62 protein-coding genes (1 of these 62 cut by a window edge) are annotated in these 57,671 nt (G+C 36.9%); 2 read left to right on the top strand and 60 right to left on the bottom strand.

Annotated features, from left to right (window positions below; translation table 11 throughout):
- The 39 genes from fliM to smc all read right to left on the bottom strand — a co-directional run.
- Window positions 1-667, bottom strand: the 5' portion of a protein-coding gene (fliM, locus tag F9U64_RS03735) for a flagellar motor switch protein FliM (protein ID WP_153401676.1). 335 nt of this gene lie to the left of the window's left edge; the window shows 667 of its 1,002 coding nt (coding positions 1-667); it begins with the start codon at window positions 665-667; the stop codon falls past the left edge of the window.
- A gap of 27 nt (window positions 668-694) precedes the next feature.
- Window positions 695-1,111, bottom strand: a complete 417-nt coding sequence (gene fliL / locus F9U64_RS03730; protein WP_153401675.1) for a flagellar basal body-associated FliL family protein — start codon at window positions 1,109-1,111, stop codon at window positions 695-697.
- Window positions 1,101-1,322, bottom strand: a complete 222-nt coding sequence (locus tag F9U64_RS03725; protein ID WP_153401674.1) for a flagellar FlbD family protein — start codon at window positions 1,320-1,322, stop codon at window positions 1,101-1,103. Before F9U64_RS03725 ends, fliL begins: the two co-directional genes overlap by 11 nt.
- Before the next feature lie 48 nt (window positions 1,323-1,370).
- Window positions 1,371-2,321 carry a flagellar basal body rod protein FlgG gene (gene flgG, locus F9U64_RS03720; RefSeq protein ID WP_153401673.1) on the bottom strand — a complete coding sequence of 317 codons (951 nt, stop codon included), beginning with the start codon at window positions 2,319-2,321 and terminating at the stop codon, window positions 1,371-1,373.
- Window positions 2,322-2,398: 77 nt separating this feature from the next.
- Window positions 2,399-2,761, bottom strand: a complete 363-nt coding sequence (locus tag F9U64_RS03715) for a TIGR02530 family flagellar biosynthesis protein (protein WP_153401672.1) — start codon at window positions 2,759-2,761, stop codon at window positions 2,399-2,401.
- An 11-nt stretch (window positions 2,762-2,772) separates the two neighbouring features.
- The gene (gene flgD / locus F9U64_RS03710) at window positions 2,773-3,330 is read right to left on the bottom strand and encodes a flagellar hook assembly protein FlgD (protein ID WP_153401671.1); all 558 of its coding nucleotides are present in this window, start codon (window positions 3,328-3,330) and stop codon (window positions 2,773-2,775) included.
- Between the two features lie 9 nt (window positions 3,331-3,339).
- Window positions 3,340-4,776, bottom strand: a complete 1,437-nt coding sequence (locus F9U64_RS03705; RefSeq protein WP_153401670.1) for a flagellar hook-length control protein FliK — start codon at window positions 4,774-4,776, stop codon at window positions 3,340-3,342.
- Between the two features lie 30 nt (window positions 4,777-4,806).
- A complete protein-coding gene (locus tag F9U64_RS03700) occupies window positions 4,807-5,391 on the bottom strand; it encodes a MotE family protein (RefSeq protein WP_153401669.1) in 585 nt (194 codons plus the stop codon).
- Between the two features lie 14 nt (window positions 5,392-5,405).
- Window positions 5,406-5,840 carry a flagellar export protein FliJ gene (gene fliJ, locus F9U64_RS03695; RefSeq protein ID WP_194287273.1) on the bottom strand — a complete coding sequence of 145 codons (435 nt, stop codon included), beginning with the start codon at window positions 5,838-5,840 and terminating at the stop codon, window positions 5,406-5,408.
- Complete coding sequence (gene fliI / locus F9U64_RS03690; RefSeq protein ID WP_153401667.1) at window positions 5,840-7,156, bottom strand: flagellar protein export ATPase FliI; 1,317 nt, start codon at window positions 7,154-7,156, stop codon at window positions 5,840-5,842. The genes fliJ and fliI overlap by 1 nt, the downstream gene beginning before the upstream one ends.
- Window positions 7,134-7,889 carry a flagellar assembly protein FliH gene (gene fliH, locus F9U64_RS03685; RefSeq protein WP_194287272.1) on the bottom strand — a complete coding sequence of 252 codons (756 nt, stop codon included), beginning with the start codon at window positions 7,887-7,889 and terminating at the stop codon, window positions 7,134-7,136. Before fliH ends, fliI begins: the two co-directional genes overlap by 23 nt.
- Window positions 7,882-8,895 carry a flagellar motor switch protein FliG gene (fliG, locus tag F9U64_RS03680; RefSeq protein WP_153401665.1) on the bottom strand — a complete coding sequence of 338 codons (1,014 nt, stop codon included), beginning with the start codon at window positions 8,893-8,895 and terminating at the stop codon, window positions 7,882-7,884. Before fliG ends, fliH begins: the two co-directional genes overlap by 8 nt.
- A gap of 15 nt (window positions 8,896-8,910) precedes the next feature.
- Entirely contained in the window at window positions 8,911-10,503 is a 1,593-nt protein-coding gene (gene fliF, locus F9U64_RS03675) for a flagellar basal-body MS-ring/collar protein FliF (RefSeq protein WP_153401664.1), read from the bottom strand.
- Window positions 10,504-10,542: 39 nt separating this feature from the next.
- The gene (gene fliE, locus F9U64_RS03670) at window positions 10,543-10,830 is read right to left on the bottom strand and encodes a flagellar hook-basal body complex protein FliE (RefSeq protein ID WP_194287287.1); all 288 of its coding nucleotides are present in this window, start codon (window positions 10,828-10,830) and stop codon (window positions 10,543-10,545) included.
- A gap of 44 nt (window positions 10,831-10,874) precedes the next feature.
- Window positions 10,875-11,333: a flagellar basal body rod protein FlgC gene (gene flgC / locus F9U64_RS03665; protein WP_153401662.1), complete on the bottom strand. Its 459-nt coding sequence runs from the start codon at window positions 11,331-11,333 to the stop codon at window positions 10,875-10,877.
- 2 nt (window positions 11,334-11,335) lie between these two features.
- Window positions 11,336-11,728 carry a flagellar basal body rod protein FlgB gene (gene flgB / locus F9U64_RS03660; RefSeq protein ID WP_228275577.1) on the bottom strand — a complete coding sequence of 131 codons (393 nt, stop codon included), beginning with the start codon at window positions 11,726-11,728 and terminating at the stop codon, window positions 11,336-11,338.
- A 241-nt stretch (window positions 11,729-11,969) separates the two neighbouring features.
- The gene (gene codY / locus F9U64_RS03655) at window positions 11,970-12,746 is read right to left on the bottom strand and encodes a GTP-sensing pleiotropic transcriptional regulator CodY (protein ID WP_153401660.1); all 777 of its coding nucleotides are present in this window, start codon (window positions 12,744-12,746) and stop codon (window positions 11,970-11,972) included.
- A gap of 15 nt (window positions 12,747-12,761) precedes the next feature.
- Window positions 12,762-14,159, bottom strand: coding sequence for an HslU--HslV peptidase ATPase subunit (hslU, locus tag F9U64_RS03650; protein ID WP_153401659.1), 1,398 nt, complete (start codon window positions 14,157-14,159; stop codon window positions 12,762-12,764).
- Window positions 14,160-14,177: 18 nt separating this feature from the next.
- A complete protein-coding gene (gene hslV, locus F9U64_RS03645; protein ID WP_153401658.1) occupies window positions 14,178-14,717 on the bottom strand; it encodes an ATP-dependent protease subunit HslV in 540 nt (179 codons plus the stop codon).
- Window positions 14,718-14,730: 13 nt separating this feature from the next.
- Window positions 14,731-15,639 carry a tyrosine recombinase XerC gene (gene xerC, locus F9U64_RS03640; RefSeq protein ID WP_153401657.1) on the bottom strand — a complete coding sequence of 303 codons (909 nt, stop codon included), beginning with the start codon at window positions 15,637-15,639 and terminating at the stop codon, window positions 14,731-14,733.
- Between the two features lie 200 nt (window positions 15,640-15,839).
- The gene (topA, locus tag F9U64_RS03635) at window positions 15,840-17,918 is read right to left on the bottom strand and encodes a type I DNA topoisomerase (protein WP_153401656.1); all 2,079 of its coding nucleotides are present in this window, start codon (window positions 17,916-17,918) and stop codon (window positions 15,840-15,842) included.
- A 189-nt stretch (window positions 17,919-18,107) separates the two neighbouring features.
- A complete protein-coding gene (dprA, locus tag F9U64_RS03630; RefSeq protein ID WP_153401655.1) occupies window positions 18,108-18,986 on the bottom strand; it encodes a DNA-processing protein DprA in 879 nt (292 codons plus the stop codon).
- 58 nt (window positions 18,987-19,044) lie between these two features.
- On the bottom strand, window positions 19,045-19,947 hold the full coding sequence (gene sucD, locus F9U64_RS03625; protein WP_153401654.1) for a succinate--CoA ligase subunit alpha: 903 nt from the start codon (window positions 19,945-19,947) through the stop codon (window positions 19,045-19,047).
- A 44-nt stretch (window positions 19,948-19,991) separates the two neighbouring features.
- Window positions 19,992-21,158 (bottom strand): ADP-forming succinate--CoA ligase subunit beta, encoded by a 1,167-nt coding sequence (sucC, locus tag F9U64_RS03620; RefSeq protein WP_153401653.1) that lies wholly within the window; start codon window positions 21,156-21,158, stop codon window positions 19,992-19,994.
- A gap of 208 nt (window positions 21,159-21,366) precedes the next feature.
- Window positions 21,367-21,639, bottom strand: coding sequence for an EscU/YscU/HrcU family type III secretion system export apparatus switch protein (locus F9U64_RS03615; protein ID WP_153401652.1), 273 nt, complete (start codon window positions 21,637-21,639; stop codon window positions 21,367-21,369).
- The gene (locus F9U64_RS03610) at window positions 21,636-23,702 is read right to left on the bottom strand and encodes a hypothetical protein (RefSeq protein ID WP_153401651.1); all 2,067 of its coding nucleotides are present in this window, start codon (window positions 23,700-23,702) and stop codon (window positions 21,636-21,638) included. Before F9U64_RS03610 ends, F9U64_RS03615 begins: the two co-directional genes overlap by 4 nt.
- A gap of 13 nt (window positions 23,703-23,715) precedes the next feature.
- Window positions 23,716-24,480, bottom strand: coding sequence for a ribonuclease HII (locus F9U64_RS03605; RefSeq protein WP_153401650.1), 765 nt, complete (start codon window positions 24,478-24,480; stop codon window positions 23,716-23,718).
- Window positions 24,481-24,553: 73 nt separating this feature from the next.
- Window positions 24,554-25,408 carry a ribosome biogenesis GTPase YlqF gene (ylqF, locus tag F9U64_RS03600; protein ID WP_153401649.1) on the bottom strand — a complete coding sequence of 285 codons (855 nt, stop codon included), beginning with the start codon at window positions 25,406-25,408 and terminating at the stop codon, window positions 24,554-24,556.
- A gap of 18 nt (window positions 25,409-25,426) precedes the next feature.
- Complete coding sequence (gene lepB, locus F9U64_RS03595; RefSeq protein ID WP_153401648.1) at window positions 25,427-25,984, bottom strand: signal peptidase I; 558 nt, start codon at window positions 25,982-25,984, stop codon at window positions 25,427-25,429.
- A 112-nt stretch (window positions 25,985-26,096) separates the two neighbouring features.
- Window positions 26,097-26,441 carry a 50S ribosomal protein L19 gene (gene rplS / locus F9U64_RS03590; RefSeq protein WP_153401647.1) on the bottom strand — a complete coding sequence of 115 codons (345 nt, stop codon included), beginning with the start codon at window positions 26,439-26,441 and terminating at the stop codon, window positions 26,097-26,099.
- A gap of 119 nt (window positions 26,442-26,560) precedes the next feature.
- Window positions 26,561-27,304: a tRNA (guanosine(37)-N1)-methyltransferase TrmD gene (gene trmD, locus F9U64_RS03585; RefSeq protein WP_153401646.1), complete on the bottom strand. Its 744-nt coding sequence runs from the start codon at window positions 27,302-27,304 to the stop codon at window positions 26,561-26,563.
- Entirely contained in the window at window positions 27,304-27,822 is a 519-nt protein-coding gene (gene rimM / locus F9U64_RS03580) for a ribosome maturation factor RimM (protein WP_153401645.1), read from the bottom strand. The genes trmD and rimM overlap by 1 nt, the downstream gene beginning before the upstream one ends.
- A gap of 16 nt (window positions 27,823-27,838) precedes the next feature.
- On the bottom strand, window positions 27,839-28,225 hold the full coding sequence (locus F9U64_RS03575) for a YlqD family protein (RefSeq protein WP_153401644.1): 387 nt from the start codon (window positions 28,223-28,225) through the stop codon (window positions 27,839-27,841).
- A 182-nt stretch (window positions 28,226-28,407) separates the two neighbouring features.
- Complete coding sequence (locus F9U64_RS03570; RefSeq protein WP_153401643.1) at window positions 28,408-28,635, bottom strand: KH domain-containing protein; 228 nt, start codon at window positions 28,633-28,635, stop codon at window positions 28,408-28,410.
- 14 nt (window positions 28,636-28,649) lie between these two features.
- The gene (rpsP, locus tag F9U64_RS03565; RefSeq protein WP_153401642.1) at window positions 28,650-28,919 is read right to left on the bottom strand and encodes a 30S ribosomal protein S16; all 270 of its coding nucleotides are present in this window, start codon (window positions 28,917-28,919) and stop codon (window positions 28,650-28,652) included.
- Between the two features lie 399 nt (window positions 28,920-29,318).
- The gene (ffh, locus tag F9U64_RS03560; protein ID WP_153401641.1) at window positions 29,319-30,683 is read right to left on the bottom strand and encodes a signal recognition particle protein; all 1,365 of its coding nucleotides are present in this window, start codon (window positions 30,681-30,683) and stop codon (window positions 29,319-29,321) included.
- 12 nt (window positions 30,684-30,695) lie between these two features.
- Complete coding sequence (locus F9U64_RS03555; RefSeq protein WP_153401640.1) at window positions 30,696-31,022, bottom strand: putative DNA-binding protein; 327 nt, start codon at window positions 31,020-31,022, stop codon at window positions 30,696-30,698.
- Window positions 31,023-31,113: 91 nt separating this feature from the next.
- Window positions 31,114-32,106 (bottom strand): signal recognition particle-docking protein FtsY, encoded by a 993-nt coding sequence (gene ftsY / locus F9U64_RS03550; RefSeq protein ID WP_153401639.1) that lies wholly within the window; start codon window positions 32,104-32,106, stop codon window positions 31,114-31,116.
- 18 nt (window positions 32,107-32,124) lie between these two features.
- The gene (gene smc, locus F9U64_RS03545) at window positions 32,125-35,691 is read right to left on the bottom strand and encodes a chromosome segregation protein SMC (protein WP_153401638.1); all 3,567 of its coding nucleotides are present in this window, start codon (window positions 35,689-35,691) and stop codon (window positions 32,125-32,127) included.
- A gap of 206 nt (window positions 35,692-35,897) precedes the next feature.
- On the opposite strand from smc, the gene F9U64_RS03540 reads away from it, so the two are divergent.
- Complete coding sequence (locus tag F9U64_RS03540) at window positions 35,898-36,119, top strand: DUF1128 family protein (protein WP_153401637.1); 222 nt, start codon at window positions 35,898-35,900, stop codon at window positions 36,117-36,119.
- Window positions 36,120-36,239: 120 nt separating this feature from the next.
- Here F9U64_RS03540 and rnc read toward each other — a convergent pair whose 3' ends face one another.
- From rnc to F9U64_RS03495, 9 genes are all read right to left on the bottom strand, one after another.
- Window positions 36,240-36,929 carry a ribonuclease III gene (gene rnc / locus F9U64_RS03535; RefSeq protein ID WP_153401636.1) on the bottom strand — a complete coding sequence of 230 codons (690 nt, stop codon included), beginning with the start codon at window positions 36,927-36,929 and terminating at the stop codon, window positions 36,240-36,242.
- A 91-nt stretch (window positions 36,930-37,020) separates the two neighbouring features.
- Window positions 37,021-37,254 carry an acyl carrier protein gene (locus F9U64_RS03530; RefSeq protein ID WP_153401635.1) on the bottom strand — a complete coding sequence of 78 codons (234 nt, stop codon included), beginning with the start codon at window positions 37,252-37,254 and terminating at the stop codon, window positions 37,021-37,023.
- A gap of 44 nt (window positions 37,255-37,298) precedes the next feature.
- Window positions 37,299-38,039 carry a 3-oxoacyl-[acyl-carrier-protein] reductase gene (gene fabG / locus F9U64_RS03525; RefSeq protein ID WP_153401634.1) on the bottom strand — a complete coding sequence of 247 codons (741 nt, stop codon included), beginning with the start codon at window positions 38,037-38,039 and terminating at the stop codon, window positions 37,299-37,301.
- Window positions 38,033-38,986: an ACP S-malonyltransferase gene (gene fabD, locus F9U64_RS03520; RefSeq protein WP_153401633.1), complete on the bottom strand. Its 954-nt coding sequence runs from the start codon at window positions 38,984-38,986 to the stop codon at window positions 38,033-38,035. The genes fabG and fabD overlap by 7 nt, the downstream gene beginning before the upstream one ends.
- Before the next feature lie 4 nt (window positions 38,987-38,990).
- Entirely contained in the window at window positions 38,991-39,995 is a 1,005-nt protein-coding gene (gene plsX, locus F9U64_RS03515) for a phosphate acyltransferase PlsX (RefSeq protein ID WP_153401632.1), read from the bottom strand.
- Window positions 39,992-40,570, bottom strand: a complete 579-nt coding sequence (gene fapR, locus F9U64_RS03510; protein WP_153401631.1) for a transcription factor FapR — start codon at window positions 40,568-40,570, stop codon at window positions 39,992-39,994. The genes plsX and fapR overlap by 4 nt, the downstream gene beginning before the upstream one ends.
- 92 nt (window positions 40,571-40,662) lie before the next feature.
- Window positions 40,663-42,696, bottom strand: a complete 2,034-nt coding sequence (gene recG / locus F9U64_RS03505) for an ATP-dependent DNA helicase RecG (protein WP_153401630.1) — start codon at window positions 42,694-42,696, stop codon at window positions 40,663-40,665.
- Between the two features lie 213 nt (window positions 42,697-42,909).
- The gene (locus F9U64_RS03500; protein ID WP_153401629.1) at window positions 42,910-44,565 is read right to left on the bottom strand and encodes a DAK2 domain-containing protein; all 1,656 of its coding nucleotides are present in this window, start codon (window positions 44,563-44,565) and stop codon (window positions 42,910-42,912) included.
- A gap of 16 nt (window positions 44,566-44,581) precedes the next feature.
- Complete coding sequence (locus tag F9U64_RS03495) at window positions 44,582-44,944, bottom strand: Asp23/Gls24 family envelope stress response protein (protein WP_153401628.1); 363 nt, start codon at window positions 44,942-44,944, stop codon at window positions 44,582-44,584.
- A 308-nt stretch (window positions 44,945-45,252) separates the two neighbouring features.
- Between F9U64_RS03495 and rpmB the strand changes: the two genes are divergently transcribed.
- Window positions 45,253-45,441 carry a 50S ribosomal protein L28 gene (gene rpmB, locus F9U64_RS03490; RefSeq protein ID WP_089737811.1) on the top strand — a complete coding sequence of 63 codons (189 nt, stop codon included), beginning with the start codon at window positions 45,253-45,255 and terminating at the stop codon, window positions 45,439-45,441.
- A gap of 83 nt (window positions 45,442-45,524) precedes the next feature.
- Here rpmB and spoVM read toward each other — a convergent pair whose 3' ends face one another.
- The 12 genes from spoVM to gmk all read right to left on the bottom strand — a co-directional run bounded on the left by spoVM (window position 45,525) and on the right by gmk (window position 57,671).
- Entirely contained in the window at window positions 45,525-45,599 is a 75-nt protein-coding gene (gene spoVM / locus F9U64_RS23545) for a stage V sporulation protein SpoVM (protein WP_153401962.1), read from the bottom strand.
- 96 nt (window positions 45,600-45,695) lie between these two features.
- Window positions 45,696-46,349, bottom strand: coding sequence for a thiamine diphosphokinase (locus F9U64_RS03480; RefSeq protein WP_153401627.1), 654 nt, complete (start codon window positions 46,347-46,349; stop codon window positions 45,696-45,698).
- A 28-nt stretch (window positions 46,350-46,377) separates the two neighbouring features.
- A complete protein-coding gene (gene rpe, locus F9U64_RS03475; RefSeq protein ID WP_153401626.1) occupies window positions 46,378-47,028 on the bottom strand; it encodes a ribulose-phosphate 3-epimerase in 651 nt (216 codons plus the stop codon).
- 2 nt (window positions 47,029-47,030) lie between these two features.
- Entirely contained in the window at window positions 47,031-47,912 is an 882-nt protein-coding gene (gene rsgA / locus F9U64_RS03470) for a ribosome small subunit-dependent GTPase A (protein ID WP_153401625.1), read from the bottom strand.
- Window positions 47,913-49,937: a Stk1 family PASTA domain-containing Ser/Thr kinase gene (gene pknB / locus F9U64_RS03465; RefSeq protein WP_153401624.1), complete on the bottom strand. Its 2,025-nt coding sequence runs from the start codon at window positions 49,935-49,937 to the stop codon at window positions 47,913-47,915.
- The gene (locus F9U64_RS03460; protein WP_153401623.1) at window positions 49,931-50,692 is read right to left on the bottom strand and encodes a Stp1/IreP family PP2C-type Ser/Thr phosphatase; all 762 of its coding nucleotides are present in this window, start codon (window positions 50,690-50,692) and stop codon (window positions 49,931-49,933) included. The genes pknB and F9U64_RS03460 overlap by 7 nt, the downstream gene beginning before the upstream one ends.
- Before the next feature lie 30 nt (window positions 50,693-50,722).
- Entirely contained in the window at window positions 50,723-52,081 is a 1,359-nt protein-coding gene (gene rsmB / locus F9U64_RS03455; protein WP_153401622.1) for a 16S rRNA (cytosine(967)-C(5))-methyltransferase RsmB, read from the bottom strand.
- Window positions 52,078-53,016 (bottom strand): methionyl-tRNA formyltransferase, encoded by a 939-nt coding sequence (fmt, locus tag F9U64_RS03450; protein ID WP_153401621.1) that lies wholly within the window; start codon window positions 53,014-53,016, stop codon window positions 52,078-52,080. The genes rsmB and fmt overlap by 4 nt, the downstream gene beginning before the upstream one ends.
- Window positions 53,017-53,032: 16 nt before the next feature.
- Window positions 53,033-55,441, bottom strand: a complete 2,409-nt coding sequence (gene priA, locus F9U64_RS03445; protein ID WP_153401620.1) for a primosomal protein N' — start codon at window positions 55,439-55,441, stop codon at window positions 53,033-53,035.
- A gap of 1 nt (window position 55,442) precedes the next feature.
- Entirely contained in the window at window positions 55,443-56,642 is a 1,200-nt protein-coding gene (gene coaBC, locus F9U64_RS03440) for a bifunctional phosphopantothenoylcysteine decarboxylase/phosphopantothenate--cysteine ligase CoaBC (protein WP_153401619.1), read from the bottom strand.
- 196 nt (window positions 56,643-56,838) lie between these two features.
- The gene (rpoZ, locus tag F9U64_RS03435) at window positions 56,839-57,054 is read right to left on the bottom strand and encodes a DNA-directed RNA polymerase subunit omega (RefSeq protein WP_153401618.1); all 216 of its coding nucleotides are present in this window, start codon (window positions 57,052-57,054) and stop codon (window positions 56,839-56,841) included.
- Window positions 57,051-57,671 (bottom strand): guanylate kinase, encoded by a 621-nt coding sequence (gene gmk / locus F9U64_RS03430; protein ID WP_153401617.1) that lies wholly within the window; start codon window positions 57,669-57,671, stop codon window positions 57,051-57,053. Before gmk ends, rpoZ begins: the two co-directional genes overlap by 4 nt.

The raw sequence follows: 57,671 nt of genomic DNA, 5'->3' as shown, positions 1-57,671 counted from the left end.
ATACAACATGCGGTATACAAATATTAATCATGCCGCTGCTCTCTCCAATTGTCGTATTTAATGAAACAACAACTACGGTCTCATTTGGTGATACCAGTTGAAGGAATTGCGGATTTACTTCGAAATCTTCTAAAATTGGATCAATCTCTGCAACTGTCCCCCATGCTTCTTGTAAATTATCAAGTGCCTTCTCAAACAACTGGGACATCAGGGTTGTTTCAATCTCAGTCAGTGTGTCGATTTTGTTCACACTATTTCCTTTTCCACCAAGAATACGATCAAGCATGGCATATGCGATATTTGGGTTAAACTCAAAGATAATTCTTCCATCAAGTGGAGCTACACTATATACATTCAGAATAGTCATCGTTGGAATAGAACGAATGAATTCCTCATATGGTATTTGATCAACTGATGCAACATCAATATCAACATATGTACGTAATTGTGCTGAAAAGTAAGTTGATAATAACCGGGCAAAATTATCGTGGATTCTGGAAATACTTCGAATCTGATCTTTCGAGAATCTTAATGCACGCTTAAAGTCATAGACTTTGACTTTTTTGTCTTTTTCTTCTTCTTTTAATTGATTGGCATCCATTTCACCTGATGATAATGCTGATAATAGAGCATCTATTTCACTTTGGGAAAGAACTTCATCTGGCATATCCTCACCTCCATTCAGGAGAAATTCTTACTGAATTACTTTATTAATAATAAGTACTTCGACAATTTTTCCTTCTGTCATTTTCTGATTCATCACATCTTTAATATTCTTTTCTATTTCGGGTAAGTTCTCGCGAAAATCAGCTTCTGTCAACTCCATGGATTCCTTAATAAACTCATTTTTCACTTGAAATTCACGCTTTGCAATTTCTTCTACTGACTTTTTTCCATCTGTAATAAACTGAAATTGTATAAGAACAAAACTTCCATCCTTTAAATCTGTTTTCATTTCCTCCGTTGTGTAGGAGTATTTGACCATTTCATCAATAGTTAACTCTTCATCGGCTTTCACTTCTGAGTTTATTAGGAAATATAATGTTGTTCCACCACCAATAATAATCACAACTAAGGATATTACTAAAATTCTTAACAATTTAGGATTCATTCTGATCACCTGTTTCTCTTAGAAATGGCATCAATCCAATTGATTGATAAAACTGTGTTGCTATTTGACTGACTTCCTGTTCGGATTCTTTAACAAATAACTTCTTCTGATTGGTTAATGTAATCGTCGTATCTGGAAATGACTCAATTCTTTCAATAAACATGGCATTAAGAGTTATCTTCTGATTGTTTAGTTTCGTTAATTTAATCATCTTGTAATAAAGAAGGCTAGGAAGGTGATCCTAACCCTCTTCCTCCTTTTATCGTTTTAAGTTAACGAGTTCTTGTAAAATTTCATCAGATGTTGTAATAATTCTTGTATTTGCCTGGAAACCACGCTGAGCAGTGATCATTTCAGTGAATTCTTCAGAAAGATCGACGTTGGACATTTCTAAAGCACCGGCAACAATTGAGGCAGTACCAGCCGATTCAGGTGCAAATAAAATTGAGTCAGCTTCGGCAGTATACTGGTTATTATTATCTAAATCTGAGTATATCTGTCCATCATTCGGTGAGGTTTGGAACATATTAGAACCTATCTTTTGCAAACCACCAGGATTAGAAAATTTTGACAAAGTTATTTGACCTGCTATTTTCGTGACGCCGCCCTCTATATAGTTGACAACCCCGTCACCTTGAATGCTGAAACTCTCAGCTCCAGCAGGAATGCTTATAGGGCCGGCATTCTCACCATCTATGCCATCATTATTTTCAGTTGGTTGAAAACCCATTAAATATTGACCATTTGCATTAACTATGAAACCTTCATCATCCAAATACAGGTTACCTGCTCGAGAATAGGCTAATGAAACATCTGGATTTTCTTGAATACCCGCAGTTGTAAATGTTGTTACTGTCGGTGTTTCAGCTGCAGTATCTAGTGCGTCAAAACCAGATCCGAAAACAAACATTCCATCCCCTTCTAATTGAAGATCTAATGGCCTATTTGTTGTTTGTCTGTTCCCTTGTGTATGAATATTATCAATTGTTCCGAGTTGCACACCTGTCCCTACTTGAGATGGATTAATACCACCACGGATATTCGTTGGCGCACTTGCGCCGTTAACAGGCTGACTCATCATATCCTGAAATGTTGTTCTTCCTTTTTTGAAACCTATTGTATTTACATTGGCAATATTATTCCCTACAACATCCAATTTTGTTTGAAAACTTTTCATCCCCGAAATACCTGCATACATTGATCTTAACATTTACAATCTTCCCTTCACTTTTTATGTAGCTGCGTCAGTCAGTCGGCAGCTTGGAAGCCTCCCTTATCGGGTCCAGCTTAATCGATTAAAATAGTTCCATTGATATTTGTGAATATTTTACTTTTTGTTTCTGTACGTTCCATTGCTGTGACTACTGTATTGTTCTTCACATTCACAATAAAGGCTGCATTATCCATTAACACTAACGACTCTTTTATTCCTTTTTGCTTTGCTTCGAGTATCTTAGTTTCCAATTCTGACCACTTCGCATCCGTAACTTGAATATTCCTTGTGGTCATTCGTTGCTGTGCATGTTTGCTTATAGTCAGTTTACTTTGCTGTTGCAGGAGTTCAGAAAAATGATTAGTTGCTTTCACATGTTTGGTGCTTCTGTTATTTAAAATAACGGGATGGTGGAGTGCATGAATTTTACTATTCATATAATCCCCCTTTATACTGACGGTGTTTCAGGTTCAGTATTGTTCTCAGCTACTGATTCATCTTGAGTTGCATTTCCTTCAGTTGATTCATCTGTCTCTGGTTTATTGTCGTCAGAAATATTTTCATTTTGTTCAATTTTTAATATTTCATCTGTAAATATTTTCGAACCATCTTCTAATTCAATTACAGCATAACCTTCTGTTTGGGAGATTGCTGATACCTTACTTGTTAGAATTTCTTTTGGTTCAGCAATTACACCAGTTTCCTCATCAATCTTGTAATAGCTCACTTGCTGTCCAATTAAATGGCTATACTGAATAACAGGAGAGACTGTTTGATTGTGAACTAGATTTGTAATAGCCTGGTTCATCTGCATCATTTGTTCCAATGAAGAAAATGTTGCCATTTGTGAGATGAATTGTTTATCATCCATTGGATTCAAAGGATCTTGATTTTGCAATTGGGTCATTAAAACTCTTAAGAAATCATCTTTCCCCAACGTTTCACTATGTTCTTTCACTGCTGACTGGTTATTTTTCAGATAATAAGATGGATCTATTGATGTCATTTTTTTCACCTACACTTTCATATCCATTAATAAGTCATGAAAAGTACTTGTTTCTCTCTCTTGTTCAGAGTCCGAATGTTGGCCAGCTTGATCATCACTGTTTTGTTTCTCTTGGTTATTCGATGCATCAGATTCATCTTTCCATAATCTGTCCTGGCTTGTTTGTGTCAGAATGGACTCTTGCTTCTCTATCACAACCTGCTGTGGTGAAAACATATGGCGTAATTGATTTATGTTTCCTTCTAACAAATCTTTTGCTGCTTGTGATTGAACAACCATTTTCACTATCATTTCACCATTTACTTGTGTCAGCTTTACCATTACATCACCTAAATTTCCCGGTTGTAAACGCAGCATAAGCTGATTGGTACCGTTTGGCGATTTTAAGAAGCTGCTTTTTTGTATTGCTAGTTGGAATTGTTCCAGTAATTGTTTTTGAGCTACTTGTCCTTCTGTGTTTGTTTGTTGCACATGAATAACAAATTGTTGCACCTTATGTTGAGCAGACTGATTGCTTAATTGAAGTAATTCTGCCCTTGCTAGGCCATTTTCAGGTTTTACGATTGTTTCGTAATTTTCCAATGCAGATTGAATCCACTTCGCAATATCCTGTTTTGTCACTTGTTGAGTTTGCCCGTATAACTTTTCTGCAGATAGTCTGTTTTGGTAATTTTCAACAAGCTTTGTCCAGATATTTTTTGTTTTAGAATCATCAATATTTGTTAAAAAGCTACTTAATGTTGCACTGTCCTGCTGACTTAACTGGGACCATTGCTGGATTAAATTTGTTAACTGCTTATAGTCTTTTGCAGTCAATGGCAGGTTCTCAAGCTTATTAATCAATCTGTCAACCTTTTGCCAAAGAGCAGCAAATTCTTGTTGATCAACTTTTGAGATCTCTGGATTTAATGCATTGACTTGGAGTCTCGCTGTGGAAATACCACTAAATATCGGAATGACTGATTCTTCAGCTGCTTTATTGCTAAAAAGATCTTGTAACTGTGCGATTAGTTCCTCACTGGTTAATTCCTTATCAGTCAATAACTTCTCCAATCCCTTTAATGATTCTGTAAATTCAGATTGGTCCGGTACATTTAACAGTTGCTGAATGATGTCTAGTAATTCCTCATTTGCTCCGTCTTCCTCTGTACCTAATAAATCAGCAAGCTGCTGAACCGATTCTTCCGATAATTCTTCTCCGGAAATTAGCGACCTTAACAACTCCATTGTCTCCTCTGATGCATTAGGTATTATACTCTCCAGGCCTGCTGTCAAATTTGATTCTGTTTGGTTAGAAACTAGTGAGCGAATTGTCCCATCGCCTTGATGTTCTGTTACACCTTCTAGCAATTGTTGAAAATCATTATTAGATGAAGTTGTATTCCCTGCATGATGTAACGTTTGATTTGCAGTCATATTTGCTATAAAATTTGCTCCAACGAACATCTTTTTCACCCCCTTTCTAAGTAGCTTAACTTATTGGTTTGCGAGCATTTCAGTATAGTTAGCCGCTGTTTCTGGTTCCATCTCTGCAAGAATTTCTCCTCTTACTTTCGAATCAAGTTGATTCAAAATAGAGATGGCTAATTGGTTATCAAGATTTTCAATAATCGGTGCTGCTGTTTTTGGTTTCATTTCTTCAAAAGAAGCCGTGATTTCCTGATCGGATTCTTCAGCAACAGCAGTTGCCTCGATATCATTTTGTTGTTCTGCCATTTGTTCGGAAAGTGAAGCAATTTCTTCTTGTAAGTCGCCAATTTGCTGATCTTTTTCTTGCAATTGGGTTTGAAGTGAACTAATTTCTTCATCCCTTGTCAAAATTGTTTCATCTTTTTCTGCTAATTGCTGATCAAATACTTCCTCTTCATCTGTCATTACTGTTTCGGAAAGAAACGGCACTTTATTTAATGCTTCTTTTGAATAACCTGCAACATCCACACCCATTATATTTAAGATGATTAGTGTAACAATTGCTGCAAAAATAAGCGGGACGATAATAACAATCAACCATTGCAGGATACCAGGCTTTTTTTCCTTATTTTCTTTGGGATTGGTTTTCATTTCTTCACCTATCCTTATCTTTCTGTAAACTTACGAATGGATATTTCATCCATTTGCATCATTTCTTGTTTATTGATCCACTCCAAATGAGTTTGCTTTTTGCGATCAATTATTTTTTCCATTTTCTTCACTTCGATATATTTATCCGTTAATTTTTGCTGAACATGATCCATTTTGTCTCTGGCACTATTGACCCGTTTTTGCACATCAACAATGTTTGGTGTTAAGTAAGTTAAATAATTGTAATACCCTTTTACTGTTTCAATGTCACCGTTTTGTAAACATTCCTGATACTTGTTCTCCATTGCCTCTTTCTTTTTCAGAAGTTTATACAACTCTGTTGCCTCATGTTCGAATATCGTCTGAGCATCTTCATATTCCATTCTCACTTCATTTTTTTCATTTTCTCTTAATGTTCTTATCTTCTCGAAGCCGTGCCATTGTTTCATCATCTCAAGCTCCCATTAAGTAATCCTTGTAAAGCGTCTAAAGCCGCCTGCCTGTCTACATTCTCATTCATTCCTTGCCTTAGGAATCCAAGAATCTTCGGTTGTAATTGGATATCATTGTCAATATTCGGGTTAGTACCTTTTTTGTAGGCACCGATCTGTATTAATTCTTCATTTTCCTGATATGTCGCCAGAATGGTTCTTGCTTTTTGGATAACGCTCATGATAGAAGAATCAACAATTCCAGGCATTACACGACTAACCGATTGTAATACATTGATGGCCGGAAACTGGCCTTTTTCTGCTAATTTCCGATCTAGTATAAAGTGCCCATCTAAAATACCTCTTGTTGTATCTGCAATAGGCTCATTAAAATCATCTCCATCAACTAAAACGGTATAAAAAGCTGTAATAGAGCCTTTATTGCTTGTCCCAGTCCGCTCTAATAAAGATGGTAATAAGGCAAATACTGACGGTGTATAGCCTTTTGTTGTCGGAGGCTCGCCAATTGCTAAACCAATTTCTCTTTGTGCCATCGCCACCCTTGTTACAGAGTCCATCATCAAGTTAACTTGATAGCCTAAATCACGAAAATACTCACTGATAGCTGTTGCGGTGTAGGCCCCTTTTATTCGCATAAGTGCTGACTGATCAGATGTTGCAACAACAACAATCGACTTTTTTAAACCTTCTGGTCCGAGATCCTTCTCAACAAATTCTTTTACCTCTCGGCCACGTTCTCCAATTAAGGCAATTACATTCAGATCAGCTTCACTATTACGGGCAATCATTCCCATTAAAGTACTTTTGCCGACACCACTTCCTGCAAATATCCCAATTCTCTGTCCTCTTCCTACTGTGAGCAGTGTATCAATTGCTTTCACACCAACCGGGATTACAGAATTAATTCTTGGTCTTTCCAGCGGATTTGGCGGCTGTTGTTCTGTTGGATATTCTTTTAATCCTTTAGGTAATTTGGATCCATCAAGCAACTCACCGGTTGAATCTATTACTTTACCAATCAACGACCGGCCAACCTTAATGGAGAGTGACTTTTTGGTTGCCTCAACTAAACATCCTGATCCAATATTACTAACAGCAGAATATGGCATTAACAGGACCTTTTCTTCATAAAACCCAATAACTTCAGCCGTAATCTTCTGATTTTGAAGTTTTGTATGAATATAGCAGACTTCACCAATTCTTGCTTCTGGACCTCTTGCTTCAATTAACAGACCAACAACACGTTCTACTTTGCCGTACCTTTTATAAGAGTCAGTTTTTGTAACATGATCAAGTATTGTTTGAATTTCCACGACTGATCTCCTCCACTAACTCAAATAGTCTGTTTCGAACTTCTTCTAATTGGGTTTCAACAGATGCATCGATTTTCCCATAAGGTGTTTCAATAAATGCTTGTCCCTGCGCTAATCCACTGTCATTAAAAATCAGTAAATCTGCCTGATTATAAGTAATCGTTTGTAACTCATCTTTATTATCAAGCAGGAGCTGATAATGATCTGGATGTACGTAGACTTTGATTTTCGGTTGCTCTTTTACTTGTTCAATTGCTTTCTTCACAAGATGATAGAAACTTTCCTTATTCTCATCTAACGTAATGTTTACGACTTTTTCAGCAACAGCCATTGCGATTTGAATAATCTGTTCATCCATTTGGGCCAATGTCTGATAATAATCTTGATTTGCAAGTTCTATTAGTCCATTTGCCTTATCAATTAATGACTGATATTGATTCAGACTATCTTGTTCACCTTGCTGAAATCCTTGCTGATAACCTTCTTGCTGTGCCTGTTGGACGTATTGGGCTCTTTCTCTCTCCCAATCTTCTTTTTGTTTTGCTATTTCTCTTCGTGTTTGTTCCAGTTTGTCTTGTGCTTCTTTTTCTAATGCTGCAATTTCTTCTCTCTTGCGTTGCAGTTCATTCTGCTCTTGTACAGATTCGTTGTTAGCTTCAGTATTGTTACTGTATATAATCGGTTTGATCTGTATTTTCTTTCTAGGTAATGAGAGTTTGTCTTGATTAGACAATAATATCATCCCCTCCACCTCTTGCAAGGACGATTTCACCAATTTCTTCCAATCTTCTTACAACAGACACAATTCTGGATTGTGCTTCCTCTACATCACGCAATCTTACAGGACCCATGAATTCCATCTCTTCTTTAAACGTTTCTGCCATTCTTTGAGACATATTATTAAATATGATTTCCTGAACTTCATCACTTGCCACTTTTAATGCAAGGCGAAGGTCATCATTTTCTACTTCACGAATAACGCGTTGAATTGCACGGTTATCCAATGTAACAATATCTTCGAACACAAACATTCTTTTTCTAATCTCTTCCGCAAGCTCAGGATCATCAATTTCTAATGCATCCAGAATTGTTCTCTCCGTGCTTCTGTCAACACCATTTAATACATCAACAACTGCCTGTATACCACCAGTCTGGGTATAATCCTGTGTTACAGTTGTTGATAATTTCCGTTCGAGAATCTGTTCTACTTCTGCAATAATCTCTGGTGAAGTGGAATCCATAACCGCAATACGTTTAGCAATATCCGCTTGCAGTTCCTGTGGTAACTCTGAGAGAATCTGTGCTGCCTGTTCTGAATCTAAATAAGAGAGAACAAGCGCGATCGTTTGCGGGTGTTCGTTCTGAATAAAATTTATAATCTGTGACGGGTCGGCTTTCCGAGCAAAATCGAAAGGCTTTACTTGTAGAGAAGAAGTTAATCTTCCTAAAATATCATTGGCTTTGTCAGCACCAAGTGCTTTCTCCAGTACCGTTTTTGCATAGCCGATTCCACCCTGTGTTATATAATCCTGCGCCATCGCTATCTCTTGAAATTCACCTAGTATGGAATCTTTTTGATCCGAATCTATTTTTTTCACAGAAGAGATCTCCAATGTTAATTTCTCAATTTCTTCTGGAGTTAAATGTTTATAAACTTGTGCGGATACATCTGGCCCTAAAGAGATTAATAAAATAGCTGCTTTCTGTCTTCCTGTTAATGTTTGTTTTTGTCTTGCCATATCCATTAACCTCCTTTAATCTTCTGAAATCCATGTACGTAAAAGTTTCGCAAAATCTTCCGGTTTTTCTTGCGCATATTTTTCTAACTGTTTTCTTCGTTTAGTTGAATCTGTCTCTTCATTCATTGCTAAAGGAGGTACCTCTTCTTGAATTATCTGTTCTTCTACAATTTCTTCTATTTCCTCTTCTTTCGACCGTCTTCTTATTAACAGGAAAATTAATAAAATAATAATTGCAAGTAAAATTCCGCCAACAATATAAGCATACATAGGAATAGTTGGAACTGTTTGATCGTCCGTACCAAGATCTGCACCATTGAAAGGCTGGAAGACAATGGATACATTCTCTTCTACCGCCACTTCACCATAGGATTCATCAACAGAAGTTGTAATAATGGAATCCAGGATTGATGCCACACTTTCCTCAACAGCTGCCTGCTCTGCTGCTGTAAGCTGTTCTATTTCACCATTTTGACCAGTCCTGTTATTATCAATCGCTACTTGGATACCTAAGTCTCTTATTTTATATGGACTTTCAACAATATCCTTTTGAATTCGATTAAATTCATTATTGACTGATTCTTTGACCATTTCATAATCACCGACATTTCCATCCAAGCCGGCCGGATAATTTGTTACTTCACCTTCTTCTGTTCCAACTGCTCCATCTTCAGGTTGCGCACCTGTAAATGACTCTGTAATTGTTTCAATACTAACAGGTAAAGTATCTGTATCTTCATTAACGGGTTCTACGATTTGCTCTACTCTTGTTTCCTGAGTAAAATCAATATCTGCAGTTGCTGAAATGGCAACTTTGTTCATTCCGATCATCATACCTAACATTCTTTGAACTCTACGTTCAATGTCCTGTTCTATATCACTCTTAATTTGCTGCTGATCGACATATGTGTTTCCTGTCGAAAGATTATTTTCATTATTTAGATCAAAATATTCAAGATTTTGATTCATTAAGACGATATTATCAGTAGGTAGATTTGGCACAGATTTTGATACAAGATGATATAGTGCATTAATCTGACCTGGATCGAATTGGTATCCAGGTTGTGTTTGCATAATAATCGATGCTGTCGATTCCTGAGTTTGTTCACTTACGAAGACAGGATCCTTTGGAATGTTTAAGCTTACTTCAGCTGATTCAATCCCATCAACTTGTGAAATTAATGAGGCAAGCTCTGTCTGCATAGCATCAAGCTTCATTACATTGAATTCATTATCTGTAACACCCCATGAACTGTTCTCGGCGAAAAAGGAATAATCGATACTTCCACTATCAGGTATTCCCTGGGCTGCTAAATCTACCAATAATGTTTGTGCCTCTGCTTCTGGGACTTCAATCGTTGTCCCTGCATTTGATATTTCATAAGGTACCGCTCTAGCGTCTAACTCCTCTTTAATTTGCCCCACTTCCTGCAGTGATAAATCACTGTAAAGTGGCGTCATATTCTTGTTTCCAGCAAATAAACCTGTTACTATAACAGCGATAAAGATGACAGCTAAACCACCAAACAATGAACCCTTTTGCCATTTTGACATGGAGTTATATTTTTCTTTTACTTTACTAATGTATTGTTTGAATTTGTCGTTCATTTTTTGCCCCCAAAACTAGTTACTTCTGTCACCTTATTTTTATACCTGCATTCGCATGACTTCGTTGTATGCATCAATAACTTTCTTCTGCACTTCTACACCTGTTTGCAACATGATACTAGATTTTTGAGCGGTTATCATTACATCATGTAAATCGTCTATTTGCCCGCTTGCTAAAGCTTTCGTTTTTTGATCAGAAGCCTGCTGGGCATTGTTTAATTGCTCAATAGCGTTTTTTAAGTTTGTTGCGAATTGCTGCTGTGCCTGTCCAACTGTATGATTACTTTCCTGTAATTGATTTGTTCTTGTTATATGTGCAGTGTTCAGAAAATTGTTTACTATCACTTCCTGTTCCTCCAATACATAAAAATTTATTTACCAATCTCTAATGCTTTCATCAGCATCGACTTTGATGCATTGATTGCTGTAACATTCGCTTCATAAGATCTTGTGGCACTCATCAGATCAACCATTTCCTTTAAAGGATCAACATTAGGCATTTCGACATATCCAGCTTCAGTGGCATCTGGATGGTTTGGATTAAAAACTAATTTGAACGGCTCCGTTTCATCTTCCTCAATTCTCGTTACTCTAACTCCACTGCCTGTTGTACCATTTTGTGAAGCTGTTCTTTGCAGAATGGAAGAAAACCTTTCGTCCTTTGCCTGGAATACCGTCATTTTTCTTCGATATGGTTCATACTCCCCATTTTCATTAATCGTTGCACGAGTTGTATCTACATTTGCAATATTAGAAGAGATTGTGTCCATGCGTAATCTTTGAGCAGTTAATCCACTTGAGCTGATGTTCATTGAGTTAAAAATAGACATAATTAATTTCCTCCTCTAATTACGGTTTTTAAACTATTAAACTTGCCATTTAACCTATCAACAACTGCTTGATAATAGATTTGGTTTTTGGCAAGTTCAGACATTTCTTTATCAATATCGACATTATTCCCATTGTGATTATATGTAGTAGAGTTGTTTGTAACAATATTGTAATTTTTAGTGTTATCATTTCCAAATACAATGTGCCGTTCATTTGTTCTTTTCGCCTGAAAGTTGTGACCCAGTTCTTCATTTAATATCTCCTTAAACACAACATTTTTCGCTTTATAATTGGGTGTGTCCACGTTTGCTATGTTATTGGCGATCGTTTGATTTTTAGTAGAAGAATAATGAATAGATTGTTCCAACGCCTGGATAGTATTACTAAAAAACATACTTTTTACCTCCATTTTTACAAAAACCGTCATAAAATTCATACTCACATCGAATATTGTAAATCAATTACTAATTTGTGTCTATGACTATTTGTCATATTTCAACAAAATTACACAAAAAAATGTCGATTGATTCTTTTAGCCTATACCCATAAATGTATTTTTATGTAAAAAGTGAGTCGAAAGTTCTATTTAGGCAAAATAAAAGAAACATGCTGAAAATTAGCATGCTTCTTATTACTTATCCCTGTATTTGATTTAATTCTTTTAAAAATTTATCATGGAGGATTTTAATATATGTTCCTTTCATTCCCACTGATCGTGATTCAATTACACCGGCGCTTTCTAATTTGCGAAGTGCATTCACAATGACTGAGCGGGTAATACCGACTCGGTCAGCAACCTTGCTTGCTACAAGTAAACCTTCTTTTCCGCCAAGCTCTTTAAAAATATGAGCAATTGCTTCCAATTCACTGTAGGATAATGAATTGATAGCCATCTGAACAACCGCTTTTCGTCTTGCTTCTAACTCAATTTCACCTGTTTTCTCATGAAGAATTTCCATTCCAACTACTGTTGCCCCGTACTCTCCCAGCACTAAATCATCATCTTCAAAACTTTCTGAGAATCTGCTTAAGATTAGTGTTCCTAACCGTTGACCACCACCGATGATTGGGACTATTGTTGTTAAACCTGATTGAAATAATTCCTTATTTTCAACAGGAAAAGCAGTATATTCACTGTTAATATCAAGGTTTGTAGTTGTCATTGTAATATTAAACAAATTCTCGGTATATTCAGCCGGAAAGCGCCTTTCTTCTAACATCTTTTTCATCCTGTCATTTTCAATTTGCTGGTTAATAGCAAATCCAAGCAGCTTGCCTTTTCTGCTTACAATGAAAACATTTGCTTCGATAACGTCCCGTAACGTTTTTGACATATCGGTAAAATTCACAGACTTTCCTTTTGCTTTCTGCAGCATTGCATTAATCTCCCTCGTTTTTTCAAGGAGTCTCATATTAATCACCAACCTTTATAAAATAAACTGACTTAAATCTTTATTTTTCGCAATGGATTTTAGCTTTTCATTCACATAATTTTCGGTAATCGGGATGTTTCCAACCCCAATTTCTGATGCTTCGAATGATAATTCTTCTAACAATTTTTCTAATATGGTATGAAGCCTTCTTGCACCTATATTATCAGTGTCCTGATTTACTTCAAATGCTATCTCGGCAATTCTTCTGATTGCTTTCTGATCAAATTCAATGGTAATTCCTTCTGTTTCTATTAAAGCTTTGTACTGTTTTAACAAAGCATTTGACGGTTCTGCTAGTATCCGTTCAAAATCGGAAACACTCAGCTTTTCAAACTCTACTCGAATTGGAAATCTTCCCTGTAACTCCGGAATAAGGTCCGAAGGCTTTGCCATATGAAAGGCCCCGGCTGCTATAAATAACATATGATCTGTTTTCACTGGTCCATATTTCGTTACAATAGAGGAGCCCTCCACAATTGGCAGAATATCGCGTTGTACTCCTTCACGAGAAACCGCTGCCCCATTTTCCTGTTTTACGGCAACCTTGTCGATTTCATCAATGAAAATTATACCTGTTTGTTCTGCCCTCTCCACAGCTTTTTGTGTTACAAAATCCATATCTATTAGTTTTTGTGCTTCCTGCTGTGTTAATATTTTTCTCGCTTCTGAAACTTTCATTTTTCTTTTTTTCTTTTTCTTAGGAAACATATTGCCCAGTGCATCTTGCATATTCATTCCCATTTGTTCCATACCGGAACCTTGCAGCATATCGAACATGGAAGAACTTTTTTCCTCTACTTCGATGGTAACTATATTATCTTCAAGTTCCCCCATGTCTAATAATTTCTTCTTTTGAGATCGTCTCATTTTGATATCTTCTGAATCGTCTTCCTCCGTTTCTTCATCAGAAGTGTTTTGCTGATTGGTATTTAAGAACATCTCAAATGGATTTTTGGTTTGTGACTGTTTTTTCTTTGTTGGTACTAGAAGTTGAACCAACCGTTTATTAGCAGCTTCCTCTGCCTTTTCCTTCACTTTTTCCATCTCTTCTTCTTTCATTAAACGTACAGCTGTCTCAACCAGATCCCGAACCATTGATTCTACATCTCTTCCCACATAGCCGACTTCTGTATATTTGGTTGCTTCTACCTTTATAAATGGAGCACCAACCAGCTTCGCAAGTCTTCTGGCAATTTCCGTTTTCCCCACACCTGTCGGGCCGATCATTAAAATATTCTTTGGTACTATTTCCTCCCTTAAACTTTCGTCCAATTGCATTCTTCTGAATCTATTTCTTAAGGCAACAGCTACAGCTTTTTTTGCTTGTTGTTGACCGATTATGTATTGATCTAACTTCTCAACAATTTGTCTGGGTGTTAGATTGATCGACATAAAAATCCCTCCACTTTCTTATAACTCTTCTAAAATCAACTGGTTGTTTGTAAATACACAAATTTCGCCAGCTATTTCCAGTGATGCTTTTGCAATTTCTTTAGCAGATAAATTAGCTGCATTTCTCTTTAAAGCCCTTCCAGCACTTAACGCAAAGTTACCACCTGAACCAATTGCTAAAATGCCGTCATCTGGTTCAATTACCTCACCTGTTCCTGACACTAGAAGTAATTCTTCTTTATTCATCACAATTAACATCGCTTCTAGCTTCCTCAAATATTTATCGTTTCGCCAATCTTTCGCTAATTCAACTGCAGCACGAGACAGTTTCCCGTCATAACTCTCTAATTTTGCCTCAAAGCTTTCAAACAATGTGAATGCATCAGCAACAGATCCGGCAAACCCAGCTAATACTTGATCTTTATATATTCTTCTTACTTTTTTCGCTGAATGTTTCATGATCACTTGATTTCCTAATGTTACTTGACCATCCCCGCACATTGCTGATTGACCATTATGCTGGATAGCAAATATTGTTGTTGCATGGAATTGTCCCATTCTTCATTCCTCCTCATTTATTTGCTCGTGGATGAGCATTTTTATAAACATGACTAAGCCGGTCTTTTGTCACATGTGTATATATTTGTGTCGATGATAATTGGGAGTGGCCGAGCAATTCCTGAACTGCTCTTAAGTCTGCCCCATTATTCAAAAGGTGTGTTGCAAATGTGTGCCTTAATTTGTGAGGATGTAAATCAATTGTTAACCCTGCATTCTGAACTAATTTATTTAAAACCACTCGTATTCCTCTTGCTGTTAGCGGGTTTCCTTTTGCATTGAGAAACAAATAATTTTGAGGATTGCTATGTCTCCCTATCAACTGGGTTCTCCCATATGTTATGTAATCATTTAGCGAATCTTTAGCAAATGTTCCAAATGGGACGTATCTTTCCTTGCTCCCCTTGCCAAGAACTAATACTGTATGCAGATCCAGATCAACATCTTCTATCTTTAATTGTACACATTCACTGACTCTTATGCCTGTTGCATACAGTAACTCTAGTATCGCCAGATTCCTTTTCCCTAAAGGTGTTTCTAATTCATTGGCCGCTAACAATTTTTCCATTTCTTCATCAAAAAGGAACTGCGGGATCGGATAACTTTGCTTTGGCAATGAGATCTGCGTAAAAGGGTTGCTGGTTACTACCGCTTCTCGGACTAATATTTTATAAAAACTTCTTAATGCTGAAATATGTCTGCTTACAGACCGTTTTGTCAATCCTTGAGCATATAATATTGTTAGATAATTTCTAACAGTAATATAATTCACATTATTCAGCTTATTAATATTCTCATTGTTTACATATAATAAAAAGTGCTCGATATCTTTTTGATAAATCTCGATTGTTTTAATAGCAGCATTTCGTTCAATTTTTAAATAATCTAAAAACAGAAGCCATTCCTTGTTAAATTGTTGCATTGCTACGCACCTCTAAATGCTTAAAAATACTATCACATTAACTCTTTAAGATCAAATTATTTCATTGATTTGTCGGAATTTTCATAATTATCACATTACTTATTGATACCCATCTTCTTCCTATTATAAACCCACGCTTCTCTGCATGATGATAAAGAGCTTGTTAACCGTGTTGGATAACAAGCTCATGATGATTTGGATCAGCTTTGCTCTTTTTCTTTGTAATCACAGGAAGGGCATTGTACTTGTACTGTTTTCTTTGTTTTTTTCTCAACTAACATGGTATCACATTTTGGACAGTTCCTGCCGACAGGTTTATCCCAGGAAATAAATTCACATTCAGGATAATTATCGCAACCATAAAAAACACGTTTTCTTTTTGTCTTTCGTTCCACAATGTTTCCATCTTTACATTCAGGACATTTTACGCCGATTTCCTTCAGAATAGGTTTTGTGTTTCTGCAGTCAGGGAAATTGGAGCATGCAAGGAACTTTCCATACCGCCCCATCTTGTATACCATCTCATGTCCGCATTTTTCACAATCAATACCTGCTGGTTCATCTTTTATCTCTACTTTTTCCATTTCTTTTTCCGCAATTTCTAATCTTTTATCAAACCCTTGATAAAACTGGTCTATAATAGAAACCCACTCTGTTTTGCCATCTTCAATTGCATCTAAATCGCCTTCCATTTTAACAGTAAAGGCTAAATCAATTATTTCAGGGAAAAACTCTTCAATTAATTTAATCACAATTTCCCCTAATTCAGTTGGTACGAACCGTCTGTTATCTAATGCAACATAGCCGCGCCGCTGTATTGTATCCAAAGTAGGCGCATATGTTGATGGTCTGCCGATACCTTGTTCTTCCATCGTCTTTACTAATCGTGCTTCCGTGTAGCGAGGAGGCGGTTGTGTAAAGTGCTGGTTTGGCTGAATTTTTTCTGCTTTCGCTATTTCTCCTTCTGTTAATTCCGGCAGCCATTTATCTTCTTTTTTCTCTTGGTCGTCACTGCCTTCTGTATAAACTCGCATAAATCCTTTAAATTTAATTTTTGATCCGTTTGCTCTGAATTCGACTCCTTGATTCATTAAATGAACAGTCATTGTGTCCATTACTGCAGATGCCATCTGACTTGCAATAAAACGGTCCCAAATAAGCTTATAAAGTCTTAACTGATCTCGTGATAGTACAGACTTCAAGGATTGTGGGTCTCTTACTGCATTTGTAGGACGGATTGCCTCGTGAGCATCTTGAGCACCTTCACTTTTCTTTGCTTGTTTGTTTATACCAAGATACTCTTTCCCGAAATTCTGTTCGATATACTCTTTTGCCTGACCTTGAGCTGTTGCAGAAACTCTGGTTGAGTCTGTACGCATATATGTTATTAAACCAGTAATTCCACCTTCTCTTTTTCCCAGATCAATTCCTTCATATAATTGCTGGGCTACCATCATGGTTTTTCTTGCTCTGAAATTCAGCTTCCTTGCAGCTTCCTGTTGAAGTGAAGAAGTCGTGAAAGGCGGAGAAGGATTTCGTTTGCGTTCTTTTTTATTCACTTTTTCAATGTTAAACTGATTGCCTTTCAGTTTGGATAATATCTGATCCACATCTTCTTTTGATTTGAGCGCTCTTTTTTTGCCATCCACACCATAAAAATTACCTTCAAAAGTTTGACTGTCTTTTGTAAAGTTAGAAGTAATACTCCAATATTCTTCAGGTTTGAAGTTTTTAATCTCATTCTCCCTGTCCATGATCATTTTCACAGCGACTGATTGAACCCGGCCTGCGCTTAACCCTTTTTTCACTTTTTGCCATAGTAATGGGCTTATATTGTAGCCGACAAGTCTGTCCAGGATCCTTCTGGCTTGTTGGGCATCAACTAAATCCATATTAATTTTGCGAGGGTGTTTGAATGAATCCTTAACGGCATCTTTTGTGATTTCATTAAATACCACTCGACATTCTGAATCTAAATCTATGTTTAAGCTATGCGCTAAATGCCATGCTATTGCTTCTCCTTCACGATCGGGATCGGCTGCAAGATATATTTTATCGGCTTTTTTAGCTGCTGTCTTCAAATCTTTTAATACAGGTCCTTTTCCACGAATCGTAATATATTTTGGCTCGAAGTGATTGGTAACATCGACACCCATTTGACTTTTTGGCAAATCACGAACATGTCCCATAGATGCTCTAACTTTAAATTTTTTCCCTAAATATCTTTCAATTGTTTTTGCTTTAGCAGGTGATTCGACGATAACTAGATATTGTGCCATAATAAAACCCTCCCAAGAGGCCGCTCTCTTCTATAAATTGATATATACCTAAAATATTTGAACTGCTAATCATTTATACTGTATTCCATAATTCTATTGATAAATCTTCCCTATTATGAAATACTTTTATATTATTTGTCAAACAAATTAATAGATAGTCACCAAATATTTCTATTTTCTAATAATGATTTATCCTCTGTCATGCCATTCTTTTGTGATGTCTTCACTTGTCTGGACTAATCTTGCACCATCTTGTATCAGCTGATGACAACCTTCACTGGTTTTACTCAAGATTGATCCTGGTACAGCAAATACTTCTTTCCCTTGCTCTAAGGCCTGATCTACAGTAATTAACGAGCCGCTTTTGGTTTTCGCTTCAACCACAAGTGTTCCAAATGTTAAACCACTAATAATTCGATTTCTTTCAGGAAAGTGGAATTTTTGAGGGGTAATATGTGGAGGATATTCGGAGATCACTAAACCATGACGAATAATTTCCTTGAACAATGGAAGATGTCTTCTGGGATAAATATGCTCAAATCCACTTCCTAAAACTGCTATAGTTGGAGCATTATTGGCCAAAGCTAATTCGTGTGCAAATCCATCTACACCAACTGCCATACCACTGACTATAAGCCAGTTATCTTTTAATATGGGACTTAAAAGACGGTTCATGACGGTTTTTGCATGTTCAGAGGGATACCTTGTCCCTACTACACTTATATTGGGTGTGTGGGATAATAGAGAACTATTTCCTACCATATATAACACGAAAGGTGGATCTGGAATATTTCTGAGTTGCTCTGGATACTCCGGATCAAAGATAGTGACAATCTTATATTTACTTGCTTGCTTGACAATTTTACGCTGTAATTCTTTATCTGCTAACATGCTTTTAATCATCTGTGCACGTTCTAACTTGATATCAAATGATAACATCCAATCATCATTTGTCCATTGATAAACAGAGTTTAATTCGGGATCTTTGTGTAACACTTTCCATAATAGCTTTCTTGAGATACTGTCAATTTGCTGCAAATGGACTAATCTCCAACTTATTTGTTCCACCGCTTCCCATCCTTTTTATATGGAAGAGATAAGCTTTCGCTTACCTCTTCCAATTAGTTTAATGTGTTTTACACTTTTCAATAAGGCCTTTTTCTTCTAAGACACTAATGACTGTTTCGCCCATTACAGATGGGGTTTCTGCAACTTTTATTCCGCAATTATTCATGACTTTTATCTTTTCTTCTGCTGTACCTTTCCCACCAGAAATAATGGCACCAGCATGACCCATACGCTTCCCTGGAGGCGCTGTACGACCACCGATAAAGCCAATAACCGGTTTTGTCATATTAGCTTTTACCCATTCTGCAGCTTCTTCTTCTGCTGTACCACCTATTTCACCGATCATCATGACTGCTTCGGTTTCAGGGTCTTCATTGAATGCTTTTAACACATCGATAAAATCAGTGCCATTAACAGGGTCCCCGCCTATACCTACAGCAGTAGATTGCCCGAAACCTGCTTCCGATAATTGATGTACCGCTTCATAAGTAAGTGTACCGGAACGTGAAACAACACCAATGTGACCTTTTTTATGAATATACCCTGGCATAATACCTATTTTACATTCCTCAGGTGTGATTACTCCAGGACAATTTGGTCCTACTAATCTAGTATTCTTACCTTCCATATAACGTTTTACTTTTACCATATCCATTACCGGGATATGTTCTGTAATGCAAATTACCAGATCAAGCTCTGCATCTACCGCTTCTATAATCGCATCAGCTGCGAATGGAGCTGGTACGTAAATAACAGAAGCGTTAGCACCAGTATTTTCTACTGCTTCCTGTACTGTATTGAATACAGGTATACCTTCAACTTCGGTACCACCCTTTTTAGGGGTAACACCACCAACAATTTTCGTACCATACTCTACCATTTGTTTTGTATGAAATAGTGCTGTAGAACCTGTTATTCCTTGGACAAGCACCTTCGTATCTTGGTTAATAAATACACTCATGTAACGGATCCTCCCTTTTCCTGATTTAGGTAAATTCAGCTTAATTATGCTTCATTTACTAGTGCGACAATCTGTTCAGCACCATCTGCCATAGACTCAGCTGGTGTAATATTCAATCCAGAGTCAGCTAGAATCTTCTTCCCTGCATCAACATTTGTACCTTCAAGGCGTACTACTAATGGTATAGTTAAGCCAACCTCTTTCGTTGCTTGAACAACACCTTCTGCAATAACATCACATTTCATAATTCCACCAAAAATGTTGACAAAAATACCTTTGACATTCTTATCTGACAGAATAATTTTGAAGGCTTCCGTGACCTTCTCAGCTGTCGCACCGCCCCCTACATCCAGGAAGTTAGCAGGATCACCATTATAATGTTTAATAATATCCATTGTTGCCATGGCCAGACCTGCACCATTTACCATACAGCCGATGTTTCCATCAAGTGCAATATAGCTTAAATCATATTTCGATGCTTCAATTTCTTTTTCATCTTCTTCTTCCAGATCGCGATATTCTACAATATCTTTTTGACGGAATAATGCGTTATCATCAAAGTTAAGCTTGGCATCAAGTGCTAACACTTCACCATCTCCAGTTGTTACTAATGGATTAATTTCTGCGATAGAGCAATCTTTTTCGACAAAAACCTGGTATAACCCCATCATGAATTTAACCGCTTTCGACAAATATTCTTCTGGAATATTAATGTTAAAAGCCAGTCTTCTTGCTTGATATGGCAGTAACCCTGTAATAGGGTCTATTACTTCTTTAAAAATCTTTTCTGGTGTTTCAGCAGCAACTTCTTCTATTTCTGTGCCGCCTTCTTCTGAAGCCATCATTGTCACTCGGGAAGTAGCGCGGTCCAATACCAGACCAATATAATATTCCTGTTTAATGTCACAGCCTTCTTCAATTAGTAAACGCTTTACTTCTTTCCCCTCTGGACCTGTTTGATGTGTTACAAGCGTTTTACCTAGAATCTCATCTGCATATGTACGGACTTCCTCGATATTTTTAGCTATTTTCACACCGCCTGCTTTACCTCTTCCCCCAGCGTGAATCTGAGCTTTTACGACAGAAATATCTGTGCCGAGTTCCTCTGATGCTTTAACAGCTTCTTCGACTGTAAAAGCAACTTTACCATTCGGAACAGCAACACCGTACTTGCGCAAAATCTCTTTGCCTTGATACTCGTGAATATTCATCTTTCATCCTCCCATCAATTAATTACTGCAATCTCATTGTATAAAAAAAGGGGAGTCATTGTCCACAAAAATAATTTCATTAATCAGACATTTTTCTATCCAACACATCCTTCTTTCCTTTTATTGTCATTAGATACAGGAATTATTATAGACCAAAATTTTAAAAAAGCTCTCCTTTTTATAAGGAAAGCTCTGATCACAAAGAATATTATTTAATTTTTTTATCTATCTGATAAATATAGGCAAATACTTCTGCAACTACCTGGTATAGTTCTTCAGGAATTGTCTGATTAATTTCTAATTCAGATAATAATGTGACTAAAGACGGGTCTGATTGGATTGGAACATTACTTTCCATAGCTTTTTTTACTATATTTTCTGCTACATTCCCTTTTCCAATAGCAGTTACTTTCGGCGCTTCACTGTCTTGTTCATATTTTAAAGCAACTGCCTTTTTTCGATAAGATTCTTCATTTTTCATATGCGGAAATCTATCCCTTCTGCCGTTCGCTTCTCATAAGGATTTGTTTGGATTGCGTTTGATTTTCCTCCATTTATATCTTTTAGTTTTTTCCACGAGATAGAGGTTAACTGGTAATTCACTTCTGCTAGCTTTTCTTTAAACAGTGGTTTAAATAATGATAAAACAGGCTTTACTTCTTCTTGATCGTTATATACTGCAAGGTGGACAACTCTCTTTTGAATCGACATGGCAATTATTGTTTCACCAATATTATTTAAGTTCAGATGAAAGAGTACTCGACAGAAATCTGGGTCTATTTCCTTAGCGCCTTCCTTTTTTTTCCCTTCAAACTGAATTCGGATATCTTCGGCTAAATTAAATTTATGACCAGGGACCTGCAAATTGATCTGGGTTAAGGACTGATCTTGATTCAGCATTTGCAGCTGCATGCCTGTCAGAGTCTGAAGCAGCCGCATCATTCTATCTCCTGCCAATTCCGGAGCCTGACTTTGAGAAGATAAAAGCAGCAGTTGTTTTAACGAAAAAGAGTCTTGTTCGGCTGACCCTTGCAATAATTGCACTTCATCTTGTATGCCGCTCGTATTGATGAATTGTTTGATTAATGTTAAGAAGTGATCTCTCACAGATTGTGGCTGATCTGGTATTATCTGATCTGTTTTTAATATAAATTCTCTTGCAATATTTAATTCAGACGGTGACAATATGTTTAATTTAATCTTTTTTAGGATTTCTCCAATTTGCTGATTTTGTGAAGAAGTCGAATCAGAATTTTGGATCCATCTTTGAAGAACCTCCAGATCCGCTTTTGTCATACTGTTTACTGATTTTGTTACTATCTCACTATGGGCTAATATATTCTTTATTTCCTGCATTCCTTGATTCAAAGGAGCGGGATTATTCAGCTTTCTAATCATCATGTCTAAATTCTTGATTTCATTTTGGTTAAACGTTATTTGTTTTTGCAACATTTCTTTCACATTTGTCTGTAAATGGGACTGTAATACTTGACTCGTAAATTGCTGAATATATGCTTTGTTTACAGGTGTCAAAAGATTAGCAGATTCCCAATTTGTTTTCATTAAAATGTTCGCAACCTGGCGACTGTTATTCTTTAATGTTTGTGAATTCTGCATAGAATTTTGCAGTAATTCAGCATCATTTTGTGAAAAGAGTGGCAATAATTGCTGGATAACTGGTCTCGCTTGCTGGATAATTTGGTTTTGTAATAGTTGTTGATTATTCGTCTCAATTGCTGTATTTAGCTGCATATTTGCAGTTTGACTGTGTGTCATTTGCTGGACTAATGTCTGGAATTTGGATAGCGGCATTTCTGAATGTATATTTCCTGTCCGTTGCAGCATTTGAAAAAGAATTCTGCTGTTTTCACTAGTTAATAAAGGAACAGGTCCATTATTTGCCGAAACACCAAGAAATTGATTGAGATGACTAATCAGCATTTGCGAAATTGGTGTTTTCGTACTATTTGATGACTGATTAATGAAAGTAAGCAGTTGGCTCATCAAATTTTTCATGTCATTGCCGACATTTTGCTTTGCTATACCTTGTAATGCCTGGAAAACTTGTTCAGTAAGCGGGAACTTTTTCTCTGCCATTGCCACTAACAGTTCCCGATTCAATGGATTACTGCCGAACTTTTCTAATAATTGAGTAATTAACTTGGCATCATTTCTTGAAAATGGAATATTTTTAGATATCAGCTCTGAAAACAACTGCTGATTATTCTTCGTTGAAGAAATGCCTAACTGTTCCAGCAGCCTGTCTAGTGACTGACTTGACTCTATAGCAGCATTACTGACCTTTTTTAGATGAAGAGTATTTGTATTGGAAACAACCCGGAAGATATAACCCTGCTTGGCTGATAAAGCTGTTTCCAGCTGTGCCACCACTTGCATACCACCTATCTGAATTTTTGCTTTTTGATTTGGATATAACTCGATCACTTTGCCAGCTATCATTTGACCACTTCGCAAATTCATATTGGAGGAAGTCTTTGCAGATACAGCTGCCTTGGCATTATTTGAGATGGTATGCATATTCATCGTTTTACCTCCATTAAATGATGTTCTTTAAAAAACTCTTTCTATGTATATCTGTTATGCCAAATCGATTAATGGCTTCAAGATGATCTTTTGTTCCATATCCACTATTTTTCTCAAAATGAAAGTGTGGGTACTGTTCGTGATACTGGACCATCATTCTATCTCTTGTTACTTTCGCAATAATACTAGCTGCTGCAATGGAAATACTCTTCTGATCACCTTTAATGATAGAATCAGTTGTAAATGGCAAGTTTTCTAATTCCATTGCATCAATTAATGCATGATCAATATTTAGCGGTAATTTTTCCAGTGCCATTTTCATCGCTTTCTTTGTTGCCTGGTAAATATTTAATTGATCGATTTCCACTGGTTCTATTATTCCTGTTTGATAGGCTAAAGCATTCTCTGTAATATAATGATAATACCTCTCACGTGTTTGCTTAGTTAATTTTTTTGAATCATCTATACCTAACAGATAAAAATCAGCAGGAAGCACTACTGCTGCAGCAACTACTGGTCCGGCAAGAGGGCCTCTCCCTACTTCGTCTACACCGGCAATAAACTGTTTTCCACTCTCCCAATTTTCCCTCTCAAATCTGGACATAGTAATAAATTGTTGATTTAGCTCCTGTTTTAATTTGGCTTGTTTATCATAATATTGAATTAGCTTTTGTACACCTTTTCTTTTATCATTCTGAAGTACTATTTTTATTTCATCAGTCCATTCAGATGATTCAATATAACTTTGTATTTGTTTAATTGTCCATGTTGAATCCATCTTTTATACCTCATTTCTTACTATATCGTCCACTTTTAATAAAAATAAAGACATTCTTTAAATCGGAATGTCTTTATTCGATCATATTCGGCTGCTCTAAGGATATTGGTCCAAGCTTACTGTTTCTCAGGTCTTGTACAATAATCTCAGCTGTTTTGTCATAGTTTACTTTCCCGCCCGATTCCAGGCAGCCTCTCTTCCGGCCAATCGTTTCAAAAATTTCTGTCATATCCTCCATATCGTCATCTATTTGGTAACGTTCCATTAATAAGGATGGATAGTGTTCTTTTAGATAATTGATAATAAATGCTGCAATATCGTCCATTGCCAACAATTGATCTTTTATTGTTCCAATCGCCGCTAAACGCAGACCAGTGATTTCTTCTTCAAACTTCGGCCACAGTATTCCTGGGGTATCTAAAAGCTCAAAGTCTTTTTTAACTTTAATCCATTGCTGACTTTTTGTTACACCAGGTCTGTCACCTGTTTTTGCGATCTTTTTGTTTGCCAGCCGATTGATCAGTGTTGATTTACCTACATTCGGAATTCCTACAATCATTGCTCTTGCAGGTCTTGGTCTAATACCTTTTCTTTTTAGGCGCTCCATTTTTTCTTCTGCTAAATCTTTCGCAGTTTGAATAACTTTTTGGATATCTTTACGATTGTTTACATCAATCGCTATAGATATAGTATTCTGATCTTCGAAGAATGCCAACCATTCATCCGTTATTTTCTTATCAGCTAAATCATCTTTCATTAAGATAATCATTTTTGATTTATTATTTAATAACTGCTGAAGTAATGGATTTTGTGATGAGTAAGGTGCTCTGGCGTCAACCAGTTCGATTACAAAATCAACTAATTTCAACTTCTCTTGTACTTCTCGTTTCGCCTTTGCCATATGGCCAGGAAACCATTGAATTACCAAAATACTTCACCTCCTGTTTTAATCTACGATGCCTATATTTGTAACAGGCCAATAAGATAATCTAGCAATACCAACAATCTGCTCCAATGGGATAAATCCCAAATGTCTGCTGTCAGTAGAATTTTTTCGATTATCACCAAGTACAAAAACATGTCCATCCGGAACTGTTATAGAGCCACCCGGGATATCTTCAAGCGTAAAATCGGTTGTGTATGTTGCATTAGGATCAAGCTTTTGTTTTGCTTCTTGAAGATAGGGCTCCTCAACCAGCTCTCCATTAACATATAATTGATCATCCCGATATTCGATATTATCACCTGGGAGTCCGATTACACGTTTTATGTAGTCTTTTTTCTCTGTTGCATGAAAAGTAACTACATCAAATCTTTCCGGGTCTTTAAAAACTAAACTTATTTTATCAACAATTAAACGATCATTATTTTCTAATGTTGGTAACATAGATGGTCCTTCTACAACAATTGGTACTGCAATAAACATTCTTATTAGAACAATTACAATTACTGTTATAATAATGGTTTTCAGCCAGTCGATCCAATCGCTTTTCTTTGCTGACATATCGAGAATTCCTTCCTTCTGCTAACAAATTGCTTTATTCATCATTCAAATTATCATTAATTATATAGCAGAAAAAGGAGCCTGACAATGCAAGCTCCTTTTACAGTACTCATTAGCGAATTTCTTTAATACGAGCAGCTTTACCACGTAAGTTACGTAGGTAATAAAGCTTCGCACGACGAACTTTACCACGACGAGCTACTTCGATCTTATCAAGACGTGGTGAATGCACAGGGAATGTACGTTCAACCCCTACACCGTAAGAAATTTTACGAACAGTAAATGTTTCACTGATTCCACCATTTTGACGTTTAATAACAACGCCTTCGAATACCTGGATACGTTCACGGTTACCTTCGACAACCTTCACGTGTACTTTTACAGTATCACCAGGACGGAATTCAGGAAGATCTGTACGCAATTGTTCTTTTGTAATTTCTTCGATTAATTTTTGCATTCTTAATGCACTCCTTCCAAACCAATGTTCTTAACGAAAAACCGACAGCGGAACACCGTTAATAACCTTAAGTATACACTTAAGCACAACTATCAATATACCATATACTTTAACATATTTCAACTAGAACTTTCATTATTTCCCCATTCTTTTAACCATTCTTCTTCTTCGTTTGAAAGTTCGAGATTATCTATTAAATCAGGTCTTCGTGAGAACGTTCTTTTTAAAGATTCTTTCTTACGCCATTGATCAATATGCGCATGATTGCCTGATAATAATACATCAGGAACTTTTAAACCGCGAAACTCTGCTGGCCTTGTATAATGCGGGTGTTCCAGTAATCCTGTTGAGAAAGAGTCCTGAATGGCTGAATCATCATTCCCAAGAACACCGGGAATTAGTCTTACTACACTATCGATAACTACCATTGCTCCTAATTCGCCACCAGTGAGAACATAATCACCAATTGATATTTCGTCTGTTACCAGGTTTGTACGTATTCTTTCATCATAACCTTCATAATGTCCGCAAATAAAAATCAAATGTTCCTCACGTGATAATTCCTCCGCCTTCTGCTGGGTTAATGTTTCTCCTTGTGGACACATTAAAATAATTCTCGGCTTTTTATTTTCTTTTGTTTCAATAGTATCTACTGCATCAAAAATGGGTTGAGGCTTTAAAACCATTCCTGCTCCGCCACCGTATGGATAATCGTCCACTTTATTATGTTTATTGTCGGCAAAGTCACGGAAATTAATAAAATTATAGGAAAAATAGTTATTCTCATTCGCTTTTTTTAAAATAGAGGATTGAAAAACCCCTTCAAACATTTCGGGAAACAATGATAAAATATCAATTCTCATTACTCTAATAACCCTTCCATTGGTTCAATAATAATTTTCTTTTCCGATATATTTACTTCTTTCACAATAGATTCGATATACGGAATCAGAATATCTTTTCCATTTTCCGGTTTGATAACCCATACGTCATTGGCAGCTGGTGATAAAATTTCTTTCACACTGCCAACATATTCTTCCTCCATAGTGTATACATCACAACCAATAATTTCAAAGTAATAAAATTCATTTTCTTCTAATTCCTCTAACTGGTCTTTCGCGATCACTAGCAGAGATCCTTTATACTTTTCGACATCATTAATATTATTGAATCCTTTCAGATGTAAAAGGTCAAATTGTTTATGCTGTCTATGACCATCAACCTCTACTTCCATTAATTTATTTGTTCCGTTTTGCTTAATATACAGCGTTGTGCCTATTTCGAAACGATTTTCAAAATCTGTAATCCGGACAACTTTAATTTCACCTTTTATACCATGAGTATTGACAATTTTACCAACTTTTAAATATTGATTTTCCATCTAGTATCACCTGAATCTATGTAATTTTTGTAATAATTCCATCTTTTATGAGAATAGATTTTTGATCTATGATTTCATTCCAATCCATTCCTTCTTCTATCTCGATCATTGCATCTACTTCTCCATCACTTATTTCACTGCCAATTGGTAAGATTTCCAGTTGTTCTAATTTATATTTATACCATTTTATGTGATCTTTCCGATTAGACATTTCCTTTTGAAATTTCAAAGCGATATCTGCCTTATTCTTTGAGGAGCGTTGTTCCAGTTTTTTTTGTTCGAATATTAATTGCTGACATTCTTGCTCTAATTTAAATATTTTTAATTCATATTCTTCTTTTAGGTTCATTTTTGTCTGATCTGTCACAACTTGTTTTACTGCAACTTTACGGATGATTTTCATATCATACAGCCTTTCCATATTAATAGCAAGTCACTAAAAGAATAGCAAAAGTTTGCCAAAAGATAAAGACAGAATTCAAAATTATATATAATATGTTGCTGTAAAGGCCGTACTCCAGTTGAAGAGGCTGATACGTATGTGCTGATATGCAGAAAAAAGAGAAGGTTTCCCTTCTCTTTTTTCTACATAATATCCAAATAAATTTTTTTATTTGTTTTCATTCCCGCAGCATAAACAACTGTTCGAATTGATTTTGCAATTCGGCCATTTTTGCCGATCACTTTGCCGACATCGTCTGGATGAACTTCAAGATGATAAACAATCTTGTTTGGTTCCTCCCTTTCCGTAACAGCAATTGAATCAGGGTGATCGACTAATGGTTCAATAATTGTTTGAATTAGGGCCTTCATGGAATCACACTACTTTATTGGTTTTTTGAGTCGTGAAATTGTTTCATGATGCCTTCTTTTGAGAATAAGTTACGTACCGTATCGCTTGGTTTCGCACCTTTTGTCATCCAATCAAGTGCTTTTTCTGTATCAATTTTCACTTCAACCGGGCTAGCTACCGGATTATATGTTCCAACTTGTTCGATAATACGTCCATCACGTGGTGAACGAGAATCCGCAACAACGATACGATAGAAAGGATTTCTTTTAGAACCCATACGTTTTAGGCGAATTTTTACTGCCATTGTTTCCACCTCCAAATTAATGTTTCACACAAGATAGAATTGTATCAGATTTATTTCTGTGTGTAAAGTGTTTTTACATTACATATAAAAATTTCTTTTGAAAAACCGAGCAAATCACCGTTCCAAATCCATAATAAGATCTTTTATAAACATTCATATTACCAAAAATTGACTAATTTTGAGAGTGCCAGAAGCCGTTCGGGTAAATATCAGCTCTTTATCTTTAAAGTGCTGATATATTAGTCTAGGATTATTCAGCGTATCTCCATTAAGAGAAGGTAATGGAAGAGAATCCAAGAAATATGCGCAAAAAGGAGGTGATCCATTTAGTTGGAAATCACCTTCCTTTTTTATTTCATTCCTATTTTTTCTCTTTATTTGTTAAAGAGAAGCAGACTATTACATGAACGGGAAGTTGAATCCTTTGCCTTTTTTCCCTTTCTTGCCTTTCTTGCCTCCTTGTTGCATGTTGGTCATTTGCTTCATCATTTTTTTCATTTCATCGAATTGTTTTAATAATCTGTTGACTTCTGATACAGAGCGGCCGGAACCTTTTGCAATCCTTTTTTTCCTGCCGGCATTCATTATACTAGGATCTTGACGTTCTTCTGCTGTCATGGATTGAATGACAGCTTCCACATGGGAAATTTGTTTTTCATCAATTTCTACATTTTTGAGTCCCTTCATTTTATTTGAGCCGGGAATCATATCCAGAAGCTCGTCAAGCGGACCCATTTTACGCACCTGACCCATCTGCTCAAGGAAATCGTCAAATGTGAAAGAAGCAGAGCGCATTTTCTCTTCTAACTCTTTTGCACGCTTTTCATCAACATTTTCTTGTGCCTTCTCAATTAGTGATAAAACATCGCCCATACCTAAAATTCTTGATGCCATCCGTTCTGGATGAAATACTTCTAATTGATCAAGCTTTTCTCCCATACCAGCAAACTTAATCGGCTTTTCTGTTACGGCTTTAATAGATAAAGCAGCACCACCGCGTGTATCACCATCTAATTTTGTCAAAATCACACCAGAAACATCTAATTGTTCATTAAAACTTTCCGCAACATTAACGGCATCTTGTCCTGTCATAGCATCAACAACTAAGAAAATTTCATTTGGTTTGACATTGCTTTTGATTTGAATTAGTTCATCCATCAAATCACCATCAATATGCAGTCGACCCGCCGTATCAATCAGAACATAATCTAAATGCTCTTCTTTGGCCTTGGCCATTGCCTGGTTCACGATCTCAACAGGGCTTATATCAGTTCCTGCTGAGTATACAGGCATATCCAATTGCTTCCCTAATGTTTCCAGCTGGTCAATTGCTGCTGGTCGATAAATATCTGCAGCAACCAGCAATGGCTTTCGATTATATTTTTTTCTTAGTAAGTTTGCGAGCTTGCCTGTTGTCGTTGTTTTACCAGCACCTTGAAGTCCGACCATCATAATAACAGTTGGAGGTCTGTCAGCAACTGCAATTCTGCTCTCATCCCCGCCCATTAATGCGGAAAGCTCTTCTTTTACAATTTTAATAACTTGCTGGCCTGGTGTTAAACTTTCCATTACTTCTTCACCAACAGCACGTTCTTTTACTTTCTTAATAAAATCTTTCACAACTTTGAAGTTAACATCTGCTTCTAAGAGAGCCAGTCTTACTTCTCTAGTCATTTCTTTCACATCTTGTTCTGTAACTTTACCTTTTCCCTTAATCTTCTGTATCGTATTCTGCAGGCGGTCGGCTAAACCTTCGAATGCCATATGATACGCCCCCTATTCCATTTCCATAATTTGATCAATAACGTCAGTAGCTTGATCATAATTCTGTTCTGTTAATAATTGCTTTGTCTGCTTTAAAAGTTTTTGTCTTTTTTCGAATCTGTGATATAGACCTAATTTCTTTTCGTAATCTTCTAACATCTGTTCCGTTCGACGGATATTATCATAAATTGCTTGCCTGGACACCTCAAATGTTTCTGAGATTTCTCCAAGAGAAAGGTCCTCTAAATAATACATTTCCATATAGTTTCGCTGTTTTTCCGTTAATAGAGCCTGATAAAAATCATATAGAAAATTTATTCGTGTCGTTTTCTCTAACATAAAAGGACTCCTCAATTAGTGATTTTCCTTCATAATACAATAGTATACTAAAGTCTAAGCCTTTCATTTAAACACTGTCAAGTATTTATCCTTAATCATCAAGCATATCTGCAAACAACCCATATACAAATGCTTGCGGGTCAAAATTCTGCAAGTCTGTAACCTTCTCACCTAATCCAACAAGTTTAACTGGAATTCCTAGTTCATTGCGAATCGCAAGTACGATCCCGCCTTTAGCTGTTCCGTCTAATTTAGTCAAAACAATGCCTGACACATTCGTTGCCTCTGAGAAAGTCTTTGCTTGACTTAAAGCATTCTGCCCTGTCGTTGCATCAAGCACCAGTAAGACTTCGTGCGGAGCATTAGGAATTTCACGCTCAATTACTCTTTTCACTTTAGAAAGCTCATTCATCAAGTTAACTTTGTTTTGTAATCGACCTGCAGTATCACACAATAATACATCTGCCTGGCGGGATTTGGCAGCCCGAATACCATCATAAATAACTGCGGCAGGGTCACTTCCTTCACTATGTTTGATCACTTCGACGTCGACCCTTTTTCCCCATTCGCTTAACTGCTCAATCGCACCTGCACGGAAAGTATCGCCTGCCGTTAACATAACTTTCTTTCCTTCTGATTTTAATTGGTGAGCTAATTTACCAATTGTTGTTGTTTTCCCAACCCCATTGACACCGACAAAAAGGATGACTGTAAGATCATTTTCCTGCATATTCAGACCAACAGCTGCATCTTCTTCGTCTTCTCCATAATAAATGTCAACTAATTTTTCGGAGATAACAGACTTTACTTCTTGAGAATCACTAATATTACGGCGTTTCACTTCCATTTTTAATTCATCAATAAGATCCATAACTGTTGAAACACCGACATCCGCAGCAATCAGTACTTCTTCCAAATCTTCGAAGAAATCTTCATCAACTTTTCGGTATCTTGCGACAAGGTCGTTTATTTTTTCTGAAAATGATTTTCTTGTTTTGCTCAGACCTTCTTTATATTTATATGACACCTCTTCATTGCTTTGATTTGATTGAAATTTATCTTTTAATTTTTTAAAGAAACTCATGATTCGACCTCCATTGTTTTATGCTTCTAATAATTCTGGTGTTTCTTCTAATTTAACGGAAACCAGTCTGGATACACCGGATTCCTGCATAGTAACACCATAAAGGACATCTGCCTCTTCCATTGTTCCTTTTCGGTGTGTAATAACAATAAACTGTGTATCGGAGCTATAGTGCTTTAAATATTGGGCAAATCTTGTGACATTTGCTTCATCTAACGCGGCTTCCACCTCATCCAGCACACAAAACGGAACAGGCCTTACACGTAAAATTGCGAATAATAAGGCAATGGCTGTCAGTGCTCGTTCCCCTCCCGACAGAAGGCCAAGCTGCTGCAATTTCTTCCCAGGTGGCTGTGCGATAATATCAACACCTGTTGTTAATAATTGGGATGGATCTGTTAAGCGAAGTTCTGCTTGCCCACCACCAAAAAGCCTTTTGAATACTTGTTGAAATTCTTCTTTAATTTGAGAGAATGTAGAGGAAAACCGCTTTGTCATTTCTTCATCCATCTCTGCAATAATATCATACAGTGTTCTTTTAGCTTCAACTAAATCTGCTTGTTGTTGTGTTAAGAAATCATATCTCTCTTTAATTCTATCATACTCATCTATCGCACCAAGATTAATTGTGCCAAGATCTTCTATGCTGCGTTTAATTAATTTCACTTTCTTTTTGGCTTCTTCTAAATCCTCAGGTTTTGTGAAATTAGCTTGTGCCTTCTCAAATGTCATTTGATATTCACTTTCCAGTATTTCCAATCTTTGATCAAGATCTGCACCAAAACGGTTCTGGTTAATTTCCAATCCCTGTATTTGTTTTGCAAGCTGATGGTATTCTTCTGTTAATTTCTTTACTTCTATATCGAGTGATTCGATTGCTTGACTCAAATTAGATCGTTGTTCCCGCTCTGTTTGCAATTGTTCTTGTATATTACTTTTCTGCTGTTTTGTAACGACAATTTGTTCATCGATTTCTGTTTCTGTTTGCTGGGAACGTTTCAGCTTCTCTAACTGATTCAGCTGATGAGCAGCATCATCATGCTCTGTCCTTAAGTTAGATAATTCATCATTCAAGCTTGTAACTTTCTCTCTTTGATTTGTAAGCTTTGCATTCAGTTCGGCATCTTTCACCTGCAATGTTTGCAGTTTATTCTTTAATTGTTCTTCCTTTTCTTCAAAACTAGCATGCTCTTTTGTTAGATGGCTGATTTTTTTATCAATTACAGTTAGTTGTTGTTGCAGTTCCTTCAAGAGTTTATCATTAGTACTAGCTTGTATTTGTAATTCTGTTTCATCCTTTTCTTGCTGCACCTTATCCTGATCGTAAATGGATAATCGCTGGTTCAAGTGTTCTAATGATAAACGGGCCTCTTTTAATTGAATGGATTCTTTTTGATAGTTAGTCGATAAACTCTCTACTTCTATATTCTTTTGTTTTTGTAATTCATTAGCTTGATCGATAATAACTTTTTGTTCTTTCAGTTTTGTTTCAAAATCACTAATTCTTATCTGATATGCTTGACACTTTTCATTGATACTTTTCAACTCTCTTTCCCTTGTGAAAAGTGATTGGTTGGTTTTCTTTTTTGCTCCTCCTGACATCGAACCACCAGGATTAACAATATCCCCTTCCAATGTTACAATGCGATAGCGTCGGCTGGTTTTTGCTGCAAACTTATTGGCATCTAGTAACGTTTCAGCAATAATCACATTACCTAAAAGTGCTTTTATGACATTTTCATATTTTTTATCATAATCAATCAAATCAGATCCAATCCCAACATAACCTTTCTCATCACTGATCTGCTGTATAAGATGCTGCGGGATGGATCTGGACTGCATTGCAGTAATTGGTAAAAATGTCGCCCTGCCTTTATTCATTCTTTTTAACCATTCAATCGACTTCCGGGCAATATTCTCATCATCGACTACAATGTGCTGTGCCTGAGCACCCAGAGCTGTTTCCATTGCATCAACAAGACTGTCGTCAATTGTAACCAGTTCTGGAATCGCACCATGAATACCAGTTAACTGCTTATTCTCCCGTGCTTTTAATATTTCTTTTACTCCTGCATAAAACCCCTGAAAATCTTCCTTCAACTCTTCCAGCAATTCTTTTTTCGAACGAAGGTTTTCGAGCACTTGGAGCCCTTTATAATATTTTTGCTCCATATCTTGATAAAGGTTTGTTTCCACAATGACTTTACGATCCAGTTCGGAAGCAGATTTCTGGGATTCTTCCAACTTCTCTTTCATTAGCTGATAATTTTGCTCACTCTGTTTCACTACTTTTGTCAGCTTATCTCGCTCTTCTAAAGAATCTTGCCATTTATTTGCCTGTAAGCTTCTCTTCCCTGTAATTCGTTCTAATTGCTGCTTGATGGAATTCTGTTCATTGCGTTTTGCTGCCTGTTCGTTTAAAAGTTCTATGTAATCACTTTTTAATGAATCGAGGTCTTCTTCTATCGTCATTTTCCCATCCTCTAACAGATTATGAATGTCCGCTATTTCTTTTCCATTCTGTTTTTTGGATTTCTGGATAAATTGAAGTTTATCTTTTTCCTCAACGGCTGTTTGTTCAGAAACTTGAATTTTTGTACTTAACTTGTCTATTTGTAATTGAAGGTTACGCTTGTTTTCTTCATAGTGATGCAATCTTTCATGAAATATTTTTTTGTTACCTTCCAAACTTTCAACAGATTGAGTCAATTCTAATAAAACATCTTGTAATGACTGGATTTTCTGGTCAACTTCCTGCATGCTTAATTTCTTATTCTGCAAGACATTGTTTTTTTCATCAATCTCCTGCTGTTTTTGTTCTTGACCAACTTGGTTTGCTGCTAAATTTTCCATTGTTTTTTCATATTGTTCATTAAGCAACTCGATTTCTTTCACCAGCAAGCCTACTTCATGTTCTGTCAGTCTTTCCTTATGTGTTAAATATTCTTTAGCAACAGCAGCTTGTTCTTCTAAAGGGCTTAACTGGCTTGAAATTTCATAAATAATATCTTCCACACGGTTGAGGTTCTCCTGTGTTTCAGCAAGTTTATATTCCGCCTGTTTCTTTCGGTTTTTATATTTTAAAACACCTGCTGCTTCTTCGAAAATGATACGGCGATCATCCGATTTGGAGCTTAGAATTTCTTCTACTTTTCCTTGACTAATAATAGAAAACGCTTCTCTTCCTAACCCGGAATCGATAAATAGATCTGTAATGTCTTTTAACCGGCACTGCTGTTTATTTAGAAGAAACTCGCTTTCGCCAGAACGGTAAACTCGTCTAGTTACACTGACCTCATGATAATCTACTGGCAGTTTATGATCAGTATTGTCCAATGTTAATGTTACTTCTGCCATATTTAAAGGTTTTCTTGAGTCACTACCTTGAAATATGATATCCTCCATTTTGGAACCGCGTAATGATTTTGCAGATTGTTCTCCAAGCACCCATCTGATTGCATCAGTTATGTTGCTTTTTCCACTTCCATTAGGACCAACAACTGCTGTTACTCCTGGAACAAAATCAACACGTATCCGTTCCGCAAATGATTTAAAGCCTAATGTATCTAATTGTTTTAAAAACATGATAAAAACCCCTATATATAGCATTGCATTATTTTCAATCAGTTTATTGTATTTGAAAAATTTTTATAATTGTTTGCTTTTCAACTTATTTATTTTATCATAAAGAGAAGGGTGTGAGAAGAATGAATAAAGTGAGACGTCTAATTGTATACTCCGCGAAAACAATACACCTGTCATAATAAAACAAGGAATAGGAGAGGATATCTTTGACTTCAGAAAAAAAAACACGTGAAAGTTTTAATCAGATGATTGATGAAATGGGAATAATGCTGCAAGTTGTAAACAGCTCCATTATGGATCCCAAAGATTATGATTATGAAAAATATGATGAGGTAGAAGAACTTTATGATCTTTTAAAACAGAAAGGCAGACTTACAGTTGCTGAAACAAATGCCTTTATTGACGAATTAAAGAAATATAGAAAGTAATTATATCTGTACATTAGTAGACAGTCTTCCATGAGATTGGTTTGCGAGATTTCACTCTATTGCAATAAGAAAGCAAGAGATATAGACACAGAAACTGTCATCTCTTGCTTCTTATCTGCATTACTTTACTTTCATCTCATCTAATGCTTGTTTAGCAGCACGCTGTTCTGCTTCTTTTTTTGTTCTTCCTAAACCTTTACCTTCAATTCGGCCATTAATTGTAACAATTGCATAAAACTCTCGATCATGTGCAGGACCTTTCTCATCCGTGATCTCATATTCCACGGCTCTGTTCTTATATTGCTGAACCATTTCCTGCAATTGACTTTTGTAATCCATCGTATGCGAAAAAGCACCGGTAGTAATCTTCGGATAAACATGTTTTTTCAAAAAGGTAATCACTTGATCATACCCTTGGTCTAAATATAATGCACCTATAAATGCTTCGAAAACATCTGCAAGCAAAGCTGGGCGATTTCTGCCTCCAGTCATTTCTTCCCCTTTTCCAAGCAGCACATATTGATTAAACTTAAGATCTTCAGCAAACTTAACGAGTGCTGGCTCACAGACAATCGATGCACGTAATTTCGTTAACTCACCTTCTGCCATCTCTTTAAATTCACGAAATAGATATTGTGATACTCCTAACTCTAAAACAGCATCACCTAAAAATTCTAATCGTTCATTATCCGATAACTTTTTTTTCCGGTGCTCATTCACATATGATGAATGGGTAAAGGCTTGGCGCAATAAACTCTCATCATGAAAATAAATATTCAGCTCTTGCTGTAATAAAGTAAAACCATTCATTTCTCTCACCTACCAATATAAAATAAAACGATTGCAAGTCATTACTTACAAGAGAAGCCTTACAGACTGTAAGGCTCCTCTTGTACATTTATTAGCTGTTGCTGTCTATGTAATTTACAGCATCACCTACTGTAGCAATTTTCTCAGCATCTTCATCCGCAATTTCCATATCGAACTCATCTTCCAGTTCCATAACAAGTTCAACTACATCTAAAGAATCTGCTTCAAGATCATCTTTAAATGATGCTTCAAGTGTTACTTTATCCTCATCCACATCTAAATGATCCACAACGATTTGTTTTACTTTTTCAAAAGTATCTGACATTTTCCCGTCACCCCCTTTCAAAGTATAGCAGTTATTCGGTAAAATTACATCACCATTCCACCATCAACTTGTATGGTTTGTCCTGTTACATAATTTGATTGTTCAGAAGCTAAGAACAATGCGACATTTGCGACATCTTCCGCTTTACCTAGCTTTTGCAGCGGGATTAGTGCAAGCATTTGTTCTTTTTGTTCCTCTGTCAACTGATCAGTCATATCGGTTTCAATAAATCCAGGAGCAATTGCATTAACCAGAATACTCCTCATTGCAAGCTCCTTTGCAGTTGTCTTAGTCAAGCCGATAACGCCTGCTTTTGCTGATACATAATTTGCTTGGCCAGGATTTCCACTTACTCCAACTACAGAAGAAACATTAATAATCCGGCCACTTTTCTGTTTCATCATTTGACGAGTAACTGCTTTTGTACAGAGGAATACACCTTTTAAATTGATATTAATAACTTCATCAAAATCAGCTTCACTCATACGCATAATTAAATTATCACGAGTAATCCCGGCATTGTTTACTAGAATGTCTAATTTGCCAAATGTTTGGATTACTTCTTTTACCATTGCTTTTACTTCATCTTCTTTACTTATGTTTGCCTGAATCTTGATCGCATCACCGCCGAGGCTGGTAATTTCATCAACGACCGCTTGGGCTTTTGCTTCATTCCCTGCATAATTCACAGCAACTTTGGCTCCGTTTCTGGCATAGTTTAATGCAATGGAACGGCCAATTCCGCGAGAAGCACCAGTAATAAGTGCTACTTTTCCATCTAACATATTGCTTCCTCCTTTACCCAGTCTGTAAAAACTTTTAAGGAATCTGTATCCTGAATATTAAAGACAGGCGCACGACGATCTACTTTTTTAACAAGACCTGACAATACTTTCCCATTCCCGATTTCAACAATCGCATCTACTTTTTCTGCCAGAATTTGTTCAGTAATTTCTTCAAATCTTACTGGCGAGTATAATTGTTCAACTAACAGTGACTTAATTTCCTCTTTGCTGGATACTGTTTTTGCCGTCACATTTGCATACAAAGGTATTATGGCATCATTCCACTCTACTTTATCCACTTCTTTTTGAAATTCTTCTGCTGCCGGCTTCATTAAACTTGAATGAAAAGGACCGCTTACAGAAAGAGGGAGTACCCGTTTCGCACCGGCCTCCTTCAAGGATTTTAGCGCAATATCGATCGCTTCCTTCGTTCCCGAAATAACGATTTGGCCTGGACAGTTTAAATTTGCTATCTCGATAACCTGGTTATACTCTTTTCGAATTTCTTCTAATGCAGTCTCTAATTCTTCTTGCTTTAATCCTAAAACTGCTGCCATAGAACCTTTACCTTCTGGATAGGCATTGTCCATCAATTTTCCGCGTTTATGTACTAACTGTACTGCATCGATATATGAAATTGCTTCAGAAGCTACTAATGCACTATACTCGCCTAAACTGTGGCCAGCCGTTATATGTGCAGAAATCTGCTCCTGTTTTAACAGTTCTGTAATTGCTGCACTTAATAATAACAAGGCAGGTTGGGTATTTTCCGTTTTGGTCAACTCTTCACTTGGTCCTTCAAACATTATCGAAGTCAAGTCATAGCCCAAAGCCGTATTAGCTTGTTCAAACATCTGTTTTACCAGATCATAATGATGATAAAGATCTTTACCCATACCAACAGCTTGAGAGCCCTGGCCTGGAAATACAAATGCTAATTTCTTCAAATTCTTATTCCTCCCCTTGTTTAGGCAGATGTTTAACTTCCGCTTCTATTTTTGAAATAACTTCTTTATCGACAATGTGAATGGTTTGCTGGATTGCACTATATATTGCCCTGCTGTTTGATGAACCATGAGCTTTAATTACAGGGGCTTTTAACCCAAACAATGCTGCTCCGCCATATTCTGAATAGTCCAGCTGATCTTTTAATCCTCTGAGTTCATTCTTCGCTAATGCTGCAGCTATCTTTGTTTTTGTATTGGACATAAATTTCTCTTTTAACATGGAGAATAAAGTTAAAGCAGTTCCTTCAATTGTCTTTAAAGCTACATTCCCGCTAAATCCATCAGTTACAACGACGTCTGCCGCTCCTTCAAGCAGATCTCGCGCCTCAACATTGCCTATAAAATTAACCGGTGCAGTTGCCAGCAAATCGAATGCTTTTTTCGTTAAGTCATTTCCTTTGCCATTTTCTGTACCAACATTCAGTAAACCTACCCGAGGTTTATCGATTTGACGGACTTTCTCCATATAAATTGAACCCATAATACCGTATTGCATCAGATGCTGCGCCTTTGCATCAACATTCGCCCCGACATCCAACAGCAGAAATCCATCACCATTTGTTGTGGGAAGAGTTGGACTTAGAGCAGGTCGATCTATACCTTTCATCCTACCGATTACAAACAAGCCCGCACTCATTAAGGCACCAGTATTTCCAGCAGAAATACAAGCATCGGCATTGCCTTCTTTGACTTCATTTGCCATAAGTACAAGAGATGCTTTCTTTTTTCTTCTTACTGCCTTCACTGGTTCATCATCACTTGTAATCTTTTCATCTGTATGCAAAATAGTAATAGCATTGTTCTCATTAGGCAAAAACTCGCGAATTTTCGCCTCATCACCTACAAGCGTTATTTCAAGACTGTCAAAGGTCTCTACTGCTTTAAGTGCCCCAAGGACGATTTCTTTAGGTGCATGATCGCCACCCATTGCATCAATTGCTATTTTCATTCTAGGGTCCCTTCCTTTTCGTTGGATCTGTACATTTCAAAATCACCTTTAAAGACGATTTCATTATCAACGTTACTAATTACTTCCACTACTGTCCGATTTTTTGCTTCCACATTTTTTACAGTTGCTTTCGCAATTACCCGTTCGCCTTCTATAACCTGTCTTGTAAATTTTATTACTGCATTGGCAGTCAGAGCAAGCTCATCATTAATGACGGCCACCGCTAATGAATTAGCTTGAGCAAATAAATGGTGCCCCCTGGCAATCTTATTTCTTGAAAAAACATGCTCTGCCGTAATGTCTAAAATCGATATAGCTCGATGGTCTAATTCTAAATCAATAATTTCACCAATTACTTCATCAATTGGCAACGCCTTAACTGTCTCATTCCAGTTGGATGTTGCAACAGATTTAATTCTTTCTCGTAATTCAGGAATTCCAAGCTCCATCCGATCTAATCGAATAGTCTGTATACTAACCTGAAACGTTTGAGCAAGCTTTTCATCTGTAATAAAGGGTTGTTCTTTAATTGTTTCTATTAATAAATTTTGTCTTTCTTTTTTTGATCTTCTCACGAAAAACACCATCCAATTAATTGCGGCTATCTGAATTTATGACTAGGTACTAATAGTAATATATAATACCACCAGTAATTATGCAAGTAAATCTAATTTAATAAATCATGAAACAATGTAAATTCTTCTTTTATATAATCAAATAATTTAGTGAATTCTTTTTCTCTCCATCTTTTGTTTACAATGATATCAATTGCATCATTGCGCGCTGTTTCTAACGCTCTGTAATCATGAACAAGATCAGCCACTTTAAATTCCGGAACCCCGCTTTGTTTTACACCAAATACATCACCAGGTCCCCTTAATTCCAAGTCTTTTTCTGCCAATACAAAACCGTCCGTTGTTTCTGTCATAATCCTCATTCTTTCTTTCCCTGTATCACCTTTAGGATCAGCTACTAATATACAGTAGCTTTGTTTTTCCCCCCTGCCTACTCTGCCTCGGAGTTGATGCAGTTGTGACAAGCCAAACCGATCGGCATCCTGTATCATCATAATTGTTGCATTCGGCACATTTACTCCAACTTCCACGACAGTTGTAGAAACTAGTAATTGAATACGATTGGATGTAAAATCTTCCATCACTTGCTCTTTCTCTTCATTTGACAAACGGCCATGCATGAGACCGACTTTAACTTTCCCATCTAATGCCGCTTGTAATTGCATATATAAATCAACGGCATTCTGGATATCTAATTTGTCTGATTCCTCTATCAGTGGACAGACAACATATGCTTGGGAACCATTCTTCATTTCTTTGTATATGAATGAGAGAATCCGGTTCAGCATATTGTGCTTGACCCAGTATGTTTCTATTGGTTTTCTGCCTTTTGGCATTTCGTCAATCTTTGAGACATCCATATCCCCAAAAGCTGTGATCGATAATGTTCGAGGAATCGGAGTAGCTGTCATAAAGAGAATATCTGCTAATATTCCCTTCTCCTTCAAAGTATTTCGCTGATTGACACCAAAACGATGCTGTTCATCAATAATGCAGTAACCCAGGTTAGTAAAATGCACGTCATCTTGAATCAGGGCATGAGTACCTATCAGGACATCGATTTCTCCCGCTTCCAGCCTTTGCAATATTTCTTTTCGTTTCTTTCCTTTCACGGATCCTGTTAATCGAGCAATAGATACATCCTCAGGCAACATTGCCCGTAATGAGTGTTCATGCTGTTCTGCCAGAATTTCTGTCGGCACCATAAAAGCTGCCTGCTTTCCGGCTGTTACTGATGCATATAAACTGATAGTGGCAACAGCTGTTTTCCCTGATCCAACATCCCCTTGTAATAAACGGTTCATACGATAAGGTGATTGCAAGTCATCAAGGATTTCTTTCAAACTTTTTAACTGAGCATTTGTTAAAACAAATGGTAACTGCTTCATTAAGTTATTCACTTTTTCCTGATCAAATTGTTGGGCATTTCCTGTAGTTGCTTCTTTGTTTCTCTTGCGGAATAATTGCATTTTTAACTGAAAAATTAATAACTCTTCATAAATGAAGCGACGTTTCGCATGTTTCAATTCAGTAAAGCTGTCAGGAAAGTGGATTTGCTTAATAGCCTCTTGTCTTATTGGCAATCGGTAATTTTCGATATATTGTTCTGGCAAGAAATCATCTACTGTATGCAATTTGTTACCAATCGCTTGGGTGATGACTTTAATTAACTGACTATTCTTCAAGTCTCCTTTCAATGGATAAATAGGAGTTATTGGACTATTTGATTCCATTGTCCCTTTTTGATATTGATCGATAGTTATTTGTAATCGATGTTGATCCCATTTTCCACTTACTGTTACCAATTCGCCTGGTATAAAATGATTCTTGGCAAATGCACGATTGAACATAATTCCTTTTACCACCGCACCATCTGCTCTTAGAGAGACAGTAAGCCTGGATCTCTTTCTATTATAATATTGTACAATTGGTTCCTGTATGACTTGGCCAACGATTGTCACTTTTTCTTCATGGACTAATTCATGAAGGGGTTTCTGTTCATAGTGGTCGTAACGATTAGGAAAATAGTACAGTAAATCTTCTAATGTTGTTATCCCCATATCACTTAGCTTTTCATACATTTTCGGCCCAATTCCTTTTAATTGCTGGATAGAATGATCAACCACTATTCTCTCCCTCCCTTATTAAATTGTAAGTTTTAACTGGATTTCTATGTTTAGCAGGTTAGAAAGCAGAATTTCCTATATTGTTTCATTAATTTAATTGTTTATGAGAAGCAACTTGGTCAAAAGTCTTCATTAGGCAAAAAGCCGAACGATGAGTCGAATTTCCGCTTGCAATTCGATTTCGTTCGGTTTTTTGATCCCACTCTCTTGGGATTATTCGATTGAAAATATATAAGAATAGATTGGTTGATTGCCGTGATGAACCTCTACTTCAATATCCGGGTATTGTTCTTCTATAAATGTAATAATTTCTTTTTCTTCTTTTTCTGTTGATTCTTCACCGCGCAGTATTGTAACAATTTCATCCTCATCTTCCTCTATCATCTCAGCCAGCAATGCTTTTACCACTTCTATCTGCTTTGGATCTGTTGTCTTTATTTTCCCATCTGCAAGTCCCATATAATGACCATTCTGGATAGTGAGGCCATCAATTTGTGTATCTCTTACCGCATAAGTGACTTGTCCTGTTTTGACAGCTTTAATCGAAACTTCCATCTGTTCCTTATTATCGTCTAATGATGTGTCTGGGTTATATGCCAGTAAAGCCGCCATACCTTGAGGAATCGTCTTAGATGGAACAACAGCAACATTAATTTCCGATAATGATGCCGCTTGCTCTGCAGCCATTACAATATTTTTATTATTTGGCAATATAATTACATTTTCAGCATTTGTTTGCTCGATTGCGTCAGCCAAATCTTGAGTACTCGGATTCATGGTTTGTCCTCCCTGAATCACGACAGTGGCACCAAGACTTTTAAAAAGCTCTGTAATGCCATCACCCATAGCAACTGTGACAATTCCGAAGGCTTGTTTCTTTTTATTTTTTTCTTTGCCTATTATATTGGAATGCTGTTCCCGCATGTTTTCTGCCTTTAAACTAATAAAGCTGCCAAATCTTTGACCTAAATTAAAGACATCGCCTGGATATTCAGCATGAATATGAACTTTAACAATTTCATCATCAGATACAACTAATAAAGAATCACCATGTTGGCTAAGTTCTTCACGAAAAGCTGCTTCATCATACGGATGATCTTTTAATTTATCTTCTTCAAACCGAACCATGAATTCTGTACAATAGCCAAACTCAATATCATCTGTATTCATAAAATCCTGCGCCTGTTTATGATGTTCAGCATGGACAAGATCCTCTAAATCCATTGTATCGGATACACCAGCAGGAAGTTCTTCTCCTTTTAATCCAGCAAGAAATCCTTCATAAATGACAACAAGTCCCTGCCCTCCACTGTCAACTACGCCAACTTCCTTTAATACTGGCAATAGCTCTGGTGTTCTTTTAAGAGATTGTTTTGAAGCCTGTATAACTTTTTCTAAAAAGGACTCCAGATCTGTTTCTGTTTCTGCCAGCTTAGCAGCCTCTGCTGCTGTATCTTTTGCTACAGTTAATATGGTACCTTCTACCGGTTTCATTACAGCTTTATATGCTGTTTTTACTCCGCTGTCCAAAGCTGTTACAAAACCATCAATATCTAATTGTTCTTTCCCTTCCATCCCTTTTGCAAATCCTCGGAATAATTGGGACAGTATCACACCAGAATTACCTCTCGCACCCATTAACAAACCCTTAGCGAAAGCATTAGCCACAACCGTAACAGATTCATTTAAAACATTTTTTACTTCATTAGCCCCTGAAGTAATGGATAAATTCATATTCGTCCCTGTGTCCCCATCTGGAACCGGGAATACATTTAGTGAATCAATTTTATCTGCATTATTTGACAAATGGTGAGCACCAGCAAGCACCATTCTGGCAAAAGTTGCCCCATCAATCTTTTTTAATGTCACTTCCGACTTCCTCCCTCTAATCTTGACTTACTCGTACACCTTGAATATATATATTAATTGATCTTATCTGAAGGCCTAATGTCTTTTCCAAAATGTATTTCACTTGTGATTGAACATTATGTGCTATTTCAGATATTTTTGTACCGTAACTTACAATAATATACATATCGATATGTATATCTTCATCGTCTTGTCTGACTACAATTCCCTTAGAGAAATTTTCTTTGCGAAGAATTTCTGCAATTCCATCTCGCAACTGCTTTTTAGATGCCATTCCTACAATCCCGTAACATTCTATTGCAGCGCCTCCAGCGACCGTTGCAATCACTTCATTTGTTATTGTGACATGACCATCACTTGTTATTAATTCAATCGACATAGATAAACCTCCTAAATTTAGTTTGGATTATGTCAACAAAGTTTTTATACATAAGTATTCGGAAATTATACGAGCATTCTGTCAAACATGCTGAATGAAAAGTATCTTATCCATTATAGAATGTATGAAAAATTGATTTCTGTCAAGCTACTACTATTTACCTCTTTTTGCGTTAATATTACAAGTTTCATTATAACAATTTTATGATAATAGCGAAAAAATATCAAAAAAAATTGCAATAATACACGTATTATGATAAATTATATAAGTATGTATAGAGTAAGTGCAAGGTAGGAGGGAATAAAAACATGGGACGTAAGTGTGTAGTAACAGGACGTAAAACGACTGCAGGAAATAGTCGTTCACACGCTATGAATTCAAGCAAGCGTAAATGGAAAGCTAACGTACAGAAAGTTAGAATTATGGTTGATGGTAAACCAAAACGCGTGTATGTTTCAGCTCGTGCGCTAAAATCAGGTAAAGTAGAACGCGTATAATAATAGTTAGAAAAAAAGCTCCTAGTTTATCTTAGGAGCTTTTTTTCTATATTTCCTTTTACTGATTAGACACATGGAACTAGCTACTTCTTGTTACCGAGTAATGCCCGAATAAATCCACCAATAAATTTCGGAAGTTTAATCGTATAAAATTTCATCATACCCCTCCTAAACATGTAAAGAAACATATTCTTAAAACTAACGAATAAAAAACGGGTATATTATCACTACATATGCTAGACAAATAGCAACATTTATTTCTTGAATGGTTCGATACTCTTTATCATTATTAATATGCCGTCATCAAAAGAAAAAGTACCATAGTTATCAAAAATTTGATTAGAGACACAGAGAGTTGTTCCCCATTCTATTGTCTTTTGCTCTAACGGATAATAAAAACCTTTTAAGGTAAGTCCTGTCACACTTTGAGTAAAGGGTAAAAATGAAATATAGTGCTCATCACTATCTTTTATTACTTTATGTTCACCAGGCAAATATAATGATAATTGATTTGAATTATCCACTATTACTGCGTGAATATCTTTGTTAATAAATTGATACAGAAGCTGGATATTAACTAACTCATGATCCAGCCTTCCCCCGGTAACTCCGAAAAGATAGATTTTGTCAGGATTATTCTTCATTGCTACACGCACAGCCAACTCCAGATCTGTTTCATCTTTCTCCACAGGATGCTTCTCCATTTGGCCCGCACGATCATATATTTCTTTCATTTCCTTTTCTGTTACAGAATCAAAATCCCCGACTGCAATATCCAGTTTGAGCTGATGATTAATAATATAGGCAGAACCTTTATCCGCCCCAATCCATATGTCAATTAACTCATCGTAATGGATCAGATTAGCTAAAGACTCTGGCGGGCCTCCTGCTACAATGCCAATTCTCATAAGACCTGCCCTTTCGGTAAAAAATTAATTATGCATTTCTTATCTTCTCAATTGCTTCCATTCGATTTTCATCATTAAAAATGGCACTGCCGGCTACTAATACATCTACACCAGCTTCTTTGCATAGTTTTGCTGTAGCCTGATTCACTCCGCCATCTACTTCAATTTCAAAAGATAACCCCAATTCTTGTCTCCAGCTTGCAGCTTGCTTCACTTTATCAAGCACTTCAGGGATAAACTCCTGACCGCCAAACCCTGGATTGACAGTCATAAATAGAATTAAGTCAACATGATGCAGAACAGGTTTAATAAATTCAACAGGTGTTGCAGGATTAATGACAATTCCTGCTTTTTTGCCTAATTGTTTAATTAAATGAAGCGTACGGTGCAAATGCGGGCTTGCTTCATAATGTACTGTGATAATATCTGCACCTGCTTCTGCAAATTCTTTAATATACATGTCAGCATTTTCTATCATTAAATGAACATCAAAGGTAATTGAAGTCACTGGTCTGATTGATTTTATTACTAAAGGGCCAATGGTGATGTTCGGCACATAATGACCGTCCATTACATCGATGTGCAAGTAATCTGCCCCTGCTTCTACTACTTCCTGGATCTCCTCTTTCAATATACTAAAATCAGCTGATAGGATCGATGGTGCGATTTTTGTTGTCATGTCTAATACCTCGGCTTTCTCTGTTTAATTTCCTCAACAAATTGTAAATAATTGTTATATCTTTCTTCTAGAATGTCTTGATTAGCTACAGCTTCTTTTACTGCACATTTTGGCTCTTTTAAATGCATACAGCCTCTAAATTTACAGTCTGATTTGCGTTCAGCAAATTCAGGAAAACAATCAGGTAATATATCCAGATCTATTTCTGCAAAGTCTAATGCACTAAAACCAGGTGTATCAGCAATAAGACCATCATTAAATGGGATCAATTCAACATGTCTTGTCGTATGTTTGCCACGACCCAAAGATTCCGAGATCTGGTTCGTTTCCAACTCTAAATCGGGTATTAATGCATTTAATAAGGAAGACTTCCCTACACCTGACTGGCCGGCAAATACCGAAACTTTGCCATCGACAAATGTAGAGATCTGCTTTTCAACGTCATCCGTTTTCGTTGAAAGAAATCGAATGGAATAGCCAATATCCCGATAATAATTCAATTTTTGCTGCAGCTGCTCCAATTCATCCTCATTTAGTAAGTCTTTTTTTGTGAAAAATAATAAAGGGCGGATAGACTTCGCTTCGACCATTACGAGAAACTTATCTAATAAGTTTAAACTCAAATCTGGTTCTTTTAGTGAAGCGATGATAATCGCCTGATCAACGTTCGCAATCGGTGGACGAACCAATTCATTCATACGTTCATCAATAGATAAAATATATCCTTCATTCTCTCCACTGAATTCGAATTCGACAAAATCACCTACTAATGGTGACACCTTCCTTTGTCTGAATACACCTCTGCCGCGACATTGAATCAGTTGTCCATCATATATTATATAGTAAAACCCACTCAATGCTTTAATGATTCTACCCTTTGGCATTTACTCACCCTTTACATCTTCATATTTGATCGTTTTCTCAATTAACAATTGGTCATCCCGCAACACCCTGTATGTGGCATTATCATCTCTGGCTATTGTCAGATGTATGTCAAATGTTGTATTTTCTGTAATTAATTGTACTTCTTCATACAATTCCTCGATATTATGATTAACATCTTCTACATATATACTAACAGATTGAGGGGTTGGCTCATTTGCTGTTTCGGTATTAGCTTGTTCCTCCTCATCAGGAGACGGACTTTTGTTTGTGTATGGCACTGTGAACGTTTCTGTATGGGTAACCTGTTCTGGTTCATCAGGTCCTTTTGATATTACCAGTGTCACCTCATCCCCGCTCACCATATCTGTACTTGGTTGGGGACTTTGTTCGATGACTAATCCTTCCGCTACTTCATCATGATAGACCTCCTCAATTACAGGAGATAATTCATTGTTACTTAAATAGTTGGTTGCTTCACTTTGGGTCATTCCAACTAAACGATTTAACGGGAAGCTTTGCAAGCCTTCACTTACTTCAAAAATTACAGTTGTTCTGGCTGGAACCACCTCTGCGCCAGCTTCCGGCTGATGCTGTGAAACTATCTCACCTGCCGGTCGTTCTGAGAATACACTATATTCAATGACTTTAAAGCCTTGCTCTTCTAATAATGATTTTGTTCGCTCATAGTTTTCGCCAATATAATCTTCCATTTCAAGCGTTTGAGGTCCTGAGCTGACGATCACTGTCACATCTCTGTTTTCTTTTACTGTTTCATCAGCTTTTGGGGAAGTTTCGATTACAATACCTTCTTCTACTTCTTCATCAGACTGCTCTTCTTTTACAGGAACTAAATTTCTTTCCTCTAACATTTGTACCGCTTCGTCATAACTCTTCCCGCTCACATCCGGTATTTGGACATCCTCTGGCTGAAAAAGAGAAGGAAAAACAAATAATGCAAGTAAAAATGCCCCAAATAAAGCAAAAAAGATCGTTGTTGTCCATATGATAATCTTTTTCTTGCTTCTTTTCTTCTTATCATTCTTATCTGTTTCCGCATTATCTTCCGCATTGTTTGTATGTACCATCGTTTTATCAGTATTGGTATTTGTCATGCTGGCCTTTTCTATTGCTTGAATAGGAATGGCTTTAGTCTGGTCTTCATCATGTACACTCTCAGGAATATACTTAGGAACATTTCTCTGATCAGGATCAAGTGCATGATCCAATGCTGATAACATCTCATGAGCATTTTGATACCTCTGGTATGGTGCCTTTGTTGTTGCAATTAATATAATGTTCTCAACAGATTGCGGAACAGTGTGCTGCCATTCATGAACTGAAGGCATTTCTCTTTGCATATGTTTTAATGCAATGGAAACAGGTGATTGCCCGGAAAAAGGTAAATTTCCTGTCAACAGCTCAAACATTACGATTCCCAATGCATATATATCTGATTTATTATTGGCTTTTACTCCTCGCGCCTGTTCCGGCGAGAGATAGTGAATGGAACCAAGTACAGAATTCGTCTGTGTTAAAGCTGTAGCACTCAGTGCTGTAGCTATACCAAAATCTGTCACTTTCACTAATCCATATTCATCAATCAACATATTCTGCGGTTTGATATCCCGATGAATAATCCCATTATCATGCGCATGCGCAATACCTGAAGTAATCTGTTTCATAATATCCAGGACTTCTTCTACTTCCACTGGTGCATGTAACTGGATATATTGTTTTAATGTCATACCATTGATGTATTCCATCACAATATAATAAATATTTCCCTCTTCCCCAACATCATAGATACTGACAATGTTCGGATGGGAAAGACTTGTAGCCGCTTGTGCCTCCCGGTGGAACCTGGAAATAAATTCATCGTCATCGGCATATTCCAAACGTAATACTTTGATAGCTACATCCCTGTTCAATATAAGGTCTGTTCCAAAGAAAACATTAGCCATGCCTCCTCCGCCTATAAGCTTCTTCAACTTATAACGTTCACTTAATATTTTGCCTTCTAACAAGTTGAATCACCAACTTTATTCTCCTGATGTTTAATTACTGCTACAGTAATATTGTCTTCACCGCCACGGTCATTAGCCATTTGAATTAATTCATTAACGGTTTGTTGTGAACATTCTTTCCATAATAGTTGATGAATTTCCTGATCTGATACTTTATTTGTTAAACCATCTGAACACAGCAACAGAATAGAAGATTGATGCCATGCTGAACTGTATACATCCGGCCTGACATCTGGTTCTGTTCCTAATGCTTTTAATATCACGTTTTTCCTTGGATGAACTAAGGCATCTTCCTCTGACAATTGACCGGAACGGACTAATTCCCCTACTAATGAATGGTCTTTCGTTACTTGCCGTAATTGATTTTCATCTAGTAAATAAGCCCGACTGTCTCCAATATGGGCGATGACAAGAAAATTCATGGAACAGATAGAAGCTACAATCGTTGTACCCATCCCATTCAATAAACTATTGTTTTGAGCATATTCATACACATGATTATTCGCCTTTATCACAGCATTTTCCAGCCATTTTTCTACACTGTCTCTATCAATTAATTCCTGTTTTTCATTCTGCCAGTCTTCTTTTAATTTCTCGACTGCCATCTTACTGGCCACATCCCCGGCCTGATGTCCACCCATTCCATCAGCAACGACTGCAAGTATCGGTCCCTCTGATGACAATTCATGAATTGCCACAGCATCCTCATTAACCTGTCGTACCTTCCCCTTGTCTGAGCGATAAAAATATTTCATCATATTCACCTCCACTTTATGGGAAAAGCATCATTTCGCTACTTTTACCATTCTTGTAATAAAAAAGCCATCACTACTCAAATCCTGTGGAAAAATTTGCAGTCCAAATTCCGAAACTCCTTGCTTATTACGTAACATTTGTGGTATATGATCAAAAAATAATGGATCAATTTGGTAGTCTGGATGGTCCTCTAAAAATGCTGCGATTACTCTTTCGTTTTCATCTTTGTCAACTGTACATGTACTGTAGACTAGTTTTCCATCTTGTTTCAATAGTGGTGCAACTTCATCTAATATTTCTTTTTGTATCTTTGCAAGTTTCATAATATCCGATTCTTTTTTATTATACCTTATATCTGGTTTACTTTTTAACACACCCAATCCAGAACATGGTGCATCAATTAATATACGGTCAAATGTTTCTGTAACATGCTTTTCTTGTAATTCTCTGGCATCTGCCTGGTCTGCCTGAATCGATTGCAGCCCTAACTGCTCCGCCTTTTTTGTTACTAATTTCGCCTTTTTGGCATGTAGATCATACGCATAAATTGTACCATTATCTTCTATCTTTTCAGCAATGTGTGTTGTTTTCCCACCAGGTGCACTGCAAGCATCTAACACTGTCATTCCTTCCTCTAATTCCATCACCTCTGCAACAAGCATAGAACTTTCATCCTGGATGGAAAACAAGTGATCTTCAAATGCTTGATGTTTTAGGACATTGCCTGCTTCAATCAGAATTCCCTGATCCGAAACTTCTGACCGCCTTACTTGGAAACCATCTTCTTCCAGAATTTTTACCAGTTCTTCCCTGCTGGTACGCAATGGCTGCACACGTATAGCCATTTGCTTATTCGTCATATTTGCATGACACATCGCCTCTGTTACAGAATATCCATATTGCTTAATCCATCGCTCAACTAACCATAAAGGATGACTAGTTGCAACACTTAAACGAACTTTTTCATCTTCAATTTGATTAAGATCAGGCACACCTTGCCGCTGTACTGATCGTAATACACCATTGACAAAGTTGGCAATTCCTTTATGCCCTCTTTTTTTTGCAATTTCCACAGATTCATGGATAATGGCATGATCAGGCACCTTCTCTAAATAGTGCATTTGATAAATAGACATATAAAGTAACCATTTTACCCATTTATCTAATTTCTTTTTACTTTGTATAAATGAAGCTAAATAATATTCTAATGTTAATTTTCTTTGTAATGTTCCATAAACAATTTCCGTCAATAAGGCACCATCTCTTCTTTCAAGATCATGCTTTTTCATCATCTGGTCAATTGCTAAATGACTGAACCCTCCCTGTTCTCCTATTTGAACTAACAGGTCTAATGCGCTACTTCTGAGTAAGTTCTGTTCTTTCTTCATTCGCCTAGTTTCGCTCCTATTAACTCATTACGAACGGTTCCGCGGAGAAAATCACTTCCGGACATTTTTTTCTTCCCTGCTGGTTGCAGCTCCGTAATTTTGATTGATTTTTTATCCCCTGTGGCAACGATCAGTCCATTATCTGCGATGTCAATAATTACGCCAGGCGCCTGATCAGTCGTTTGATCATTTTTCTCCGCCTTCCATATTTTCATATTCTTCCCTTGCCATTTAGTGAAAGCAACAGGCCATGGGTGAAGACCACGAATATGATTATATACTTCCTGCTGTGCCTTTTGCCAATCAACTTCTTCTTCTTCTCTTTTTATATTCGGTGCATATGTTGCCAATTCGTCATCTTGCTTAATTGGTGATATTTTATCATTAAACAGTCGGGGCAATGTTTGTGACAACAGTTCTGCACCAACATCTGCCAACTTTTCATGCAAGCTGGCCACATCATCATTGTCTAATATATCAAGTTCAGCTTGGCTGATAATATCTCCGGCATCTAGTCTTTCCGCCATGTACATCACAGTAATACCTGTTTTCTCATGTCCTTGTAAAATAGAATAGTGAATTGGTGCACCGCCTCTTAATAAAGGTAATAAAGATGCATGAACATTGATACATCCATATTCCGGAATATCCAATAATCCTTTTGGCAAAATTTGGCCAAATGCAGCCGTAACAATTAAATCAGGTTGTAATTGTTCGATTTGCTCATAATTATCCTTGATTTTTTCTGGTTGAAAAACCGGTAGACCATGTTTTTCTGCTGTAACTTTTACAGGGGGAGGGGTCAGAACCTTTTTTCTCCCTTTCGGACGGTCTGGCTGAGTTACGACAAGCTGAATCTGATAGCCGTCTTCAATTAATTTCTCTAATACCGGTACAGCAAAATCGGGTGTACCCATGAAAATAATGTTCTTCATACTTTTTTTACCTCACTTACATTAATTGATATGGTTCGAAGTCTACTTGTATTGTTAGATCATTTTTTTGAATCTCATCATAGTAATATTGCAGAATCTTCCGGATGATGGACCTTTGATTTGGTTCATCTCTATATTTTACCATGCACTGATAACGATATCTATTGTTTATCCTTTCAATTGGGGACGGTGTGGGTCCGAGAATGGTTGCGGCATCGGACAAATGTTTATATAACAGTTTACTGATCATCCTTGTCACTTCCATCGCTTTAAGCTGATTAGGATGAGACACATTTATCAGAGTCAAGAAAAAATAGGGCGGGTAATGGAAGTTTTTGCGCATTTTCATTTCCTGAAGAAAAAATTGATCATAATCATATTGGCTGGCAAGCTCCACAGCGTAATGTTCTTTCGCATATGTTTGCAGAATTACTTGACCAGGTAACTTATGTCTTCCGGCACGACCACTCACTTGCGTTAATAATTGAAATGTTTTTTCAGATGAACGAAAATCAGGCAGGTTCAGCATGGCATCTACTGCAAGAACCCCAACTAATGTTACATTCTCAAAATCCAGACCCTTCGCAATCATTTGAGTACCTAACAGAATATCAGCCTGTTTTTCCTGAAACTTATTCAGCAGTTTTTCATGTGCCCCTTTTTTCCTTGTTGTATCCACATCCATCCTTACTATCCTGGCTTCTGGAACAGCCTCTAATAATGCTTCTTCAACTTTTTGAGTCCCTGTTCCAAAATACCTGATTTGATCACTTTCACAAGAAGGACAGTTTCTTACCATCGGTATCTGATAATCACAATAATGGCACTTTAATTGATGACTGCTTTTATGAAAAGTTAAGGCAATATCACATGCAGGACATTTCATCACATCACCACAGTCGCGACACATAACAAATGTAGAATAACCTCTTCGATTTAGAAAAAGTACAATCTGTTCTTTCTTAGCAATACGTTCCCGTATGGCTTCAAGTAATCTTTTTGAAAACATGGATCTGTTTCCCTGATGCAATTCTTCGCGCATATCCACAATTTCAACTGGCGGCATTTCCTGCTCATTCATCCGGTCAGGCATTTCTAATAATTGATAGACATTTTTCTTAGCTCTTGCAAAAGATTCTAACAGAGGTGTAGCACTACCGAGAACCACAGGACATTGATGAAATTGGCCACGATACTTTGCCACTTCTCTTGCGTGATAACGTGGCTGTTCTTCTTGTTTGTAACTTGTCTCATGTTCTTCATCAATAATAATAATACCCAAATTTTCGAATGGAGCAAAAATTGCAGAACGGGCGCCTACTACTACTTTAACTTCTTTTTTATGAATCTTCGTCCATTCATCAAATTTCTCTCCTGGTGACAATGCACTATGGAGGACAGCAACTTCACCACCAAACCGACCCTTAAATCGCCTTACCATTTGGGGTGTTAACGCAATTTCCGGCACTAGTACAATTGCCTCTTTTCCTTTAGCAAGAACTTTTTCGATCGATTGAAGATATACTTCTGTTTTCCCGCTCCCTGTTACACCATGCAGCAAGAAGACTTCATTTCTTGTTTGATCAATAGCTTCCCAAATTGGGGTAATTGCCTTCTGTTGCTGATTGCTCAATGGCAGCGGAGATGTTTTTTTAAATGTCGTATTTTCATAGGGGTTGCGGTATATCTTTTTTTCTGATTTCCTTAATAAATTTTTATCAATTAATGCTTGAATTGTTGAGGAGGTTGTCTGACACTTTTGGACCAATTTACTTTTTTCAACAGGTTCCGGGTTTTTTAAAAAGAATTCCAGAATAACCCGCTGCTTTTGCGCATTTTTCGGTAAATCTACCAATGCTTCTTCTAACAAGTATAACTCTTTGTCAGGCTCAATAAACAAAACTTTTTTAATCGTTTCTTTTGACTGGACAATATAATTTATCTGGACAGTTCCTTCATGAATAGCACTTAATAATTCACGATAGTTCCCTTTCCGCTCCATAAATTCATCAAAGGAAATGACCGCTCTGCCTGCAAAAAGCTTTTCAAGATGATCAGGCAAATCACCTTCTGTGAGTGATTCAATTTCCTTTTTATACTTTGCTTTTAATACTTGTGGCAACATTGCCTGATACGCTTGTATATAAAAACTGACCGTTTGATCTGCTAACCATCTGCCTAAATCTAGTAACTCTGTTGTTAATACAGGTGTCATGTCCATCACTTGATCAATTGTTCTCAGCTTCTTGAACTCCGATTTCCCGGTAACAGCAATAACAAATCCCATTACTTTTCTCGGTCCAAAAGGAACAGAGACTCGTACCCCTGGTGTTATCAATTCTTCGAGACCTTCTGGAATTAAATAATCAAAAGAATGATTTGTTTGGCTTGTAGGCACATCCACAATCACCTTAGCTATAGACATATTAATCCTTCCTTATTTCATTCTCAATAAATGTAATCAATTGTTTTGCGATTTCTTCTTTTTTTGATTTTGTTATCTTTTTCTCTGTTCCATCTCTTGTTAAAAAAATCACTTCATTAAAGTCCGATTGAAAGCCAATTTCTTTGTTGCTTATATCATTCATCACAATAGCGTCCAGATTCTTCTTTTCTAACTTTCCTTTTCCATATGTGAGTATATCCTCTGTTTCCGCAGCAAAGCCTACCAAATATTGCTTTTGCTTGCGATCACCTAAATATTTCAGGATATCTTTTGTCCGCTCTAATTCGATAAATAAATTGCCATCTTTTTTCTTCATTTTCTTATTTGTTTGCTTGACAGGTTTGTAATCAGCAACTGCTGCTGATTTGATCACAATGTCCATATCCTCATACAGAAGCGTCATTTGGTTAAACATTTCTTCTGCTGTTGTGATTTGATAAAGTTTCACATGGGCAGGTGCTGATAATTGTGTCGGTCCTGTCACTAAATGGACCTCTGCACCCTCCCGTGCTGCTGCTTTTGCTAATTCATAACCCATCTTTCCTGAAGAATAGTTTGTAAAAAAACGGACAGCATCCACTGTTTCTCGCGTAGGACCAGCTGATATCAGCACTTTTTTGCCATTCCATCTTTGTGTTTTTGTGTACTCCTGCTGCAGTATGCTGACAATTGTTTCAGGCTCTTCCAGCCTGCCCTTTCCAATATATCCGCATGCCAAGTAGCCATCACCTGGTTCGATAAAACGATAACCCCAACTGTCCAGTCGCTGCATATTATTTCTTACTGCCGGGTGTTTGTACATATGAACATTCATCGCTGGTGCAACATAGACAGGCTTAGTTGCTGCAAGTAATGTAGTTGTTAATAAATCATCAGCCAGTCCATTTGCAATCCTGCCAATTAAATGAGCAGTTGCTGGTGCAAGCAGAATGAAATCAGGCCAATCAGCTAAATCAATATGGGCAATTTTCCTGGGGTCTTTCTCTTCAAATGTGTCTGTATAAACTTCATTTCTGGATATAGCCTGAAAAGATAATGGTGTAACAAACTCTGTTGCACTTTGAGTCATGATCACTCTGACATCTGCACCAGCCTGAGTTAGTTTACTTGTTAAAGCAATAGCCTTATATGCCGCAATTCCACCCGAGACTCCTAATAATATTTTTTTGCCTTCCAACATTTTTTTAATCCCTCTCTATAATGGAATAGAAGAAACCCTCGCAAGCAGATGCAATGCGAGGGAATATTGATAAAGTGAGACTTATCAGGATGCTAAGCGTATGTTTATACCCCCACTTACTTTCTTCGTGTTACTTGAAGCTTGAAATGGGGGTATTACAGACGGTTGGCGCTGTGATAAACCAATAACCTGATAGTTAATCTTCCAAACCTTCTGAAGCAGGATCTACCGATAACTTTTCTGCTAAGATTTCTTCTAATGCAATACCAACAGGCGTAGCTGAATCATGTGATTCAAGTTGATGCACATTTGTATCCTGAATTTGACGTGCTCTTCTAGCAGCAAGTGTAACTAGTGTGTATTTGGAATTAATTTTTGATTGTAATTTGTCAATTGATGGTTCTAATATCATTTCTCTACCTCCAGTAATGCTTTATTATATTGTTTTGCTACTCTTTCTTTTTTACAATGTTCACTTTGGACGATTGCCTGTACTTTTTGGACAGCATTATCAATCGAATCATTTACCACAACATAATCATATGCTTCCATCATTTCTATTTCCTTGCGAGCTTCTTGTAAGCGGCTTGCGATCAAATCCTCCGTCTCTGTTCCTCTATCCTGAATCCGGTTTTTTAACTCTTCTAAACTCGGCGGGATCAAGAATACAAACACGCCTTGAGGGAAGTTCTTCTTCACTTGCATCGCACCCTGCACTTCGATTTCAAGAAATACATCGTGCCCAGCTTCAATCATTTCTTCTACATACTGGCGTGGAGTCCCGTAAAAATTCCCTACATACTCCGCATATTCCAACAAGCTGTTCGTGTCAATCATTTCTTTAAATTCTTCATGTGTACGATAGAAATAATCTACTCCATCTTTCTCCCCTTCACGGATATTACGTGTTGTCATTGAAATGGAATACTGTAAATTCGTATCTTGCTCAAATAAAGCCTTTCTTACCGTTCCCTTGCCTACACCCGACGGCCCTGACAAAACAAACAAAATTCCTTTTTCTTCGATCAA

The organism is Gracilibacillus oryzae (assembly GCF_009498735.1).
GTDB lineage: Bacteria > Bacillota > Bacilli > Bacillales > Amphibacillaceae > Gracilibacillus > Gracilibacillus oryzae.
The sequence above is the reverse complement of the archived record's forward strand: the minus strand, read 5'-3'. Positions and strand labels throughout refer to the sequence as shown.

Bases quoted from the DNA above. Each gene is read 5' to 3' on its own strand.
- flgB (WP_228275577.1), bottom strand. From the start codon at position 11,728: ATGTTTTTTAGTAATACTATCCAGGCGTTGGAACAATCTATTCATTAT.
- rnc (WP_153401636.1), bottom strand. From the start codon at position 36,929: ATGAATGGTTTTACTTTATTACAGCAAGAGCTGAATATTTATTTTCAT.
- ftsY (WP_153401639.1), bottom strand. From the start codon at position 32,106: ATGAGTTTCTTTAAAAAATTAAAAGATAAATTTCAATCAAATCAAAGC.
- rpe (WP_153401626.1), bottom strand. From the start codon at position 47,028: ATGACAACAAAAATCGCACCATCGATCCTATCAGCTGATTTTAGTATA.
- xerC (WP_153401657.1), bottom strand. From the start codon at position 15,639: ATGCAACAATTTAACAAGGAATGGCTTCTGTTTTTAGATTATTTAAAA.
- sucD (WP_153401654.1), bottom strand. From the start codon at position 19,947: ATGAGTGTATTTATTAACCAAGATACGAAGGTGCTTGTCCAAGGAATA.
- rpsP (WP_153401642.1), bottom strand. From the start codon at position 28,919: ATGGCAGTAAAAATTCGCCTAAAACGTATGGGTTCTAAAAGAAATCCT.
- F9U64_RS03460 (WP_153401623.1), bottom strand. From the start codon at position 50,692: ATGAAATATTTTTATCGCTCAGACAAGGGGAAGGTACGACAGGTTAAT.
- F9U64_RS03725 (WP_153401674.1), bottom strand. From the start codon at position 1,322: ATGATTAAATTAACGAAACTAAACAATCAGAAGATAACTCTTAATGCC.
- fliG (WP_153401665.1), bottom strand. From the start codon at position 8,895: ATGGCAAGACAAAAACAAACATTAACAGGAAGACAGAAAGCAGCTATT.
- smc (WP_153401638.1), bottom strand. From the start codon at position 35,691: ATGTTTTTAAAACAATTAGATACATTAGGCTTTAAATCATTTGCGGAA.
- hslV (WP_153401658.1), bottom strand. From the start codon at position 14,717: ATGGGACAATTCCATGCAACAACAATATTTGCTATCCAGCATAATGGT.
- rplS (WP_153401647.1), bottom strand. From the start codon at position 26,441: ATGCAAAAATTAATCGAAGAAATTACAAAAGAACAATTGCGTACAGAT.
- lepB (WP_153401648.1), bottom strand. From the start codon at position 25,984: ATGTCAGCAAAGAAAAGCGATTGGATCGACTGGCTGAAAACCATTATT.
- F9U64_RS03575 (WP_153401644.1), bottom strand. From the start codon at position 28,225: ATGAAAATCATCCGTAAAGTTGCAGTAAAACAAGTTGTGACAGATCAG.
- fliL (WP_153401675.1), bottom strand. From the start codon at position 1,111: ATGAATCCTAAATTGTTAAGAATTTTAGTAATATCCTTAGTTGTGATT.
- F9U64_RS03605 (WP_153401650.1), bottom strand. From the start codon at position 24,480: ATGGATTCAACATGGACAATTAAACAAATACAAAGTTATATTGAATCA.
- F9U64_RS03700 (WP_153401669.1), bottom strand. From the start codon at position 5,391: ATGAAAACCAATCCCAAAGAAAATAAGGAAAAAAAGCCTGGTATCCTG.
- flgD (WP_153401671.1), bottom strand. From the start codon at position 3,330: ATGACATCAATAGATCCATCTTATTATCTGAAAAATAACCAGTCAGCA.
- F9U64_RS03610 (WP_153401651.1), bottom strand. From the start codon at position 23,702: ATGAATATGCATACCATCTCAAATAATGCCAAGGCAGCTGTATCTGCA.
- F9U64_RS03615 (WP_153401652.1), bottom strand. From the start codon at position 21,639: ATGAAAAATGAAGAATCTTATCGAAAAAAGGCAGTTGCTTTAAAATAT.
- F9U64_RS03705 (WP_153401670.1), bottom strand. From the start codon at position 4,776: ATGTTCGTTGGAGCAAATTTTATAGCAAATATGACTGCAAATCAAACG.
- topA (WP_153401656.1), bottom strand. From the start codon at position 17,918: ATGGCACAATATCTAGTTATCGTCGAATCACCTGCTAAAGCAAAAACA.
- F9U64_RS03715 (WP_153401672.1), bottom strand. From the start codon at position 2,761: ATGAATAGTAAAATTCATGCACTCCACCATCCCGTTATTTTAAATAAC.
- F9U64_RS03555 (WP_153401640.1), bottom strand. From the start codon at position 31,022: ATGTTAGAGAAAACGACACGAATAAATTTTCTATATGATTTTTATCAG.
- ffh (WP_153401641.1), bottom strand. From the start codon at position 30,683: ATGGCATTCGAAGGTTTAGCCGACCGCCTGCAGAATACGATACAGAAG.
- rimM (WP_153401645.1), bottom strand. From the start codon at position 27,822: ATGGAAAATCAATATTTAAAAGTTGGTAAAATTGTCAATACTCATGGT.
- coaBC (WP_153401619.1), bottom strand. From the start codon at position 56,642: ATGTTGGAAGGCAAAAAAATATTATTAGGAGTCTCGGGTGGAATTGCG.
- fliF (WP_153401664.1), bottom strand. From the start codon at position 10,503: ATGAACGACAAATTCAAACAATACATTAGTAAAGTAAAAGAAAAATAT.
- trmD (WP_153401646.1), bottom strand. From the start codon at position 27,304: ATGAGAATTGATATTTTATCATTGTTTCCCGAAATGTTTGAAGGGGTT.
- fmt (WP_153401621.1), bottom strand. From the start codon at position 53,016: ATGAAGAACATTATTTTCATGGGTACACCCGATTTTGCTGTACCGGTA.
- rsgA (WP_153401625.1), bottom strand. From the start codon at position 47,912: ATGCCAAAGGGTAGAATCATTAAAGCATTGAGTGGGTTTTACTATATA.
- fliJ (WP_194287273.1), bottom strand. From the start codon at position 5,840: ATGAAACAATGGCACGGCTTCGAGAAGATAAGAACATTAAGAGAAAAT.
- codY (WP_153401660.1), bottom strand. From the start codon at position 12,746: ATGAGACTCCTTGAAAAAACGAGGGAGATTAATGCAATGCTGCAGAAA.
- flgG (WP_153401673.1), bottom strand. From the start codon at position 2,321: ATGTTAAGATCAATGTATGCAGGTATTTCGGGGATGAAAAGTTTTCAA.
- F9U64_RS03530 (WP_153401635.1), bottom strand. From the start codon at position 37,254: ATGTCAGATACTTTTGAAAAAGTAAAACAAATCGTTGTGGATCATTTA.
- rpmB (WP_089737811.1), top strand. From the start codon at position 45,253: ATGGGACGTAAGTGTGTAGTAACAGGACGTAAAACGACTGCAGGAAAT.
- plsX (WP_153401632.1), bottom strand. From the start codon at position 39,995: ATGAAAATAGCAATTGATGCAATGGGTGGCGATCATGCACCTAAAGAA.
- hslU (WP_153401659.1), bottom strand. From the start codon at position 14,159: ATGTCGATCAATCTAACACCCAGACAAATTGTTGAGAAGTTAGATCAA.
- fabG (WP_153401634.1), bottom strand. From the start codon at position 38,039: ATGTTAGATGGAAAAGTAGCACTTATTACTGGTGCTTCTCGCGGAATT.
- F9U64_RS03480 (WP_153401627.1), bottom strand. From the start codon at position 46,349: ATGAGAATTGGCATTGTAGCAGGAGGCCCGCCAGAGTCTTTAGCTAAT.
- flgC (WP_153401662.1), bottom strand. From the start codon at position 11,333: ATGTCTATTTTTAACTCAATGAACATCAGCTCAAGTGGATTAACTGCT.
- rpoZ (WP_153401618.1), bottom strand. From the start codon at position 57,054: ATGATATTAGAACCATCAATTGACAAATTACAATCAAAAATTAATTCC.
- sucC (WP_153401653.1), bottom strand. From the start codon at position 21,158: ATGAATATTCACGAGTATCAAGGCAAAGAGATTTTGCGCAAGTACGGT.
- F9U64_RS03570 (WP_153401643.1), bottom strand. From the start codon at position 28,635: ATGAAGGCCCTAATTCAAACAATTATTGAACCATTAGTCGATCACCCT.
- F9U64_RS03495 (WP_153401628.1), bottom strand. From the start codon at position 44,944: ATGTCGATTGAATTAATAACAAGTGATGGTCATGTCACAATAACAAAT.
- rsmB (WP_153401622.1), bottom strand. From the start codon at position 52,081: ATGAAGAAAGAACAGAACTTACTCAGAAGTAGCGCATTAGACCTGTTA.
- priA (WP_153401620.1), bottom strand. From the start codon at position 55,441: ATGTCTATAGCTAAGGTGATTGTGGATGTGCCTACAAGCCAAACAAAT.